This is a genomic window from Streptococcus sp. 2022WUSS083 (genome assembly GCF_044427155.1).
Lineage (GTDB): Bacteria > Bacillota > Bacilli > Lactobacillales > Streptococcaceae > Streptococcus > Streptococcus hashimotonensis.
The window spans coordinates 1-57293 of the sequence record NZ_JAOTGK010000006.1 but is presented as its reverse complement, the minus strand read 5'-3'; the positions used below and the strand labels follow the sequence as shown (position 1 = coordinate 57293).

The following is a 57293-nucleotide window of genomic DNA, read 5'->3' as shown; positions in this document are numbered from 1 at the left end:
CTCGGATTATGAATGCTCAGAGAGCTCGTGGGGTGGACTTTAATGAGGGAAATCTTATTCAGAAGGTAAGGTCAGTTATTCCTATTTTGATTCCTTTATTCACATCAAGTTTTAAGAGGGCAGATGCTCTTGCGACGGCGATGGAGGCGCGTGGGTATCAAGGCGGAGATGGGAGAACCAAGTATCGGATTTTGGAATGGAAGTTAGCAGATACGTTAGTAATTTTAGTTATGTTAGCTTTAGCTGGACTCTTATTTATATTGAAAAAATGAGTAAAAAACGCTAGAAATAGCGTTTTTATCGTCTAATCTCAATTTGTCTGTAATATTTGTAACAATTTCACAAAGTCTAGGTAATAGTTAGAGGGTATGATAGACACATGACAGAAAGGAATGTGACTATTATGAACATTACATTAAAGAAAAACTTAAAAACAACTATTGCTGGTTTGGTAGCGGGAATCTCCCTTTTAACTGCGGGTGTAGTCAGTGCAGAAACCTATACTGTAAAGTCTGGTGATACCCTGTCTGAAATTGCTGAAACATACAATACTACTGTTGAAAAATTAGCAGAGCAGAATAAGATTACCAACTTAGATTTTATCCATGTCGGTCAAGTTATCGAATTGGGTGATGTGACAGTGAAGGCAGTAGAGAGTTCAGTTGAACAAACTCAATCAACATCAACTTCTACTGCAACAGTAACAACTAGCAGCTATTCTTCAAACTTGAGTGCTGAAGATGCAGCAGCAAAAGAATGGATTGCAATGAAGGAATCAAGCGGTAGCTATGATGCCCGTAACGGTATCTACATTGGTCGTTACCAGTTGACAAATACTTACTTGAATGGTGATTACTCACCAGAAAACCAAGAGCGTGTAGCAGATGCTTATGTTGCTAGTCGCTATGGTTCATGGTCTGCAGCCAAGGCTTTCTGGTTGGCAAATGGTTGGTACTAAGATAAATTAGAAGAGGTCTAGCACGATGCTAGACTTTTTTCTATTGTTGAAAGTTGTCTAGCTTTACAGATAGGGTTGTTTTGTTTATAATTGTGAAAAAATTGACTAGAAAAGAAGAACTATGAAATTACAAAAACGAATTTTTCGATTAAATATGATCATGCTTATTTTTTCCTTGGTTTCGATGCTGGGGGTAAGTGTTTATGTGGTTAATAGTATTTATCGTAACCAAGAAACATGGCAGTCCACTAGCCAGAAGACAGCAAGTAGTCAACAGAGTTTGGAAAAGTTTTCGGGATCAGATTTTGCAGTATTGGCAGATGAGTTAGCATCGAATGATGCACGACTCTATGTAGAAAGTAATGGTGAGGCTGTCTTTTCAAATCTGAAAGATGATGCGGATGAGATATTGGGAGTGACAGTATCATCAACCACTCACACCTCCTATGTAGATGGAGAAATTGTGATTAGCCGTAAACTCGCCACGGATGGGCAAGTTTATTATTTATATGCCTTGTTAGAAGATTTGGAAGACCAGCAAGAAAGCCAAGAATTTCAAGCCTTCCTGATACAGCTTTTGTTAGTTGGTGGAATAGGTATCGTGGTCGTAGTGGTGCTTAACTTCTTCTTTACTCGCCGTCTCCTAGGGGTTATCATGCGTCCTCTGGAGGAATTGCACAGCGGTGTAGAACGTATCCAGCAGGGAGATTATACAGTACCTCTGACCTATCAAGGTGATAAGGAATTTGAAGAATTGACCCAAGGGTTCAATCAAATGCAGACTTCTTTGTTAGATGCCCGTGAGAAAAATCGACTGTATGAACAAAATCGAACCCAGATGGTTGCGGATATTTCACATGATTTGCGGACACCCTTGACTTCAATAAAAGGCTATGCCAAGGGAATTTTGGATGGTATTGCCAATACGGATGAAAAACGTAATCAGTATTTGACTGTTATCTATCAAAAATCTCAGGTGATGGAGAAATTGTTGGAAAAATTATTTGCTTTTTCACAATTGCAGACAGATAAAATGCCATTTGATAAAGTCAAGCTTGATTTGGCTATCTTTTTACAGTCCTATGTAAGAGAGAAAACTGAGGAATTAGTAGATGAGGACATTCGGTTTAGTTTGGAAGTATCGGATGGATTGCCAGTTGAGATTGATCCAATTCAATTTCGTAGAATTCTAGATAATCTGGTGGACAATGCACGAAAATATGCTGCTGTAAAGCCCCTGATAATCAGTATTACTGGACAAATGCAGGAGCAAGAAGTTGTTTGGACTTTTACAGATAACGGAAAAGGCGTAGAAAAGAATAGACTTGACTTGATTTTTGAAGAATTTTACAGGGCAGACGATACCAGACAGCAAGTAGAAGGCCATGGTCTGGGGTTAGCGATTGTAAAAAATATTATGGAGAGACTGGACGGCCAGGTATCTGTTGAGGCAACTCCAGGTCTTCGATTTATCTTTAGATTACCTAGAAAGGATATGAAATGACACGGATTTTAATCGCAGAAGACGATGTAGAGATTGCTTATTTGGAGCGAGATTATCTGGAAATGCAGGGCTACCAAGTAGATTTGGTACATGACGGTGGTCTTGTAGAGGACCAACTCAAAAAAGAGGATTATGCTCTTTTAATGCTGGATGTCATGCTCCCAAATAGAACTGGCTACGATCTTTGTCGTGATTTACGGGATAAGGTGGATTTCCCTATTTTGATGGTTACATCCAAGCAAGAAACCATGGACGTGGTGAGAGGACTAGGCTTGGGAGCGGATGATTACATCAGCAAACCTTTTGATCCTATGGAGTTGGTGGCGCGTGTAAAGGCTCATTTGGCTCGCTACCAGCGTTTTCAAAAGGATAATGATCAGAATGAATTAACAGTTGGGAATATGACTATTTTCTTGGATAATTGGAAGGTGACTTTGGATGGTCAGGAAATCAAATTGCCCAATCGCGAATTTGAATTACTTGTTTATCTAGCAAAACACTCAAACAGAGTATTCTCTAAGGAACATTTATTTGAGAAGATTTGGGGATATGACTATGTTGGAGATAGTGCGACAGTTGCTGTTCATGTCAATCGGCTCCGAGATAAATTGGGATCGGATTTGATTGAAACTGTCTGGGGAGCAGGATATCGTCTTAATGATTAATTTATAAGTGTTTAGAATTTGTTTAGAATGTTTCTCTAAAGTGTTAAAACCTATCCTCTATAATAGACTTATCAGCAAGAGCTGAGAAATAGATTTAATCAGAGGAATACAAAATGGAAAATAACAATCAACAACAAGAAATTATTGAAGTGGCAGAAAATAAGAAAACAGGTGTCTGGGAAGCAGTCAAACAGAAGGTTACAGGCATGAGTAAGAAATCGATTATCTTATTGTCGGTAGGTGCCTTGGCACTTGTGACGGCTGGTTTTGTCGCAGCAGAAGTCTATGAAAATAAACTAGAGGCATTAGGAGATCAAATTGAGCAACAAGTTGGAATTGCAGATGATGATGACAATCAACAGGTAATAGCACAAGCTAATGCATCATCAGCCTCATCAGTAAATACAACTTCTGCTAGTCAACTAGCAACAAGTTACGGTGTAAAGTTAGTTGACACCTCTGAGCTAGATGGTACTTATACAGCAGCATCTGGAAATGCCACCTACACGTTGACTGTAAAAGGGAATCAAGCAACCTTGACAGAAGTTGACAAAGACGGAGATCAAGATATTGAACAAGTTATCTTTGATTTAGATAAAAAACTTGCCTACATTGATGGCGAAGCAGATAGTTATACCTTGAATGGTCTAACTCTTACTTTGACAGAAATTGATGCCAATGATACAACCTTAGAGAAACTAACATTCACGAAACAATAAGAAAAGGACCGTTAGGGTCCTTTTTGGTTTACATTATTGTCAATCTTCCCCAAAAATTTCTTGAGCAAGGCGACGACCCGTCGGTGTGGCAGCCAGGCCTCCTTCGGCAGTCTCACGGAAGGCGGTTGGTAGGGCAGATCCCACTTGGTACATAGCGTTGATGACTTCATCAACGGGGATTTTGGATTCGATACCTGCTAGTGCCATATCGGCAGCTACCATGGCGTAGCTTGCTCCCATTGCATTACGTTTGACACAAGGGACTTCTACCAGACCAGCGACGGGATCGCAAATCAGACCCAGCATATTTTTGATGACAAAGCAGATGGCTTGGCTGGCTTGGTAGGGAGTTCCACCTGCTGCCAGTGTCAGGGCTGCGGCAGACATAGCAGAGGCAGATCCGACTTCTGCCTGACAGCCTCCTTCTGCACCTGAGATGGAGGCGTTGTTGGCGATAACTAGTCCAAAGGCTCCAGCTGTAAATAGGAAGTCAAGTTGCTGTTCTTCTGTCAAATTGAGCTTTTCAATAGCAACTCCTAGCACAGCTGGTAGACAGCCTGCAGATCCTGCTGTCGGAGTGGCACAGACCAAGCCCATTTTAGCATTCAATTCATTAACGGCCATAGCATTTCTTGCGGCGGATAGGACAGCGGAATCTGACAGGGTTTTACCAGATTTCATATAGGCATCTAACTTGGCAGCATCGCCTCCTGTTAAACCAGATACGGATTTGCTTTCAGTAAGTCCATCTACGATGGAGGCTTTCATAACTGTCAAGTTTCTTGACATAATTGTCAATATTTCTTCGCGGCTACGACCGGTCAACTCAATTTCAGTCGTGATCATGAGTTCAGCTACATTACCAGAAAAGTTGTCTGCTTGCTGAACTAATTCTTCGATAGTATAAAACATGTCTTTCTCTTTCTAGTTGAAGAAGGTTACATTGTGCAGGTGTGGAATTTTTTCAATTTCTGCAATAGAATTTTCACATTGGCGAGCATCCACTTCGATAATCATAATGGCTTTCTCGCCAGCTTTTTCACGTGTCACGTTCATTTGAGCGATATTAATGTCATACTTAGAAAGAACATCGGTCACTTTCGCAATCATACCAGGGACATCTTGGTGAACAATAATAATAGTTGGCGTATTCATATTGAGATTGACAGAGAAGCCGTTGAGCTCTGTTACTTGAATGTTTCCCCCACCGATGGAAACGCCTGTGGCTGAGATGGATTTTTTATCGTTTTTTATGATGATTCTGGTGGTATTGGGATGTGGGGTATTGCTGTCCTTGTTGACACGCCAGTAAACCTTAATGCCTCGTTCTCTTGCAATATCAAGAGAGTCAGGAATGCGGGGATCATCCGTATCCATGCCCAGAATACCTGCTACCAAGGCTACATCCGTACCGTGACCACGATAGGTCTTGGCAAAGGAATTGTAGAGTTGAAATTCCACCTCTGTCGGCTTATCGCCGAAGATGGAAGACACAATTTTCCCAATTCGGACCGCACCAGCTGTGTGACTAGAAGATGGACCAATCATAACAGGTCCAATAATATCAAAGACCGACTGAAATTTTAAGTTTGTCATAGTAATCCTCACGTTTTTCTTGGTACTATTATATCAAATTTTCCGGTTAGAGAATATGCCTAGATGAATGTGTTTTCTTATGTTAAAATTCTATCGCTTACCCTTTTTGTATGGTATAATACAAGTTGTTCAAAATCGTCAATCGTTTTTGGATAATCAAATTTTGGAATACGACCTTCAAATCGTTATTTCTACGAAAAGATGGGAGAAGATTATGTCAATTGACAATTCTAAAACCCGTGTTGTTGTCGGTATGAGTGGCGGTGTAGATTCATCGGTTACGGCTCTCTTGCTCAAGGAGCAGGGCTACGATGTGATCGGCATCTTCATGAAAAACTGGGACGACACGGACGAAAATGGCTTCTGTACAGCAACAGAAGATTACAAGGATGTGGCTGCAGTGGCAGACCAGATCGGCATTCCCTACTACTCTGTCAACTTTGAAAAAGAGTACTGGGATCGCGTATTTGAGTACTTCCTAGCAGAGTATCGGGCAGGACGGACGCCCAATCCAGATGTCATGTGTAACAAGGAAATCAAGTTCAAGGCTTTCTTGGATTACGCTATGAACTTGGGTGCGGACTATGTGGCGACAGGTCACTACGCTCAGGTATCACGCGACGAGGACGGCACTGTCCATATGCTGCGTGGGGCAGACAATGGCAAGGACCAGACCTACTTCCTCAGCCAACTCTCACAGGAACAGCTGCAGAAAACCATGTTTCCGCTCGGCCATTTACAAAAGCCTCAGGTGAGGGAAATAGCAGAGCGAGCAGGCTTGGCAACCGCTAAAAAGAAAGATTCGACAGGCATTTGCTTTATCGGTGAAAAGAACTTCAAAGAGTTTTTAGGGCAGTATTTGCCAGCCCAGCCCGGTCGGATGATGACGGTGGACGGTCGTGATATGGGAGAGCATACAGGCCTCATGTACTATACCATTGGCCAGCGGGGGGGGCTTGGTATCGGAGGACAAATCGGTGGGGACAATGAGCCTTGGTTTGTTGTCGGAAAAGACCTGTCAAAAAATATCCTCTATGTCGGTCAAGGTTTCTATCATGAGTCTTTGATGTCAACTTCTTTACAGGCTAGTCAAGTGCACTTTACACGTGATATGCCTGAAGAATTCACACTTGAGTGTGCAGCTAAATTCCGCTATCGTCAACCAGATAGTCAAGTAACTGTCAAGGTAAAAGGTGACAAGGCAGAAGTTATTTTTGCAGAGCCACAACGAGCCATCACACCAGGCCAAGCCGTTGTTTTCTACGACGGTCAAGAGTGTCTGGGCGGTGGCATGATCGACATGGCCTACAAGGATGGGGTTGCTTGTCAGTATATTTAGGATGAAAGGATTTTACTTTTATGTCAGCAAAGGAAAAGTATAAAGTATACAATAATTTAGCTAGTAAGTTTTATAATGAAGTATTTGAAATAATCAATAAAGAATTCCAGCAGGAAAAGTTTGATAAACATTCTAAATCTTATTTTATTTTATCTTTTATAGCTATTATTCCACTCTTATTGGTTGGTGCTCAGTTACAAAAACTTGTTGATGGTTTAATTACGAAGAGTACATTACAACTTCCATTCTTAGATGGTTTGTGGAATATTTTACCTACTATGCTATTTTTTATTTTGATATATATAATAAAAAAGTTTACTTTAGATCCGTTATGGAAAATTCAAGATAGTAAATATAGTAAATCAGAGTATAAAAAACATCTTTATAATATTAAACAAAAAATTTCGCAGAGTATCCCTTCTGGAAGTGTTTATTCACGATTGGAAAACTTGATTGATGAAATTAATAATAATAATGATAGCTTCCATGCAAAAAAGCAATTTGTTCTTTCTGGCATAATACAAGTAAGCATGGTAGCAATTTTATCTCCATTTTTTTCTATTATTTCAAGAGATGATGTAGATATGTATGCAACTATAGTAATAACTTCACTAATTATTATTGTGACTGGATTATCTGTCATTTTTTCATACTATAGATATTTTTTTAGAAATATTGAACCTATGTTTGGTAGAAATTTAGGGGAAATTGAAACTAAAAATATTATTCGAGATATCTTATATTATCGTGATAGACTTGATGACTATGTTAATGGAGCGTCTCAAGAATTTAATAGTGAGGAAATGCTGACTCTATTAAAAAAAATAAATGAACAAACTGAAAAATTTAAATTAAATTGAAGTTATAAGAATATTATGTTAGGCTAAATGGTCGCATCATCATGATGGTCAAAGCTCATGGGAATTGTAGGCTTTTTTGTCCTGCAGTTTTCGAGAGTTTTGGCTATTTTTTGTGAGATTAGGAGGAACCATGCCTGTCAAACTGATTTCCCATGTTTTACTGACTGTTGCAGACAGTCACCTGATTATTCAGCGTTCACAAATCAAGCGTGGCAAGCCCAATGTCTTTCCTCGATATTGGGATATTCCAGGGGGGCGTGTCGAGGAGAATGAATTGCCTCGTGATGCTGCTGTTCGAGAATGCTATGAAGAAACAGGCATTTCGATAGTCAAGGAAAATCTGACCATTATCCATGAAGATAGTCAGTTTGATGAAGAGAAAGAGGCGATGTTTACAAGGCTGGTCTATGAAGTAACACTTCCTGAACAGCCCAAAACCATTCTTCTTGATCCAGAAGAGCATACTGATTTTATATGGTTTACTAGTCGCGATGAAAATAAGAAAAATTTAGTTCCATATCTAGAAGAAATTTTAGAAAAGAGAAGGAAGAATGGATTTTAGGACTAGAATTGACAATCAAATCTTCGGTGTTCGGGCGACGGCATTGATTATAAAAGACGGAAAAATATTTCTCACCAAGGACTCTAAGGGGCGTTATTATACCATTGGCGGTGCAATAGCAGTCAACGAGACGGCACAAAATGCGGTTATTCGAGAAGTCAGAGAAGAATTAGGAATTGACAGCCTTGTCAACCAGCTAGCTTTTGTCGTTGAAAATCAGTTTACACATGAAGGCGTAGATTTTCACAATATCGAGTTTCATTTTATCGTTGAGCCTATTGGAGAATTGCCCAAGGAGATGATTGAAGGGAAGTTGAAACAAGCTTGTGAATGGATTGAACTTGACAGCCTTGTCAACCTAGATGTCGTACCAGCTTTTCTGGCTCAAGAATTGCCAAACTGGAATGGGCAAGTCAAACACATCATGAATATGAAGGAGAAAACAATATGACACACACATTTGCAGAAAACTACGATGTTATCGTGATCGGTGCGGGGCATGCGGGTGTAGAAGCTGGTTTGGCAGCCAGTCGCATGGGCTGTAAGACCTTGCTTGCAACTATTAACTTGGATATGGTGGCCTTTATGCCCTGTAATCCCTCCATTGGTGGCTCTGCCAAGGGGATTGTGGTAAGAGAAATTGATGCCCTGGGTGGCGAAATGGGGCGCAACATTGACAAGACCTACATTCAGATGAAAATGCTCAATATGGGCAAGGGTCCAGCCGTACGTGCCTTGCGGGCTCAGGCTGACAAGGCAGAATACGCAGCAGAGATGAAGCGGACGGTGGAGCGTCAGGAAAATCTGACCCTGCGTCAAACCATGATTGATGAGATTTTAGTGGAAGACGGCAAGGTTATCGGTGTCCGCACGGCTACCAACCAGAAATTTTCAGCCAAGGCAGTTGTGGTGACGACGGGTACAGCCTTGCGTGGTGAGATTATCATCGGTGACCTCAAGTATTCGTCAGGACCTAACAATAGCTTAGCTTCTATCACGCTGGCGGATAATCTGAAAGAATTGGGACTTGAAATCGGTCGTTTCAAGACAGGAACACCACCGCGTGTCAATGCTCGTACCATTAACTACGAAGAAACCGAGATTCAGCCAGGCGATGAAAAGCCAAATCACTTTTCATTCTTGTCCAAGGACGAGGATTATTTGCAGGATCAGATTCCTTGCTGGTTGACCTATACTAACGCGACCAGCCATGAGATTATCAACAGCAATCTTCATCGGGCACCTATGTTTTCGGGCATTGTCAAGGGGATTGGTCCCCGTTATTGCCCTTCTATTGAGGATAAGATTGTCCGTTTTGCCGACAAGGAACGCCACCAGCTTTTCCTAGAGCCAGAAGGTCGCAATACAGACGAAATCTATGTCCAAGGGCTGTCAACCAGTCTGCCAGAAGATGTGCAGCAGGACTTGATCCACTCCATTAAAGGTTTGGAAAATGCCCAAATGATGCGGACAGGCTATGCCATTGAGTACGATATGGTTATGCCTCATCAGTTGCGGGCAACGCTTGAAACCAAGAAGATTTCAGGGCTCTTTACAGCGGGTCAGACCAACGGAACATCAGGTTATGAAGAAGCAGCAGGTCAGGGAATTGTCGCTGGTATCAATGCAGCCCTCAAGGTGCAGGGCAAGCCTGAGCTGATTTTGAAACGAAGCGACGGCTACATTGGTGTTATGATTGATGACCTGGTAACCAAGGGAACGGTGGAGCCTTACCGCCTCTTGACCAGTCGGGCAGAATACCGCTTGATTCTGCGTCATGACAATGCCGATATGCGACTGACGGAAATCGGTCGTCAGGTTGGCTTGGTGGATGATGAGCGCTGGCAGGTTTTCCAGATTCACAAAAACCAATTTGACAATGAAATGAAACGCTTGGAGTCTATCAAACTCAAGCCAATCAAGGAAACCAACGAAAAAGTCGTAGCTATGGGCTTCAAGCCCTTGACAGACGCTCTGACTGCCAAGGAATTCATGCGTCGTCCAGATGTGACTTACGCAGATGCGGTAGCCTTTATCGGCCCAGCAGCAGAGGACTTGGACGCCAAGACCATTGAATTGATTGAAACAGAAGTCAAGTACGAGGGCTACATTGCCAAGGCCTTGGATCAGGTGGAGAAGATGAAACGTATGGAAGAAAAACGCATTCCAGCCGACATTGACTGGGATGATATTGACTCCATTGCGACCGAGGCTCGCCAAAAATTTAAGCTGATTTCACCAGAAACTATTGGCCAGGCTAGTCGGATTTCCGGTGTCAATCCAGCGGATATATCCATTCTCATGGTCTACTTGGAAGGACGCAGTCGTTCCATTTCTAAAAACAAATCAAAGGACAGTCACTAAGGCTGTTCTTTTCGCTGTATGTCAGCTATATGTCAACTACTTTAAAATCATGTGAAAAGTAGCTTTTTTACTGAATTTATGGTAGAATGGCAGGCAGAGGTTAGTGATGAAAAGATTTCGATTTTCGACAATTCACTTTGTCATGATAGGTGTCATTTTATTTGGGTTGGTGGCTCTTGTCCACCGATTTTTTCCAATTGGTGCCAGTACAGTTTTTGCGCTACTCATCAGCCTACTGGTGTTGATTGCGCTGTTTATTTATCAAAAACATTCTTATGAATTTAGTGAGCTAGAACAGATTGAATATCTCAATAATCAGGCCAATTCTGGTTTGATGATGCTCTTGGATAAAATGCCAGTGGGAGTTATCAAAGTTCGACCAGATAGTAATCAGGTAGAATGGTTTAATCCCTTTGCTGAGCTGATTTTTGCTCAAGAAAATGGTGAGTTTGATCAAAAAAAACTACGTGAAATTATTGACGTTGGTCTGGATGAGGAGCGAATTTATGCAAACTTTTCAGGCAAGAGATACGCTGTTAACGTTGATTTTGATCAAGGGTTATTTTACTTTTTTGATGCGTCGACAGAGTATTCAGCGACAAATAGTTTGATCGGAAGCCGTCCTGTTATAGGGATTATTTCAGTTGATAACTATGATGAGCTTGAGGATGCTGTAACTGATTCTCAAATTAGCCAAGTTAATTCCTTCTTGGCTCAATTTGTTTCGGAATTTTGCCATGATTACGGTATCTACTATCGACGCGGCACAATGGATCGATTCTATTTCTTTACAGATTATGCTGTGTTAGAAAAATTGATAGAGAATAAGTTTTCAGTTATTGATAAGTTCCGCGAGGAGGCTAAAAAGTTAGATTTAGGTTTGACTTTGAGTATGGGATTGGCGTATGGTAATGAAAATCATCACCAAATCGGACAGGTTGCGCTCCAAAATCTCAATATGGCTGAGGTTCGTGGTGGAGACCAGGTTGTGGTCAAGGAAAATGATGAGAGTAAACAGCCACTTTTCTTTGGCGGTGGCTCGGCTTCTTCCGTTAAACGAACACGTACGCGGACTCGTGCTATGATGACTGCTGTATCAGATAAACTCAAATCGGTTGATGCTGTTTTTGTGGTGGGACATCGTAATTTAGATATGGACGCGCTTGGATCCGCGGTCGGCATGCAGTACTTTGCTCAAAATATTATGAACAATGCCTATACGGTGTATAATCCAGATGAAATGGCACCAGATATTGCACGTGCTATCAAGAAGTTGAGTGATGAAAATTGTTCTAATTTGCTAACGGTTGAGGAAGCCATGAAGATGGTCACTTTCCAGTCGTTGTTAATCATGGTAGATCATTCAAAGATTGGCTTGACTTTGGATAAGGATTTCTATGAACAATTTACCCAGGTTGTGGTGGTTGATCATCATCGTCGCGATACAGATTTCCCAAATAATGCAGTTTTGACTTATATAGAGAGTGGTGCTAGTTCTGCGAGTGAGTTAGTAACGGAATTAATTCAGTTCCAGAATGATAAACACCATAAGCTTAATCGCATTCAATCTAGTTTATTGATGGCTGGGATTATGCTTGATACAAAAAATTTCACCTCTCGTGTGACTAGTCGTACTTTTGATGTGGCTAGTTACTTGCGGACTCGTGGTAGCGATAGCTTGGAAATCCAGCAGATTGCTGCGACAGATTTTGAGGAATATCGTCAAATCAATGAACTGATTTTAAGTGGGCAGAGAATTGAGTCCAATGTTGTTATTGCGTGTGCAGATGATACTAAAGAATACGATAATATTATTCCGAGTAAGGCTGCCAATACAATATTGGATATGGCAGGAATTGAGGCGGTATTCGTTGTAACAAGAAATACCAAAGGGTATGTATCTATTTCTGCAAGGAGTCATAGTAAAATCAATGTTCAACGCATCATGGAAGAAATGGGTGGAGGTGGCCACTTTAACCTAGCTGCTGCTCAGGTATATGACCAGACAATCGCAGAAGTATGTGAAAAGTTGACGGATAAAATCCGCGAAGAAATAAATGGAAATTAGGAGAACAGATATGAAAGTAATCTTTTTAGCAGATGTTAAAGGTCAAGGTAAAAAGGGTGAGATTAAGGAAGTTCCAACAGGTTACGCCCAAAATTTCTTGATCAAGAAAAATTTGGCTAAGGAAGCAACAAACCAAGCAATCAGCGCCCTTCGTGGTCAGGAAAAATCTAAGGAAAAGGCTCATGCAGAGATGATTGCAGAAGCAGAGGCTATCAAGGCTAAGTTGGCTGAGGAAGCTACTTTAGTGAAATTTGTCGAAAAAGTTGGTCCAGATGGTCGTACCTTTGGTTCTATTACCAGCAAGAAAATTGCTGAAGAATTGGACAAGCAATTTGGCATCAAGATTGATAAACGCCATATTCAGCTGGATCACCCAATTCGTGCGATTGGTCTCATTGATGTACCAGTTAAAATCTATCAAGATGTAACAGGCATCATTAATTTGAGTATTAAGGAAGCTTAATTATTTATCTAGCCAGTGAGGAGGTGAGATCTTGGCAGAGTTGGATGAATTGCGGGTGCAACCGCAGGATATTCTAGCTGAACAATCGGTATTAGGAGCTATTTTCCTTGATGAAGGCAAGCTGGTCTTCGTTCGTGAATACATCGAAGCTGAAGATTTTTTCAAACATGCTCATAAGCTAATTTTTAAAGCTATGATTGCTCTTTCTGATAGAAATGAGGCAATTGATGCGACTACCATGCGTAACTATTTAGTGAACCATGGTGATTTGGAAAATATCGGTGGTTTGGCCTATTTGGCTGAAATCATTAGTTCCGTACCGACGGCAGCCAATGCGGAATTCTATGCCAAGATTGTTGCTGAAAAGTCTAATCTCCGTAAACTGATTGCCCGTTTGACGGATGCAGTTAATCAGGCTTATGAGGGTGCGGATGGTTCAGATGACATTATTGCCAATGCTGAAAAAGCTTTGATTGATGTCAGTGAGGGAGCCAGTCGAAGTGGTTTCAAGCGGATTGATGATGTCTTGAATATCAACTTTGACAACCTTGAAACTCGTGCTAAGCAGACGTCGGATATTACAGGGATTGCAACTGGCTATCCTGCTCTTGATGCTATGACAACGGGTCTGCATGAGGAAGAGTTGATTATTCTTGCGGCTCGTCCTGCGGTTGGTAAGACGGCATTTGCTCTCAATATTGCACAAAATATCGGTACAAAACTAGGTTTGACAGTTGCTATTTTCTCTTTGGAGATGGGTGCAGAAAGCTTGGTTGACCGTATGCTCGCTTCTGAGGGAGTTATCAATTCGAGGGCTATTCGTACGGGGCATTTGACGCAGGAAGAATGGAATAAGTACATGGTGGCTCAAGCTAACCTGGCTCGGGCTAGTATCTATATTGATGATACACCAGGTATCAAGATTACAGAGATTCGTTCGCGTTCACGTAAGTTGGCTCAGGAAACGGGCAATCTGGGCTTGATCTTGATTGACTATCTTCAATTGATTACGGGAACAGGTCGGGAAAACCGACAACAAGAGGTTTCTGAGATTTCCCGTCAGTTGAAGATTTTGGCCAAGGAATTGAAAGTTCCTGTTATCGCCCTCAGTCAGTTGTCGCGTGGTGTGGAGCAACGTCAGGATAAGAGACCTGTTCTGTCTGATATTCGTGAATCGGGATCTATCGAGCAGGATGCGGATATCGTTGCCTTCTTATATCGTGATGATTATTATGAGCGCGGTGAGCAGGAAGACGGTGGTATTCCCAATAATACGGTTGAAGTTATCATCGAGAAAAACCGTTCCGGTGCGCGTGGTACCGTGGAACTGATGTTCCAAAAAGAATACAATAAATTTGCAAGTATTTCCAAGAGGGAGGATGGATAGAGAATGAGTGATGCATTTACAGATGTTGCTAAAATGAAGCAAATCAAACAAGATATTAAGGACCATGAGGGACAGATTGTCGAGTTGACCCTTGAAAATGGTCGTAAGCGTGAGAAGAATAAGCAGGGGCGTATTGTAGAGGTTTATCAGTCTCTCTTTATCGTTGAATTTGAAGATCCAAACAATACCTTTGTGGAATCTTATACTTACTCAGACATTTTGACAGAAAAGATTTTGATTCATTATTTGGATTAATCGCTATATAAGGCTTTACAGAGCCTTTTTTTTGTGCTATACTAATCTTTGTGTGAAATAACAGCAGGGCAAAATGAAGCTCGTCAACAGAAGGTCAGCAAGAAGAGTAATCGTTGCTGTTTCGATGAAGGCCTCCTGCACGAATCAGGTTTGCTTAAAACGTTATTTCCTACAAATAATTTTTATATTTTATTTTAGGAGGACATAACTATGTCACGTTATACAGGACCATCTTGGAAACAAGCTCGTCGTCTTGGCTTGTCATTGACAGGTACAGGTAAAGAATTGGCACGTCGTAACTACGTACCAGGTCAACACGGACCAAACAACCGTTCTAAATTGTCAGAATACGGTTTGCAATTGGCTGAGAAACAAAAATTGCGTTTCTCTTACGGTTTGGGTGAAAAACAATTCCGTAACTTGTTCGTACAAGCTACTAAAATCAAACAAGGTACTCTTGGTTTCAACTTCATGCTTCTTTTAGAGCGTCGTTTGGACAACGTTGTTTACCGTCTTGGTTTGGCAACTACTCGTCGTCAAGCACGTCAATTCGTAAACCACGGTCATATCCTTGTTGACGGCAAACGCGTTGACATCCCTTCATACCGCGTTGAAGTTGGTCAAGTGATCTCAGTTCGTGAGAAGTCAATCAAAGTTCCAGCTATCCTTGAAGCTGTTGAAGCAACTCTTGGACGTCCAGCTTTCGTATCATTCGATGCTGAAAAGCTTGAAGGTTCATTGACTCGCTTGCCAGAACGCGATGAAATCAACCCAGAAATCAACGAAGCTCTTGTCGTAGAATTCTACAACAAAATGCTCTAAGATTTGTATCGATATTTTAAAAGCCCTATTTACAAGGGCTTTTTGTCTGTATTTGAGGAGGGATTATGTGGCGTAAGTATTCTTTGCTAGTGCTATTAGCTATTTTGGTCGTAGGTGGGGCCTTCTTTCTATCTCAATCAGCGGCTACGCCAAATGAATCAGACTATGTGAAGGCTGTAAAGAGTTACCAGGCTATTTCGATAGACGAAGTGGAGCAAAAGGTCCAAGATGAGGAAGAATTTATATTATACATAGGTCGTGAGACATGCCCTTATTGTCGTGATTTTGTTCCGAAATTAACAGAGGCAGTAGAGCGATCACGTGCGACTATCTACTATTTGGATAGCGAGTCGGATCCGAATGGAAAAATACAACAATTTCGACAGAGTCAAGGTCTTGCTACGGTTCCTAGCTTAACCTATTATAAATCGGGTAAATTATCTGGAATACTTCGTAAAGGGAGTCAAGCAACGCTATCCGAAATAGAGAATTTTTTAGCTCTTCAAGGGCAGTAAATAGTTTTAAGAATGTATGAAGCGAATATCATACATTTTTTTGTTCATGTTTGTGAAAAATATTTCAAAACAGATTGAAAAACATTTCACAATCTTGTATAATACTAATATCAGATAAAAATTGGAGGTTTATATGAAAAAGAAAGCTTGGTTAGGCTTGTTGATGAGTCTACTTGCTGTTTTGTTTTTAGTGGCGTGTGGAGGTAAGTCTGAAAAGACAGCTACGTCTTCATCATCTACGACTTCTTCTTCATCAGAAGAAGCTGTTTCAGGTGCATCTGAGAAAGTTTATACAGATCCATCTGAGTTGAAAGATAGCTACGATGTTATCGTTGTTGGTTCAGGTGGTGCAGGTATGTCGGCAGCTATCTCAGCTAAAGATGCTGGTGCTAGTGTTGCTCTCTTGGAGAAAATGCCTGTTATCGGTGGTAATACGGCTAAATCATCAGCTGGTATGAATGCTTCACAGACTAAATTCCAAGAAGCGGAAGGTATTGCTGATTCAAACGATAAATTCTACGAAGAAACGCTTAAAGGTGGTAAAGGGACAAACGATCCTGAATTGCTTCGTTATCTTGTAGATAACTCTGCTAGTGCAATTGACTGGTTGGATGGAATGGGGATCACTCTTAGCAACCTAACTACAACTGGTGGTATGAGTGAAAAACGTACCCACCGTCCTGCAGATGGTTCTGCTGTTGGTGGCTACTTGGTAAATGGTCTTTACCACAATCTTGTTGAACGTGAAGTACCAATTTTTGTAAATGCAGATGTTACAAAACTCCAAGACAAGGATGGAGCTGTGACAGGTGTTGAAGTAAAAATTGCTGGTAAAACTAAGAAAGTTTCTGCAAAAGCAGTTGTATTGGCTACAGGTGGTTTCGGTGCGGACTTAGACATGGTTGCTAAATTCAATCCAGCCCTTGAAGGTTATGTCACTACTAACCAAGAAGGTTCAACAGGTGACGGTATTGCGCTTGCTGAATCAGAAGGTGCTGCGACTGTTGATATGGAACAAATCCAAATTCACCCAACTGTTGAGCAAGAAACTTCTTACTTGATTACGGAAGCTGTTCGTGGTGAGGGTGCTATTCTTGTCAATTCAAAAGGTGAGCGTTTTGTTAACGAATTGGAAACTCGTGATAAAGTTTCTGCGGCTATCAATAGCTTAGAGCCAAACTATGCTTATGTTATCTTTGATGATGCCTTGAAAGATCGTGTGAAAGCGATTGCTCAATACGAAGAAAAAGGTCTTGTAAAAACGGGTGCTACACTTGCAGATTTGGCTAAAGAAATTGACCTACCTGCGGATACACTTCAAACAACACTTGATACTTGGAACAAGGCTGTAGCAGATAAGAATGATGCGGCATTTGGTCGTACATCAGGTATGGACCATTCTTTGAATACTGGTTCTTACCATGCCATTAAAGTTGCACCTGGTGTTCACCATACAATGGGTGGTGTGAAAATCAATACCAATACTGAAGTATTGAAAACAGATGGTTCAGCAATTTCTGGTCTTTATGCTGCTGGTGAAGTAACTGGTGGTGTTCATGGTCAAAACCGTATTGGTGGTAATGCTGTAGCAGACATCATCGTATTTGGTCGTCAGGCTGGTGAACAAGCAGCTGGATTTGCTAAGAAATAAATTTTAATATGAGGAGTTGGCTACAGTCTAACTCCTCTTTTTGTATTGTCGTCATTCATCTAAGATGATATACTTTTAAGGTATGAAGAAGAAAATAGTATTATTGTTAGGAGCTATTGTAGCCATTCTTTTGATTTGGTCTGCTATTGCTAGCCAGCGTCAGCAATCCTATGTCGAGGCTGCATTAAGAGACCAAGATAAAATTTGGATTATCACAGATTTGCATTATTTATCACAGGATTTATTTGATGATGGAGAGGCTTTTTCTTATATCGAAAAAACAGCTGCTGGCAAGGATTTACGTTATGGAAAAGAGCGGATGGAGGCCTTGGTTGAGCAGGTTGAGCGTGAGGAACCTTCCTTGTTACTAGTCAGTGGGGATTTGACTCTAAACGGTGAAAAGCAGAGCATGGTTGAGTTAGCGCAGTATTTTACCCGGATTGAAGAAAAAGGAACGGAGGTTTTGGTCATTCCTGGCAACCATGATATTGCCAGTGGCTGGGCTAGGGCCTTTAAGGGAGACCAGCAGATAGTGACGGATCAGGTAACCGCTCAGCAATTTTCAGATATATTTGACGATCATGGCTATCAACAAGCCAGCAGTCGTAATCAAGCCTCATTGAGCTATCTGGCCAAGCCATTTTCCAATGCTTGGTTTCTGATGATAGACAGTAACATCTACTCTGACGGCTACGGTAAAGGAGCTCCTCCAACCAATGGACGTATCAAAAAAGAGACCTTGGATTGGATAGAAGTACAGCTTCAGGCAGCCAAGGAAGCTGGAGTGAGCTTGATACCTATTGTCCATCACAATATCTTGCAACAGCATGCCATGCTCTCAAAAGGCTATACTTTGGATAATGCTGCCGATTTGAAGGCTGTGTTCAATCAATATGGCATTCAATTTGGTTTTTCGGGACACACTCATTCTCAGAATATTGTTGAAGAAGACTTGGGGCAAGTCAGCTATACTGAAGTGGTCAATGGAGCATTTTCTATTTATCCAGCAATTATCGGCCAATTGAGCCTTGATAATGCAAGTATTCACTATCAAAAAACTCAACTTGATATGGCTTCGTGGACAGAAAAACACCAACCTAGTAATCCAAATTTGCAGGACCACGTAAAGTACTTACAAACCGTCTTTGACAATACCAGTGACATCATGGTCCACAATGTGTTGAACGATGAACGGTGGTATGATGGCGAGACAGCGGATGCTATTTCACAATTTATCATGCCAGCCAATCGTGCTTATTTTTCAGGAGAAAAATTGGACCAGACTTGGCTTGATGAGACGGTATTTCCAAGCCAAGCCTATCAGACCTTGCAAGCAGCGTCCCCGAGAAGTTTCTTGGCTGATTATCTTGATGTGATTATAAAACGGAGTCAAGGTCGAGATGTGGAAAAACTAGAGATTAAAACAGAAAAAGATTTTGTCCAATAGTTTTCCACAGATTGTTGAAGAAATCCACAACTTTTCCACAGGTTGTGAATAAGTTATGCCTTAGTAACTGTCTGAGTAGGTCAGTTTTTACAAATAAAAATGCTCAGCAACTTTCCTGAAAATGTGATAAAATAGTAACAAATTGTGTCAAATGGAGAGAAAGATGACCTTACTAAGCATTGCCATTCCGAGTTATAATTCGGATGCTTACCTTCATTACTGTGTTCATTCCCTTGTAATGGGTGGTGACAAGGTTGAAATTCTGATTATTAACGACGGGTCGACCGATCGGACTCAGGAGATCGCAGAGGGACTAGAGAATCAATTTTCAAACGTACGTGCCATTTATCAGGACAATAAGGGCCATGGCGGAGCTGTAAATACAGGGGTACGTGAGGCCAAGGGGAAGTACTTTAAAGTTGTAGATTCAGATGACTGGGTTGATACCAGAGCCTATTTGAAGATCCTAGAGAGTTTGCAGGCATTGGAAGACGAAAATACGCCAGTTGATGCCTTCATTTCCAATTTTGTTTATGAAAAAGAGGGGCAATCTCGTAAAAAATCCATGTCTTATCAATCCACTCTACCTGAGAACCGTATCTTCGGTTGGGAGGATGTGGGTGCCTTTTCCAAGGGTCAATACATGATGATGCATTCCTTGATTTACAGGACAGATTTATTGCGTGAGGTTGGTCTCGTTCTACCAGAGCATACTTTCTATGTGGATAATATTTTCGTATTTACTCCTTTACAGGCTGTGAAAACCATGTACTATCTGCCAGTAGATTTTTATCGTTACTTTATTGGGCGAAATGACCAGTCTGTCAATGAATCCGTCATGATTAAGCGCATTGACCAGCAGTTAAAAGTTAATCGGATCTTAGTGGATAATTTAGACTTGGGGGCGATTGACAATCCTGATTTACGGAGTTATTTGCTCAATCACGTAGAGATTACGACCATTATCTCCTGTGCCCTTCTCAATCGTGCTGGAACAGCTGAACACATGATGAAAAAGCAGGAATTATGGCACTATATTCGTGATAACAATCCAGCTCTCTTTAAAATCGTTCGAAAAGGGTTACTCGGGCAATTAACTAACCTATACGGTTATCCAGGTCGAAAAATTTCCAATGCTGTCTATAAAATCGCGAAAAGAATTTATGGTTTTAACTAAAACTCAGTTTCGGCTGAGTTTTTCTGTTATAATGAATAGAAGAAAAACGCTTACAAGGAGAAGACACATGCAAGAATTAGGACAGACAGGTTTACAGGTTTCTCGAATTGCTTTAGGCTGTATGCGAATGGCTAGTTTGACAGAGCAGGAAACTGCTAAAGTATTAGATACAGTCGTTGGACAGGGAATCAACTTTTTCGACCATGCAGATATTTACGGCGGAGGTGAGTCAGAAATTCGCTTTGCTCAGGGGGCAAAATTGGCAGGTCTCAAGCGTGAGGACCTGCTTCTCCAGTCCAAATGTGGCATTCGTAAGGGTTATTTTGATTTTTCAAAAGACTATATTTTGGAATCTGTGGACGGGATTTTGAAGCGCTTGGATACAGAATATTTAGATGTTCTCGCCTTACACCGTCCGGATGCTCTAATGGAAGCAGAGGAAGTGGCAGAAGCATTTTATCTCTTGAAAAAAGCAGGAAAGGTTCGTCATTTTGGCGTCAGCAACCAAAACATTTACCAAATGGAGTTACTGCAATCCTATCTAGATCAACTGCTTGCAGTTAATCAATTGCAGCTATCTCCTGCTCACACGCCTTTGATTGATGCTGGATTACATGTCAATATGAAAGATGATGCTGCGACTATGCGTGATGGTGGGCTGATTGATTATTGCCAGCTTAAAAAAATCACTATCCAAGCCTGGTCTCCTTTCTTGATTGATTTGCAACGAGGTATTTTTGCCAATCATCCAGATTATGCTCTTTTAAATCAGACCATTGGGGAAATAGCAGAGCGATACAATGTTTCACATGAAACAATTGTCGTAGCTTGGATTTTGCGTCATCCAGCTAAGATTCAAACCATTGTTGGGTCCATGAATCCAGATCGTTTGACCAAGATTGCACAAGCTAGTCGGATTACCTTGACTCGACCAGAATGGTACGAAATATATAAAAGCGCAGGCAACATCTTGCCCTAGGAGGTACTTATGCAGTGGGAAATAAAAGCATTTGACCAACTAAGTTTACAGGAACTTTACACCATCTTGACACTGAGAGTTGATGTCTTTGTTGTTGAACAGGCCTGTCCCTATCCTGAAGTTGACGGTAAGGATCCAAACTGTCTTCACCTCTTAGGAATGGATAATGGAGAGTTAGTAGCTTACTTGAGAATCTTGCCAGCTGGTCTAAGTTATGATGAAGTTTCCATCGGTCGTGTGGTCATCAAGTCAAGTCATCGTGGCAAAGGATTAGGTCGACCAATGATGGAGCAGGCAATTCACTTTATTACAAACGAATGGAAAGAAAGTCAGATTAAAATCGGTGCCCAAGCCCATTTAGAAAAGTTCTATAGTTCGTTAGGTTTTGAGCCAGTTTCAGAAGTCTATTTAGAGGACGGTATTCCGCATCTAGATATGCTTTATACTAAACCAGTCGTTTAAGGCTGGTTTTTTAAGCCTGTACTCACAAGTCAAGTTATATAAGGGATAGTTTTTTGAAGGAATACGGACTATATTTTGAAAAAACTAAGGCTGAGTAGCTTTAGATAGGAGTGCTGGACGGTGAATACAGTTTCTTAGATTTTTCTCGGCAATTTCCCCCAAAAATCAGCCATTTTATGGTAGAATGAATAGGTATAAAATCAGTAAAAGAGGAAGAAAATGAAACGTTCTATGTACGCTGGACGTGTTCGTAAAGAACATGTCGGACAGGAAATTACTTTGAAAGGTTGGGTTGGCCGTCGTCGTGACTTGGGTGGTCTGATTTTCATTGACTTGCGTGACCGTGAAGGTATTATGCAATTGGTGATTAACCCTGAGTCAGTTGAAGCTGAAGTGATGGCAAAAGCGGAGAGTCTTCGTTCCGAGTTTGTTATCGAAGTAACAGGAACGGTTGTGGAGCGTGAGCAGGCTAACGACAATATCCCGACAGGAGCTGTTGAACTGCAAGTGACCAGCTTGACAGTATTGAACACGGCTAAGACAACTCCGTTTGAAATTAAAGATGACATTGAAGCCAGCGATGATACCCGTCTTCGTTACCGTTATTTGGATCTTCGCCGTCCAGAAATGCTCAACAACTTCAAATTACGTGCAGCTGTAACCCACAGCATTCGCAATTATCTGGATGACTTGGAATTTATTGATGTGGAGACGCCAATGTTGACTAAGTCAACACCAGAGGGTGCGCGCGACTACTTGGTGCCATCTCGTGTGTCAAAAGGTCATTTCTACGCATTGCCACAAAGTCCACAGATTACTAAGCAGCTTTTGATGAACGCCGGTTTTGACCGTTACTACCAAATCGTTAAGTGTTTCCGTGATGAGGACTTGCGTGGGGACCGTCAACCTGAGTTTACACAGGTGGACTTAGAAACCTCATTCTTGAATGAAGTTGAAATCCAAGACATCGTAGAAGGCTTGATTGCTAAGGTTTTGAAAGATACCAAAGGAATCGATGTGACCTTGCCATTCCCTCGTATGGCCTATGACCATGCTATGAATTTCTATGGTTCAGATAAACCAGATACTCGTTTTGAGATGCTTTTGCAAGACTTGACAGAATTTGTCAAGGAAGTTGACTTCAAGGTCTTCTCAGAAGCACCAGTTGTCAAAGCCATTGTTGTGAAAGGTGCAGCGGATAGTTACTCACGTAAAGACATTGATAAATTAACAGAATACGCCAAACAATTTGGTGCCAAAGGTCTTGCTTGGGTTAAAGTAGACAAGGGAGAATTAGCGGGGCCAGTTGCTAAGTTCTTGACAGGTATTACAGATAAGTTGACAGCAAGTTTACAACTTGAAGATAAGGACCTGGTCCTCTTTGTGGCGGATGAATTGGAAGTAGCCAACAATACCCTGGGAGCTTTGCGTAACCGCTTGGCTAAGGAACAAGGCTTGATTGACGACAGCAAGTTCAACTTCCTCTGGATTGTAGACTGGCCAATGTTTGAGTGGTCTGAAGAAGAAGGTCGCTACATGAGTGCCCACCACCCATTCACTTTGCCGACAGAAGAAACAGCTCATCATTTGGATGGTGATTTGGCACAGGTTCGTGCAGTTGCCTACGATATCGTTTTGAACGGTTATGAATTAGGTGGCGGTAGCCTTCGTATCAACCAAAAAGATATGCAAGAACGGATGTTCAAGGCTCTTGGTTTCTCAGCTGAAGATGCGCATGAGCAGTTTGGTTTCTTGCTTGAAGCTATGGACTACGGCTTCCCACCACACGGTGGATTGGCTATCGGTTTGGACCGCTTTGTCATGTTATTGGCTGGTGAGGATAATATTCGTGAAGTTATCGCCTTTCCGAAGAATAACAAGGCATCTGATCCGATGACACAGGCACCAAGTACGGTTGCATCAGCTCAATTAGAGGAATTGGCTTTAGACATTACACTTGAAAATGAATAAATTTTTCAGAAAACAGCGTGTACGCTTTTTAAGAAAGGCCAGAAAGAATAAGTTTTGGTCGGTCATTTTGGGAATTTCTCGGGAAAAATATGCTGAACGGATATCGGGGTCCATTATTTATGGACTCCTATCTAGTATTGCAGTCAATTTTTTCTTTAGACCAGGGAATGTCTATTCGTCTGGAGTTACTGGTCTTGCACAAATTGTTTCTGCTCTGGCAGCTTCTTACGCTGGTTGGAATGTACCGATTGCGGTGGTCTACTACGGTCTGAACATCCCCTTGCTTATCTTAGCTTGGTATAAAATTGGTTATAAATTTACTATCTTTACCTTTATTACGGTATCCTTCAGTTCTTTCTTTATCCAATTTATGCCGCCAGTTACCCTGACGACGGATCCGTTAGTCAATGCTATTTTCGGTGGTCTCATGCTGGGAACTGGGATTGGCTTTGCGCTTAGGAACAATGTATCCAGTGGTGGTACTGATATTGTCTCTATTATTATTCGCAAGAAGACGGGACGTCAAGTTGGCTCCATTTCCTTGATTGTCAACATTATGATTATGTTGATTGCAGGGATGACCTTTGGCTGGCAATATGCCCTGTATTCAATGGTTGCGCTGTTTATCTCCAGTCGCATGACAGATGCGATTTTCGTGAAACAAAAACGGATGCAGGCCATGATTATTACCAATCATCCTGAACGAGTCATTAAGAAAATCCATAAGAAGCTCAATCGCGGTGTGACCATTATCAACGGTGCTGAGGGTGCTTATAACCATGAGCAAAAGACGATTCTCATTACCATCATCACTCGTGCAGAGTTCAATGATTTCAAGCATATTATGAAAAAGGCAGACCCCGAAGCCTTTGTATCGGTAGCTGACAACGTCAATATTATTGGTCGGTTTGTGGAAAGTGACTGATTGACAAACACTACATGTAGGAGTAAAATAGTATTTACAGTCTACATGTAGTGTTTTTATTATAAAGAGGAAATGTATGAAGAAGAAAATATATTTGGTTTACATTAGTTTGAGTGGCAATACAGAAAGTTTTGTGAAACGCCTAAAGTCCTTTTTCCAATTTCAAACTGACTGGGAGGTTGAACTGGTCCATGTTAAAGATTTGGTCAAGCGGGATATTCCTTTCTATCAGCTAGAAGCACCCTTTGTCGCCTTTTTACCAACCTACTTAGAAGGTGGAAATGGAGTGGACAACGGAGATGTGGAAATTCTGACCAATCCCCTCGGAGATTTTATCGCTTTGGGGACCAATGCAGAGCTCTGTCTGGGTGTCGTTGGCTCAGGCAACCGCAATTTTAACAACCAATATTGTCTGACTGCTAAGCAATATGCTGAGCGATTTAATTTTCCTGTTATAGACACCTTTGAACTTAGAGGGATGCAGAATGACATTGAACGCATTGGTCGGAAGATAATGGAATTGATGTAAAGAGCCTCAACTCAGCTTTATGCTGGGTTGTTTTTTTGTCACACAAAAAAACTCACCAGTGTGACCAGTGAGTTTTAAGGAGATTATGAAAAATATTTAGGATTGACTATAGTATACCTCAGACTATATCGTGTTTCATCGGTCTAAAGTCCTATTTGTCTTCTAAAATGCAAATACTCTGTCCTGCAATTGTGATTTCTTGCTGATCACGCTCTTCGACTGGAGGATAGTTGTAGAGAACTGTCTTATCTTTTTCACGTTCATAGGTAAAGTCGCTATCCGCAAAGTTGATGATAAATTGAATGGTCTTTTCTTCACTTGTCACTTGATAGCGAAGAACATATTCAGTTAACCAGTAGAAATCACAAGTTTCTTGGATACTTTCGTAGTTATCCTGGCTGAGTATTGGATTATTTTTACGGAAGGTAATTAATTCCTGAATGAATTCGATATGTTCCTTATAGCGAATAGCTCGTGTCCAGTCCAGACGGTTGATACGGTCAGGGACATTGTAAGTATTATCTATTTCATCTTTTGTACGGAAAAATTCCTGTCCGCTGTGAATGAAGGCCATACCCTGAGAGATTAAGATGAGCTGGAGACCAAAACTTGCAGCACGTTTTTGCTGTTGAGGTGTCCAGTTTGGATTCTCAATATGGAAATAGTCAAATGCTGTAGCATTATCATGGCATTCGATGTAGTTAAGGGACTGTTGAGGCGTTAAGAAATGGCTTAATCGGCTACCAGTCAGGAGATGTTGTACCTTTTCGTGCAATTGCTTATCTACTAGACGGTTTGGATTGAGCAAGAGTTTCTTAAAGGTATCACGGTAGTCGTCATTGAAGAAGCTGATTTCAGGTAACTGCTCCGCATTGTACTGGTGAGCCAGCTTTTCAAATTCGAGGCCTGTTGCCATTTTCCATCCTTCACCATAGAGGTAGACATTTGGGTGAATGGCAGATAATTCAGTTTGAATCTGGTTGATTGTTTCGCTATCTAAAATACCCATAAGGTCGAAACGGAAGCCATCAAAACCATAGAGTTCTAGCCATTGGCGAAGGGATTGTTTGATGTAGTTGCGGACCATACTGCGCTCGCTGGCAACGTCGTTACCGCAGAATGTCCCGTCTGTTCGCATGCCGTGGTCATCATAGCGATAGAAGTAGCCTGGAACGATGAGCTCAAATGCGTACTTTTCAGCATGATAGACGTGGTTGTAAACAACGTCCATAATAACTGAAATATCTGCATCATGGTAGGCCTGGATAGCTTCTTGTAGCTCTAGAATACGTGCGTAAGGATCGTTTGGTTGGCTAGAATAGGAACCTTCTGGCAGATTGTATTGCATAGGGTCGTAGCCCCAGTTGTAAACAGCTTGGGGTTTATTTTCATCCACACTGCCAAAATCATAAACAGGCAATAATTGAATATGGGTAACGCCTAGTTCTCTGATGTAATCCATTCCTAGCTTCATGCCATCCATGGTAGGAGACTCTGTCAATCCGAGAAATTGACTGCGATGCTTGAAACCAGCTTCTTTTTGCCATGAGAAATCACGGACGCTCATTTCATAGATAATGGACTGAGAGATAGGTCGTTGGGTCTTAGCACGACGGATTTTATGAAGTTTATCTGGATTGATAACGTAGCTGTCACCTGAGTTGGCTGTGGAAGACAGGGCGTAGGGATCGTGAACGGAAATCCATTCACCGTTTACTTTGTGGAGATAGTGATAGCTGTACGCTTCTAGGTCTCCTTCAACAGTAATTTCCCAAACTCCTTTTGCTCCCTTAGTCATTGCATATGGGTTTCCTTCTAGAACAAGAAAAACTTGCTTAGAAATAGGTGCCCATAACTTAAAGGTTGTTGCCTCTGGTCGATAGGTTGCTCCCAAGTCTTGCCCATTGTATGTATAACTTTGTTCAAAAAGTGTCGAGCGAACGATATGACCATAGCCGAGTTCAGCTTTATTACGGTCCTGGTCGTAGATGGTATAGTCCTTGTCCAATGTCAATGCATGGAGGCTGGTTAGATAATAGATAACGAGATTATCTGCTTCTAGACAGGAATGGATAAAAAGTTGAGACGTAGCATCATTTGATTCGAGTGAGAAGCTCATATGTTCGGAGTCGAATCGTTTTTCCATGACCAAGCGAATAGTTGCTACATCATCAAGGAATGCTTGGAATTGTCGTAATGCCATGAGCCAAAAGGCTCCTTTCTAAGTTAGAGTTCGGTAATGGTATGTGGAATGACACGTCGGTAGCAGACTTGCTTGTCTTCCTTGTTGTCATTGATGATTTGGTGGAGAGTATTGAATGCGACACGTCCTAGTTTAATAGCGTGGACGTCAACGTAGGCTTCAATATCTAGTTTTGGCTTGACGGAGTCGAAAGAAATGATAGGAAGTTTGACTCCGACTTCGTTGAGATATTTGACAACACCTTCGGCAACGGAAGTGTCGGTTGTGACGATTGCATCCAGGTCTTGTTTGAGTAATTTCTTAGAAATTTTGTAGGCACTGTCTTCGAGAAGGAAGCCAGACACAAACTTGACCTTGTTTTCATCCAGGGGAATATTGTGCGATTTAAGGGCGTTCTTGTAACCTGTATAACGGTCTTGAGATACGACCAACTCTTTGTTACCAGCGACGAAGGCAATGTTTTTGTAACCTTTATTGATGAAGTAGTTGGTAGCTTCAAATCCGGCCTGGATATTATCATTATCAACTAGTGATATGAATGGAGAATCCGCCTTACCAAGAATGAGGAAGGGGAATTTGTGTTGGATAGCCAATTGTACCAATGGATCGTCGGGCTTGGAATAGAGGAAGATGAGTCCATCCACTCGTTTGCCGTAGACCATCTGAGAAATCGCTTCTAGACGCTGTTCTTCATTCTTTCCTGTGGAGATTTGGATGGCATAATTATGATCTGCTGCAACTTGAGAAATTCCTCGTAAGGCAGTAGGGAAGAAGGGGTTTTGATAGAAAACATCCGAGTCATCTGGCAAAACCAGTCCGATAACCTGTGTATAGCTAGAAACTAGGCTTCGAGCGTTGAGGTTTGGATGGTAGTTGAGATCCGCCATGGCTTTCCGCACCAAGTCTTTCGTTTTTTGGCTAATGGCAGAGCTATTTTGAATGACACGAGTAACTGTAGATGGCGAGACACCAGCTAATTTAGCCACATCTTTGATGGTTGCACGCATATAGACCTCCTAAATTTCATCTCTGAATTTTGTTTTGAAAAATACCCATAACAAGCATAGCACAAATAGGATATTTTGTATGGTTAGAAGGGTAGTCACAGGTTGACCAAATAGTCCAATTAGACAGGCTATAAGAGTAGGCAGGCCCAGACAGTTGAGAGCAAAATTATAGCACTCTGCAAATGTTTCAAAATGGAAGAAACGAGACTTTTTAGTCAAAAAGAGGAAGAAGCTGGCTCCTAGTAAGATGAAGAGTAGGTTTGTTGTTAAAATAAAGGTCGAAATAAGAGTGATGGACAGTCCGACAGCTGCTCGGTTGGCTTGATACCATTTTTTAGAGATGGCTGCAGTTAATGTCTCCTTACTAGTAAAATCGTCAGTATTCAACCCTTCATAAGTCAATTCGCTTAGAATATCACTTCCTTTACGAATAGTCAGAGACTGATTGGCAAATTGATAAGTAAAGTCAGAACTAGAGCTAACGGTATCACCAAATGTCACTTGCTCCCAGTTAGTATTTCCAGTATAGGTTAGGTGGTTGTTTTCGATGACTGCATGTTGACGGAGGTCATCTACGACCTGATCTGTCAGAGGTGAATAGATACCTTCTACGAAATTTTCTAAAGGATAGGTTTCGAGATTGACAGTCTGTAGGGAGCTCGGAATGAGCAAGAGCGCCACTAAAAAAAGCGTTGTAAACAACCGTTGCCAAAGGTTCATTAGTCTACGATTGGCAAACATATTTCTTGGAGAGAAGATACTAGAAAAATAGGAAAAAGGATATGGGAGCATTCGTTGGACCTTTCATAAATATCAATGTTTCCCCTGAAAAGGGAAAAGGTGGGACAGGGTTATCCCTTGTCGCCACCGCTTGTTAAACCAGATACAAAGTTCTTTTGTAGGAAGAAGAATAGGATACTGATAGGGAGGGCAATAAGAATGGCACCTGCCGCAAAGTAGGCAATCTTCATGTTTTTCACATCACTGATGAAGGTTTGAAGGCCGACAGCTACAGTATAGAATTCTTTTTCACGAAGCAAGAATTTGGATAGGATGTAATCTCCAAAAGGTCCCATGAAGGCCCAGAGCGCTTGTACAGCAATCATTGGACGAACGAGTGGGAGGACGATTTGCCAGAAACGTCTGAAGTGACCGGCACCGTCTAGTTTTGCAGATTCATCAAGTGAGATTGGCACCGTATCGAAGTAGCCTTTCATGAGCCAAGCGTTCATTGGGATACCACCACCGACATAAAGGAAGATGAGGAACCAGCTTTGGTTGAGCGCATTGAGCATGAGGGCCATAACGAAGAAGGCGGTAAGAGCAGCCATGGTTGGTACCATTTGGATAATCAAGAAGAAAACCAAACTCTGCTTACGAGCGATGAAGTTATAGCGACTATAAGCGTAACCCGCTAGTACCACTATACTTGTTTGAATAACCATTGTCAAGAGAGCAATGATAAGCGTATTGAGGTACCAGGTTCCGTATAGAGTCTCGCTAAAGAGCTTGCTGAAATTGTCTAGTGTAAAGTTGATATTGCTATCCAATTTGAAGGCAACCACGTTACCAGACTTGAAGGCGGACATGATTGTAATCAAGAGAGGATAGATGATGATAACAGACAGAACAATCAGATAGAGATAGGTTAAGGTCTGATTGATTCTACGTCTAAATTTTACAGATACTTTCATCTTATACATCCTCCATTTCAAAAGCATTTAGTTTTTTGAAGGCGATCATGGAAATACTGATGACAATCATTGAGATAATCAATGTAACTGCTGCCGCCATTGAGTATTGAGGTGATGTACCTGTGGTTAATTTATAAATCCATGAAATCAAGATGTCAGTTGAACCTGCTCCACCACCGACGCTACCAGGACCACCATTGTTGAAGAGGTAGATGATAGAGAAGTTGTTGAAGTTGAAGGTGTATTGACTGATTAGTGTTGGAGCTGCTACTGCTAAAATCATCGGAAGGGTGATGTTACGGAATTTTTGAATGGCACTTGCACCATCAATGTAAGCAGCTTCGTACAAGTCGTTTGGAATGGATTGCAAAATACCCAAGGTTAAAACATAGATATAAGGGAAACCAAGCCAAGCCTGCATCATAATGAGAGCAACTTTAGTCCAGAATGGATCGGTCTTCCAAGGGATAAGGAAATTATCGATGAATGGTAGGAATTTGCTCAGGAATGGCAATACCTGTGTGTTAATGGCACCGACACTATCGTTGAACATGTTACTAAAAGTCAAGATAGTTACGAAGGCAGGAACAGCCCATGGGAGCAAGAAGATAACACCGAAGATACGTTTTCCTTTGATGAATGGCTGATTTGCGATGATGGCTGTCAAGATACCGATAACAATTTGAGCTGTTGAAGCACAGAGTGCCCAGATAATTGTCCAGCCAAGTACAGAACCAAATGCGGTACGGAATGTGCTTAGTTTCCAGATGTTTGTAAAGTTAGTAATACCAATCCAATCCAACAATGCGCTTGGTGGCAGGTGTTTGAAATCGTAGTTTGTAAAGGCGATAAACAATGTAACGACAACTGGGAAGATGATAGCAAAGGTCATCGCAATATATGATGGGATAATCAAGAGATATGGGAAACCATTCTCATAGATACCTTTTACCATTTCTTTTAATGTGGTAGCCACTGGCATCCCTGAATTCCATCGTTTCGCGGTATCACGTGCATCTTTTAGGTTGAGTGCATAGAAAGCGAGATAGACAACCGTGATAATCAAATGGAAAGAACCGCGAATCAGCATGAATAGTGAATTATCTTGTCCACGAACACTACCGAGGGTAATCAAGTTGCCTAATTCACCAGCTGCAATAGCAATAAAATAAACAAGGAAGGCAAGGGTAACACCCAAAAAGATGTATCCTTTGGCTTTTTGTTTATTGTAGATTTGTCCGAGACCAGGGATCAGGGACAAAAGGAGTGCCTTACCTGGATTTTGTTTCATAGTCATAGTCTCCTTATATAGCTTCTGAATAGATGGTAGATTTTATCTATTCAGTTTATCGTTAAGTAATAAAGTAGACTGGGAGGAACTCCCAGTCCAACTTTAAACTTGACTAGTTGCTGTGTTTTTGAGCAATTTCGTCTGCAATAGCTTTCACAGCGTCTGTTGCAGCAGTTTTAGCGTCTTTTGCACCACTTGCAGCTTCGAAGAGCATGTTACCAGCTGGTGTCCAAACTGAACCCATTTCTGAGATGTTTGGCATTGGTTGAGCTGAAGCGAACTGGTTGATAACTGCAGTTGTCAATTCGTCGTTTTTGCTTACAGCATATTCACGAGCTTCAGTGTTAGCTGGAACTTCGTTTGTAGCGTCGTAAAGTGCTTTTTGTTGGTCTGTAGCAGTCAAGAAGTCAACAAATTTTTGAGCCATTTCTTGGTTTTTAGCGCCTGTAGGAACAATCCACGCTTTACCACCACCGAATGCTGAGTAGTTTTTACCGTTTACAAGAGTTGGGATTGTTGCTACACCATAGTTTACACCAGCTTCTTTATATGAAGCTGCTTTCCAAGGTCCTTCGATGATAGCAGCTGCTTTACCGTCTGTAAATTGAGTGTTAATCAAGTTGTTTGCAGCAGTACCGTCTTGAAGACCTTGAGGCCATTTTTCATACCAAGTTTTAGCGTATTCAATCGCTTGGATTGCGCCTTCGTTAGCAAGACCGATGTCTTTTGGATCAGTACCGTTTTCACCAAATACGTAGCCACCGTAACCAGCTAGAAGTCCGTAAGTGTAGTAGAAGTTTGTCCAGTCAGCAAGGAAGGCAGTTGTTTTACCAGCTTCTCCTTCAAAGGCATATTTGCTATCTTTAGCAAGTGTTTCAAGTTCTTCAAATGTCTTAGGAGCTTCAGTCAACAAGTCTTTGTTGTAGTAAAGAACAAGTGTCTCGATAACTGCTGGTGAACCGTAAACTTTACCACCGTTTGTTACAAGAGCTGTTGTTGTCTCATCTGCTTTGCTATCATCTGCAAGTGTCAATTCAGATAATTGACCTTCAGAACCAAGGCTACCTACACGGTCGTATGGTGCCATCATAACGTCTGGAGCTGAACCAGATTGGTTATCCAATGACAAGTTATCCAAACCAGTCAAAGCATCACCAGTTTTAACTGTAACAGTCACACCATTTTCTTTTTCGAAGTCAGCTTTGACGTCGTTGATATAAGATTCATAACCTTGGTCAACGTAGACAGTCAATTCTTTGCTACCTTCAGCAGACTTAGATGCCTCTGTTGATGAACCTGAGTTTGAGCAAGCAGCCAAAACAGCAGTTGATGCAGCAAGAAGAGCAACGCTCTTAAGGAGATTGTGTTTCATTTTCTTCCCTCCGAAGATAAATAGTTTTGTGTGACGTCTGCTTTGCGCAAACGTTTTCCTAAGTTGACTTCATTATACACCAGATTGAATCCGTTTGCAAGCGTTTTTATAAAAAAAATTAAAAATTTTTTTGAGTTTTAAAAAACATAAGAATTTTTTTGTATATATAATGAAAAGAAATATGGAATGGTATAGGAACGAACAGAATTAAAGGAAAATCCCTTGATTTGTTACCGTTTTCAGTATATAATGAAAGAGAGAAAACGTTTGCGTCATGTAAGCGGATTAGATAGGAGAGCTTATGAAAGTAAGACAGAGTGGTGTGCTGATGCACATTTCATCATTACCAGGAAAATATGGAATTGGTTCCATGGGACAATCGGCCTATGAATTTGTTGATTTTTTGGTAAGAACTAAGCAACGCTATTGGCAAATCTTACCTTTGGGAACAACCAGTTATGGAGATTCTCCTTACCAGTCATTTTCAGCTTTTGCAGGGAATACTCATTTTATTGATTTCGATATATTGATTGAGAAAGGCTGGCTGGCAGCAGAGGATTTACAAGGTGTTGAGTTTGGGCAGAATCCTACAGAGGTAGATTACGCAGCCATTTTTTATGCTCGCCGTCCATTACTGGAGAAGGCAGTTGCCAACATGAAGGCACAAGGCCTGCCAGAAGATTATTGGATGTTCTTAGGGGAGAATGACTTTTGGATTCATACCTTTGCGGAGTATATGGCTATAAAAGAGCATTTTGATCTCAAACCTTGGACAGAATGGGAAGATCAAGGGGCGCGCTTACGTTACTACGATACCTTGGAATATTATCGTCACTTGTTGGCAGATCGAATCGATTATCACCGTATTACACAATATTTATTCTTTTCACAATGGAAGGCTTTAAAGGCTTACGCCAATGCCAAAGGTGTTGAGTTTGTTGGGGATATGCCGATTTATATCGCGGCTGATTCTGCCGATATGTGGGCTAATCCACATTTCTTTAAAACGGATGAAGAAGGCAAGCCGAGTGTGGTTGCAGGCTGTCCGCCAGATGCCTTTTCGGAAATTGGTCAGCTTTGGGGCAATCCGATTTATGATTGGGAAGCGATGAAGCATGACGGATTTACTTGGTGGGTTGCTCGTTTACGTGAATCCTTTAAGATATACGATATGGTACGTATCGACCACTTTATCGGCTTTGCCTCCTTCTGGGAAATTCCAGCGGGTGAAGAAACAGCTGTAAATGGCTATCGTGTCGAAGCACCAGGTTTTGAATTATTTGATACAATCAAGCGTGAACTTGGTGATTTAAATATCATAGCTGAGGATTTGGGCTCTGTGACAGATAAGGTCATCCAATTACGTGATACGACAGGTTTTCCTGGTATGAAAGTCCTGCAATTTGCCTTTGACCCTGAGGGCGACAGCATTGAAATGCCACATAACCATCCTAATAATGTGGTGGCATATACGGGAACCCATGATAATGATACGATTCTTGGCTGGTACGAAAATGAAACAACGAAAGAATCGCGTGCATTCTTAGATAAGTACAGCAATCGTCGTGAGGGCGAAACGGTCAGTCATGCTCTTTTCCGCCTGCTCTTTGGTTCGCCTGCCTTTATGGCGGTGGCTACTATGCAGGACCTACTTGGTTTGGATGGTTCAGCTCGCATGAACTTGCCAAATACGCTTGGTGGTAACTGGACTTGGAGAATGACGGCAGATCAATTGACACCAGAGATTGAAGCGGAATTGCTAGACCTTACAGAAACCTATCGTCGGGTTAATGTGCATTTGGTTGATGAAAAGTCAGAATAAAATGAACTCCTCTAAGCAGCTAACTTAGAGGAGTCTTTGTTATCTCTGTTTACGGACATAGAGCCAGTAGCGAATCCAGTAGTAGATGGTGTAGAGTAGGCAGGCTACGATAGTCCAAATGAAAAATGTATTCAGCACTTTAGCAAGACTTGGCAATAACCAGTTAATCAGTAGAGTAACTACAAAAATAATCACTCCGATATAGGTGGGCAATTTCTTCATGAGCTTTCCTCCTTTGAACTTAGTATAACAAAATTATATTTGTAGTCAAATGAAATATATGATTGACAATACAAAAATATGAGTATAAAATATAGAAAAAAGGAGGCTATTATGAAAAGACCAATTCATTTGTATATTTTTGTTGTGCTGTCATCTATTGCGAGCGTATTGCGTGGCTTTAATATATTTTTTGCGAAGTACGATGAGGCGGTTGTGCGTCAATTGTTGCAGAATTTTAATGTTGAGGGGATTGATGAGGCATATTTTACCTACATGAGAGAATCTATCAATTTCCAGACGAATCTTGTCAATAAGGCATTTGCAGTTGTGTTATTACTTGCTGTGATTGCGACGATTGTGCTGCTTTTCCTCAAGAAAAATGAGCAGGCTTCTTATACCTACCTGGGTTATCTTTTTGTAACTCTCCTATTTTCGACCTATGCTTTTATTGGTGAGAAAGGGTTGAGTCAAATTTATACGGATTCAGTTATGCGTCAGTCAGTAGAGGCGCAGGCAATGATGAATTATATTATTCGAGTTGTCCTATTTGCCATCTATTTTGGGGTAACTATTTTCTTCCATCTGCGTAAACCGAAAGAAAAACCGAGCACAGCTATTAATTCGACAGATATTTAATGAAAAAGCACAGTCTAAAAAGATTGTGCTTTTAAATTTTGCCTTTTTTTGTGATCAGGAGATGGCGATGTAGCGTCGAGCACCTGAGTAACTGATATAGCTAATCCATGTGCGACCTTCGGCAGTAATAACTTTATCATAGCGAACGACTGAGCCAGCTCCGTAGAAGGTGATTTCAGGACTAGACAGACTTGGATTGTTGCGGACACTAGAGTAGGACTGGATGGTATAGCTACCTGATGCTGGTAGGCTGTTGTTTGTAGATTGAGTAATGGTAGGCTGGATGGCGATATAGCGCCGAGCTCCAGAATAGCTGATATAGCTAATCCAGCGTTGTCCGTCGGCTTCGAGAACCTTGTCGTAGCGGACGCTTTCGCCAGCATAATAGTAATCGAGGGTAGGACTAGATAGACTAGCTTGAGATTTGATGGCCAGTTGGCTGGTAAAGGTATAGGTGCCGCTTGGGGCTAAGGCGGGTTGAGAGTTGGTTGTTCCCGCTCCGAGGTTTTTAAAATGAATGTAGCCGCTAACGGCATTTTTGGGGATAACTCGCCTTCCGTAGGTATAGCGAACACCGTAGTTGTATTCCTCAATCTCTACGGTATCTCCATTTACTGCAGAAACCCATGCGACATGCATGGGAGTTTCCCACCAGGCAACGGCTCCGACAGCAGGTGTCATATTAACTTGATAACCTTCTTGTTTGGCACGATGGCCCCAAACATTGGCATCACCATAGGCAGGTGGCAATGTGAAACCGTTAACAGTGCTAAGTCGAAAGGCTACAAAGGAGGTGCACTGGCGTGTGTAGAGTCTCCATGGATCGACTGCATCAACTGCTGTGTAGGGATAGTCATCTCCTCTTGCATTGGCTGAGGCTGAAGGTGGGGATTGTAAATTGATACCGACAATAAAAATGGCGGCTAGAAGCTGACAGGCGATTCCTTTTCTTTTCAAGAATGTTTTCATTATTTCTCCTTGTGTAGTAGATGTAGAGGCATCACGTGTACCTCCCATCTATATATTCGTAATTGAAATGAATCTTTTTGATTTTTATTTGGCATAAGGAGTTGTTGTGATAAGGAATCGGAAACGATAGTGGGCAATGTGGTAGAAAAAAAGCCTCGGCTGATGGCCGAAGGCTTTGATTACATTTTTTCTGGTGCTTTTACGCCGAGAAGACGTAGAGCTTCTTTGAGGACAAGTCCTGTTGCGTAGGCAAGTGCTAGACGGCTGTCACGCTCTGGGCTTTCATCCAAGATACGAGTATGTGCGTAGTACTTGTTGAAGGCTTGAGCTAGGTTGATAGCATATTTAGCGATGAGAGATGGGTCAAATTTGTCACCAGCACGTTCTACAACGTTTGAGAAGTTTTGGATGTGCTTGATGATTTCCCAGCTTTCTGCGTCAGCTAGTTTGTAGTCATTTTCTGCGCTTGGTACAAAGTTGGCTTTGCGCAGGATAGACTGGATGCGGGCGTATGCGTATTGTACGTAAGGACCTGTTTCGCCCTCGAAGGAAACCATAGCTTCTAGGTCGAAGTCGTAGCCGTTGTCACGGTCGGTTTTGAGGTCGTAGAACTTAACAGCGCCTACACCAACTGCGTGTGCCACTTCTTCCTTGTTTTCAAGGTCAGGGTTTTTAGCTTCGATTTGAGTAAGGGCGCGTGAAATAGCTTCATCTAGAGTTGGCTCGAGTAGGATAATGTTTCCTTTACGAGTGGAGAGCTTTTTCTTGTCCTTGGTAACCAGACCGAAGGTGATGTGGGTCATATCGTCGCTCCAGTCGAAATCCATTTCTTTCAAGACAGCCTTGAGCTGTTTGAAGTGGTTGATTTGCTCCTGACCAACGACATAGATGCTTTTCACAAAGTCGTAAGTGCGTTTGCGGTACATAGCTGTTGCCATGTCACGTGTGATGTAAAGTGTTGCACCGTCTGTTTTCATGATGAGGGCTGGTGGAAGATTGTAGCTTTCAAGGTCAACGATTCTCGCACCTTTAGATTCTTGAAGAAGTCCTTTTTCTTCTAAGATTTGGATACCTTCGTCCATCTTATCGTTGTAGAAAGCTTCACCATTATAGCTGTCGAAGGTTACATCGAGTTTGTCGTAGATGCGGTTGAATTCAACCAAGCTTTCATCACGGAACCATTGCCATAGCTCGTGTGCTTCTGGATCGCCATCTTCCAATTTTTTGAACCATTGACGTGCTTCGTCGTCCAACTCAGGCTTTTCTTCCGCTTCAGCGTTGATACGCACATAGAGTTTGAGGAGTTCTGAAATTGGGTCTGCTTCGACCGCAGCCTTGTCACCCCAAAGTTTGTAGGCAACAATCAACATACCAAATTGTTTACCCCAGTCACCCAAGTGGTTGATGCGGATTGGCTTGTAGCCAAGCTTTTCGTGGATGTTAGCAAGGGCATCACCGATAACGGTTGAGCGCAAATGTCCAACTGAGAATGGTTTAGCAATGTTTGGGCTAGACATGTCGATGGTTACATTGCGTCCTTGACCAATGTTGAGTTTACCGTATTGGTCTTTTTCAGTAATAACATCTGTCAAGACTTGGTGGGAAATCGCAGTCTTGTCCAAGAAGAAGTTGACGTAAGGACCGGTAGCTACAACCTTCTCAAAGCCAGTTGTATCGAGTTTTTCAACGATGTCTGCGGCGATAGCCTGTGGAGCCTTGCGTTCCACTTTAGCAAGTGAGAAGGCTGGGAAGGCAATATCGCCCATTTCTGATGATTTTGGTTTTTCTAGCAGATTGTAGATAGCTTCCACTTCCAAACTCGGAAGGATGGCAGCCAATCTTTCTGCAATCACTTGTTTTTGATTCATATAGGATTTCCTCCAAAGTTATTGATTCTATTTTAACACATTTCTAGGCTAATAGCGGGGAAAAGTGTTATAATATTTCTATAAATATACATTTTGAGGTAAAATGATGAATAAAGCAGGACGACATGATTTAATAAAGGCCATGATTCGTCAAGAAAAAATAGGGCGACAAACGGATATTCAGCAAGGTTTAGAGGCGCGAGGGGTAGTGGTAACCCAGACAACCTTGTCTCGTGATTTACGTGAGTTGGGAGTGATAAAAATTCATGAAAATGGGCGTTCATTTTATTCCTTAGCTATCGAAGAAGAGCGCGTGAATTTTATCCAATTATTGGCACAATATGCGTATAAAGTAGATAGGGCTAGTTTTATTTTGGTCCTTCATTCAGAACTGGGAGAAGCGGCCTTGATGGCCAATATCATTGATGCAGAAAAGCCAGAGACTATTTTGGGAACGCTGGCGGGAGCTAATACACTTTTAGTTATTTGTCGAGATGATGTAGCGGCTCAGCAAGTTGAAGCGGAAATTAACTACTATTTGAATTAGAACAAGGAGAGATGATGGCAACAGAAAAAATTTCTCCGGGAATGCAGCAGTATCTGGATATAAAAGCACAGTATCCAGATGCTTTTTTGCTTTTCCGTATGGGAGACTTTTATGAGTTATTTTATAAAGATGCGGTAGAAGCGGCGCAGATTTTGGAATTGTCCTTGACCAGTCGGAATAAGAATGCGGAAAATCCGATTCCTATGGCGGGGGTACCGTATCACGCGGCACAACAGTATATCGACACACTTGTTGAATTGGGGCACAAGGTCGCAATTGCCGAGCAGATGGAAGATCCTAAGCAGGCAGTCGGCGTGGTCAAGCGAGAAGTAGTGCAGGTCATTACTCCTGGTACGGTAACAGACTCGTCCAAAATGGGAGCAGACAGTAACTATTTGGTTGCGATTGACCGTCAGGGAGTGCAGTTCGCACTTTCTTATATGGATGTGTCAACAGGTCAGTTTTTTGTGACTAGTTTGGATGATTTTACTAGTCTTTGCGGTGAGATCCGCAATTTACGGGCACGTGAATTAGTCATCGGCTACGCTTTATCTGAGGAAGAAGAGCAGGTCTTTTCGAACCAGATGAACCTCCTGCTCTCTTTTGAGGATGAGGTGACGGAAGATGTCCAGCTGATTGACAACTCCTTGACAGACTTGGAAAAGGCTGCGGCAGGTAAACTCCTCAGCTACCTACATCGGACTCAGATGCGAGATCTGAGTCACTTGCAAAAGGTGGTCCACTATGAAATCAAGGACTATCTGCAAATGGACTATGCAACCAAGTCCAGTCTGGACCTGCTTGAAAACGGTCGGACAGGCAAGAAGCATGGTAGTTTGTACTGGTTGCTAGACGAAACCAAGACAGCCATGGGTATGCGACTATTGCGGACATGGATTGATCGTCCCTTGATTGATCTTAAGCGGATTGAGAATCGTCAGGCTGTCGTTCAGGTTTTTCTGGATTACTTCTTTGAACGGAGTGACTTGGTCGAGGCTTTAAAAGGTGTCTATGACATCGAACGTTTGGCAAGTCGGGTGTCTTTTGGAAAAACCATGCCCAAGGATCTCTTGCAGCTCTCCCAGACTCTGGGAAATATCCCAGCAATCAAGAATATCTTGCTACAAATCAATGAGCCTGCTCTAGGCAATCTGGTAGCTGGATTGGACCCAATCCCAGAACTACACGCTCTCATCAGCTCTGCTATTGACCCAGAAGCCCAAGGGACCATCACAGATGGAAACATCATCCGTACAGGCTTTGACGAAACGCTGGATCAGTATCGTCTGGTCATGCGTGAGGGAGCGGGTTGGATTGCGGAGATTGAGGCTAAGGAGCGTGAAGCGTCTGGTATCAACAATCTTAAGATTGATTACAATAAAAAAGACGGTTACTATTTCCATGTGACCAATTCCAATTTGGGTAATGTGCCGGACCATTTTTTCCGTAAGGCGACCTTGAAAAACTCGGAGCGCTATGGAACGGAAGAGTTGGCTAAGATCGAAGGGCAGATGTTGGAGGCGCGTGATAAGTCTGCTAATTTGGAGTACGAGATTTTCATGCGGATTCGCCAAGAGGTTGAGAAGTATATCGCTCGCTTGCAGAAGTTGGCTAGGACCATTGCAACTATCGATGTTTTGCAGGCCTTTGCAGTTGTGGCGGAGCAGCAACATTTGGTTTGTCCACGCTTCACAGATCAAAGAGAACTGACCATTGACCGTGGTCGTCATGCGGTGGTGGAGAAGGTCATGGGCAAGCAGACCTACATTCCCAACTCTATTCACTTGAATACCGATACGCATATGCAACTGATTACAGGTCCAAACATGAGTGGTAAGTCTACTTATATGCGGCAGTTGGCGGTTATCGTCATCATGGCGCAGATGGGTTCCTATGTGCCTGCGGATCAGGCTGAATTACCGATTTTCGATGCTATTTTCACCCGAATTGGGGCGGCAGACGACTTGGTTAGTGGTCAATCGACCTTCATGGTCGAGATGATGGAGGCCAATAAGGCAGTCCGTCTGGCGACAGATCGGTCGCTCATCCTCTTTGATGAGTTGGGACGGGGAACGGCCACCTATGACGGCATGGCTCTGGCCCAGTCTATCATCGAGTACATCCACGACAAGATTGGTGCCAAGACTCTCTTTGCCACCCACTACCATGAGTTGACAGACCTTAGCCAGACCTTAGAACACCTAGAGAATGTCCATGTATCGACCTTGGAGAAGGACGGCCAAGTCACCTTCCTCCACAAGATTGCCCAAGGCCCAGCTGACAAGTCCTACGGGATTCATGTGGCTAAGATTGCGGGAATGCCAGAGGAACTATTGCAGCGGGCAGATCGGATTTTGCAGACGCTTGAAAACCAAGCCCCTACTGCACCAACTCACCCAGTTCCGACAGTTGTGGAAGAGCCGTCTGGTCAAATCGACCTCTTCGCAGACACGCCTTCTCACCCAGTCCTCGATGAACTGGAAAAACTAGACATCTACAATATGACCCCAATGGAAGTCATGATGAGGGTGGCAGAATTGAAGAAGAAACTATAAGACAATTAAAGTCAGGACAGTTGTTCTGGCTTTTTTGCCGTTTGGTTCAGGAAATCGACCACATAGCCAAAAGCCCTTGAAACCAGTAAAGAAATGGTGTTTAATAGTGTCAGAAAGAGAAAGGAGAGCAGATGAAAGTAAAATTAGCGATTTCACCAGAGATTTTGGAAGATTTGGTGACCATTGAGGCTCAAACTATGTCTGAGCAAATTACTCAGTTGGTGACCTATGTTCAAAACCTAGACAAGCAGACATCTAGGCTGACAGTCAAAAAAGGAGAGCAGGTGGAACATGATGAGATTGTCAGGCTCTACTTGGAAGACAAGGTTTTACAGGTGGAAACGGTGGGAGATTCCTTTACTTCCAACCTACGCTTGTATCAGGTTAAGGAGGAACTGCCTCCCAACTTTTTGCAGATTTCCCAGTCGGAAATCATCCACATCAAGCAACTGGACCACCTTAAGCTGACCGCCAACGGTCTGGTCAAACTGGTCATGAAAAACGGGTCTGTCACTTACTCGTCTCGTCGCTATCTCAAGCTCATCAAAGAAAGGTTAGGATTATGAAAAAATACATCTTATCAGCCAGTTTAGGCGTTACAATCGGCAGTTTGATTTCAATCGTCATGGCTGGTTTCTTTGGCGAAGGCTATTATTTGCCAGTTAACCCACATTCAACCATGGGGGCTTACTACCTGAGCAATTTTAATCAGGTAACCGTTATGCTCATTAGTGTGCTGATTTGGGCAGCAATCGGTCTCTTGTTTCAGCTGGCAGACAAGATTTTTGAACAGGATTGGAGCCTTTTGCGAATGACGGCAACGCATTTTTGCATCACAGCTTTAGGCTTCACACCGCTGAGCATTTTGGCTGGCTGGTTTCCGCTCAATCTTGCCTCTCTTCTCTTCTTCTGGTTTATCTTTATCTTGGTCTACGCTTTGCTATTTTTCCTAAATTATCGGAAAATGGAGCGGCAGATTCAGGACATCAACGGTCGTTTGTAGTATAATAGCACTATCATTTAATTGGAGTGTCTTATGAAAATTATTTTGACGATTGTCTATAGTTTGGGGGTAGTGTGGAATACTCTCTATATTGCCTACAATGTCGGTAAACTTCCTTTGTTAAATTTGCTTTGGCCTGCTGTGATTTTAGTGGCCTGTGCTATTAACCTGTACTTTTTATGGACTAGAAAACAAGAGTCAGAATAGGCTCTTTTTTTGATCCATAAATATTTTTTATGGCTGGCTATAAATAATTTAAAATATACAAAAAAGAGAGGGCATGATAAGATAGTGTCTATACATTACGAAAGGAGGGCAGGATGGGGAAACCGATTATTGGCATCACCAGTAATGAAAAGCCTGTCGCAGAGGGGATTCCGATTATGAAGTTATCGGTGTCTCGTAACTTTGCAGATGGAATCAAGCGAGCGGGGGGCCTTCCTTTTTATATCCCCTTGTCTGGTGAAACGGATGTTGTTGACTATGTGTCGGCGATTGATAAGTTATTACTGACGGGTGGTCAACATGTATTACCTCAGTTTTACGGTCAAGAAAAACTCATCGAAAGCGATGACTATTTCAAGGAACGTGACGAATTTGAACTGAAATTGGTCCACGAAGCCTTGAGACAGGAAAAACCGATTTTGGGGATTTGCAGGGGGATGCAGCTTTTCAATGTTGCACGTGGAGGAACTCTCAAACAAGCGGTAGAGGGGCATCGGTCCATGCCTTTTGATCTGATTCACCAGGTGGAATGTAAAGAGGCAACGCCTCTGGCTAGTATGTTTGGTCAGAGAGTAGCTGTTAATTCGATTCACAGCCAGGCGATAGAGAATCTGGGTCAGGGGCTAGAAGCGATTGCGCATTCTGTGGATGATGGTATTATTGAGGCTGTCCGATCAATGGATGAGACACGTTTTCTGGGTGTCCAGTGGCATCCGGAACTTCTGATTGATCAAAGTGGCGGTAATCAGAAGCTATTTGATTATTTTGTGCAGACCTTGTAGGTCTGACTTGCTTATACAAAAGGAGAATTACTATGAAATTAAGAACTATTCTATCACTGGCTGGTATTACAGCTCTTGCGACAGTTGCTTTGGCAGCTTGCTCGTCTACCTCAAACTCATCAAACACTAGCTCTTCAGAAGCGGATAAAAAAGAAACCATCGTAATGGGAACTGTTGGGACTACTAAACCTTTTTCTTATCGAGATGAGAATGGAGAGTTGACAGGGTTTGATATTGAATTGGCTCGAGCTATCTTTGATGGTTCTGACCAGTATGAATTGACCTTTGAAACAACAGATGGTAGCGGTCAATTCCCTGGCTTGGATTCAGGACGCTTTGATTTGTTAGGGAATAATACTTCCTATACAAAAGAGCGTGGTGAAAAATACCTCTATTCTTATCCAACGGCCTCTACACCGTCTGTTTTAGCTGTGCCAAAAGATACGGATATTCAATCTTATAATGATATTGGTGGTCATTCTACACAGGTAGTTACAGGGACAACAACAGCTGCTCAGCTAGAGGAATACAATACTCAGCATACGGATAAACCAGTCGACATCAACTATACTGGTGAGAATATCACACAGATTTTGACCAATATAAATGATGGCAAGTATGATTTTAAAATTTTTGATGCCCCTACGGTTAATGCTATTATTGCAGATCAAAATTTGACAAATCTTAAAACAATCGAGCTTGAAGCAGCAGAAAAACCGTTTATTTACTATGTATTTTCTTCGGACAATACGGCTCTACAAAGCTTTGTCAACGACCGTATCAAGGCTTTGAACGAAGATGGAACCATTGCAAAATTGACAGAGCAATTCTTCGGAAAAGACTATGCTCCAACGGCGGAGGAACTAGCTGTTCCTAATGAATAGGAGTCGATAGTATTGTGACAGGAGGGAGCAGTCCAGGTGGGCTGTTTCTTTTTCAGTGTCTTTTTATAATCATTAAGATTACTTATCACAGCCATAAAATATATATAAGGTTGATGTGAGTGGTTACATGATAAAATAGAGTATACGGCAGAAAATCTGTCATTTTTAAGTGTTTGGAGAAGAGTATGATTGGTGTATTAGGAATAACAGGACCGGCATGGTATCAAGGTTTTTTAGAGTGGTTACCGGATGGTAAGCTATTTAGTATTAGGGCTGTTTTTGATGCCCTACCATCCATTATTGAACGTTTACCGATTACGATTGGATTGACGCTCGCTGGTGCTTTTTTTGGTTTGATATTGGGCTTGGTTTTTGCGATTGTAAAGATTAATCGTGTGCGATTCGTATATCCCGTTCAGGCAGTTTTTGTTAGTTTTTTGCGAGGCACTCCTATCTTGGTACAGCTGATGTTGACCTACTATGGAATTCCATTGGTTCTCAAAGGGCTCAATCAGGAATATGGTCTTGATTGGAATATCAATGCTATTCCTGCAGCTGTCTTCGCGATTACAGCCTTTGCATTTAATGAGGCAGCCTATATGAGTGAGTCTATTCGTGCTGCGATTCAGGCTGTTAGTCCAGGGGAGATTGAGGCAGCTCGTTCCTTAGGTATGACTTCTGGCCAGGTTTATCGTCGGATCATCATTCCTAATGCGGCTGTGATTGCAACTCCGTCGTTGATTAACACCTTGATTGGTCTGACTAAAGGAACTTCCCTAGCCTTCAGTGCGGGTATCGTTGAGGTCTATGCACAGGCACAGATTCAAGGTGGGGCAGACTATCGCTACTTTGAGCGGTACATTTCTGTCTCTTTGGTCTACTGGGCGCTCTCTGTTCTGATTGAGTCTTTCGGCCGTTTTCTTGAAAATAAAATGGCTATTCAGGCCCCTGAATCAGTAGATATTTCTGGAGTTGGAGGTGATCGCTAATGATTAAAATTCGCAATTTAGTCAAGGAATTTTCAGGACAAAAAGTACTAGATGGAATCGATATGGACATTGAAAAAGGGCAGGTTATTGCCCTTGTTGGACCATCTGGAGCAGGAAAATCAACAATTTTGCGTAGTCTGAACTATCTGGAGCAGGCAGATGTGGGGAGTATCGAAATTGATGGTTTTACAGTTGATTTTACCAATATTTCAAAAGAGGAGATATTGACCTTACGCCGCAAACTGGCTATGGTATTTCAGCAGTTTAATCTGTTTGAACGAAAGACAGCTCTTGATAATGTCAAGGAAGGGCTTAAAATTGTCAAGCGGATGGATGATGCATCTGCAACCGCCCTTGCCAAAGAAGAATTGAGAAAGGTCGGTCTGTCAGAACGTGAGAACCATTATCCAAGACATCTATCAGGTGGTCAAAAGCAACGTGTGGCTCTTGCACGTGCTCTTGCCATGCAACCAGACATTTTGCTACTAGATGAGCCGACTTCGGCGCTTGATCCAGAGTTGGTTGGAGAAGTAGAACGTTCCATTGCCGATGCGGCTAAGACAGGACAAACGATGATTTTAGTTAGTCATGACATGAATTTCATTTACCAAGTGGCGGATAAGGTATTATTTCTAGAAAACGGCCGTATCCTGGAGCAGGGGACACCTGAGGAGCTTTTCCATCATCCTAAAGAAGAACGGACTAGAGAATTTTTCGCCTCTTATTCAAATCCTCAATTTTAAAGAGGCATGTGGTGACCCGCCCTAGCCTATTTTCAATACATAGAGCCAGCCCTGTTAGAGGGCTGTTTTTAGGTTTTCTGATAGAGAAGTTATATCTTTACCCCAATCTGTTTTCCTGTTTCAATCTAGTAATTCATCCTTGTCAAGTGGTGAAATTGAGCACAGTTGTTTTCCAATTGATAGAATTTTTGAGACCTATATATAGTGCATAGATAGGTTGTTTAATATTTTTTTACACAAGATATTGATTTTTATTTTGTGAAGTGCTACACTAATAGAAGTGAAGAATTTTGGAGGTTTGTCAGATGAATGTGCAAGAAAATGTCTTACCGAGTATAGAATTATTGGTTTTGAAACGTGATGGACGGACAGTATCCTTTGACCAGGATAAGATTTTTTCTGCTCTTCGGCGGGCAAACCAAGAATTAGAACATCCTGTTTCAGAGGCAGGTTTAAAAATTGTATTAGAAGCTGTTTTGGCTGAAATTGGTCGCCGATTTGAGAAAGATGTTCAAATTTACGAAATTCAAACGGTTGTTGAGCAAGAATTGTTAAAAGCTCATTTGTATGATTTGGCGGAGCTTTATATTCAATACCGAACACGCCGTGATTTTCGCCGTCATCAGGCTACCGATATTAATTTTGAGATTCATAAGCTGTTGAGCAAGGACCAGTCTGTGGTCAATGAAAATGCTAATAAAGACGCGGATGTGTTCAATACTCAACGGGACCTGACAGCAGGTATTGTCGGAAAGTCTATCGGTCTCAAATTATTGCCAGCTCATGTGGCCAATGCCCACCAAAAAGGCGATATTCATTACCATGATTTGGATTACAGCCCTTATACACCAATGACCAACTGTTGTTTGATTGATTTTAAAGGGATGTTGGCACAGGGCTTCAAGATAGGAAATGCCGATGTAGAAAGTCCAAAATCAATTCAAACAGCTACGGCTCAGATTTCACAAATCATTGCTAATGTGGCCTCTAGTCAATATGGTGGTTGCTCAGCTGACCGTATCGATGAAGTTTTGGCGCCCTATGCGGAACTTAACTACCAAAAGCATTTGAAAGACGCCGAGGATTGGGTGTTAGCAGACAAGCAAGAAGAATATGCGCGTGCTAAAACGCAAAAAGACATCTATGACGCTATGCAGTCTTTGGAGTATGAAATCAACACCCTTTTTACTTCCAATGGACAAACACCCTTCACCTCACTCGGTTTTGGCCTAGGGACATCATGGTTTGAGCGAGAAATTCAAAAAGCGATTTTGAACATTCGTATCAAGGGTCTGGGGCGCGAAGGGCGGACAGCTATCTTTCCTAAGTTGATTTTCACAGTTAAGCGTGGCTTGAACTTGGAGCCAGATTCTCCAAACTATGACATCAAGCAATTGGCGATTGAATGTGCAACCAAGCGTATGTATCCAGATATGCTTTCTTATGACAAGATTGTTGAGTTGACAGGTTCTTTCAAGGTGCCAATGGGCTGCCGCTCATTCCTTCAAGGTTGGAAGGATGAAAATGGGCAGGATGTGACATCTGGTCGGATGAACTTGGGTGTCGTAACCGTCAATTTGCCACGGATTGCCATGGAGTCTGCTGGAGATAAGGATAAGTTCTGGGAAATATTTGCAGAACGCATGGCCATTGCCAAGGATGCTCTGGTCTACCGAGTGGAACGAGTGAAGGAGGCAACTCCAGCCAATGCTCCAATTCTCTATCAATATGGGGCATTCGGCAAACGCTTGGCTAAGACAGACGCAGTAGATGAAGTCTTTAAAAATCGTCGAGCAACCGTATCTTTGGGGTACATTGGTTTGTATGAAGTCGCAACAGTATTTTACGGTGGCGAATGGGAGACCAACCCAGAGGCAAAAGATTTCACGGTGGATATTATCAAGAAAATGAAAAACTTGGTTGAAGATTGGTCGGATGAATATGGTTATCATTTCTCAGTTTATTCGACACCATCTGAAAGCCTGACAGACCGATTCTGCCGTATGGATACAGAGAAATTTGGCATCGTTAAGGACATTACGGATAAAGAATATTACACTAACAGTTTCCATTATGATGTACGTAAAAATCCAACACCGTTTGAAAAACTGGACTTTGAGAAAATTTATCCTGCTGTAGGTGCCAGTGGTGGATTTATCCATTACTGTGAATACCCTGTGTTGCAACAAAATCCAAAGGCCTTGGAAGCTGTTTGGGACTATGCCTATGACCGTGTTGGTTACTTGGGAACCAATACTCCGATTGACCATTGTTACGCTTGTGATTTTGAAGGTGATTTTGAGCCGACGGAGCGTGGCTTCAAGTGTCCAAATTGCGGGAATAGCGATCCTAAGTCGGTGGATGTTGTTAAACGAACTTGTGGTTATCTAGGCAATCCACAGGCCCGTCCGATGGTAAAAGGCCGTCACAAGGAAATTTCGGCGCGTGTGAAACACATGAATGGGTCGAGCTTATAAGTAATAAACAGACTATGTAGAGCTTCCACAGTTCCAGTTAGCTGTGGAAGTTTATTATAAACAAATAAGAGATAAAAAAAGAGGAGAAAACAATGGGAAAATATCAATTAGACGATAAGGGGAAGGCCCTGGTGACACGCTATCATGAGAAGAATTCTAATATGAAGCAGGATAAAAAAGCGCGTGTGCAGGAATTACTCAAACAAGCAAAAAACAAGAAAAAATAGTATGGACTTTACAGATATCAGCATTTTCCATACCAATGATATGCATTCCTACATGGAGAATTTTCCAAAGAAGGCGCAACTGATTGCGAACATTCGGGATGGTAATGAGAAAAAGGGGATTCCGACCTACAGATAGGTCTCCACCCTCAGATGTGGGGCATAGTCCCAGACGGTGAGGGGGTTATGGTCAATGGCAGAGCAGTCGAGCCAGATAAGGTCTATCAGATTGTGACCAACTCTTTTGTTTGGAGCGGCAAGGACAACTATGATGATTTCCACAAGGAAGAAATTGTGCAGGACTTGGGACTGGATATTGACATCATCAGCGAATTTTTCAAAAGACAATATGGAGGCTAGAATGGAACTAAGAAGACCAACTGTGGCAGATAAGGAAACGATTTTGGATATGTTGGCCGAGTTTGAAGCATCAGGCTCTGCTATGGACGGAGGCTTTATCTCCAAAGATGTGGACTTTGAAGACTGGATTTTGCAAAACCAAGACTATGAGGCAGGCCTGAACCTGCCAGACGGTTTTGCCCCTTCCATTCAATATGTATCATTTGACCCGACGGGTCGAGCCCTTGGCTTTCTCAGTCTACGCCTACGGCTCAACGATTTCCTGCTCAATAAAGGCGGTCATATTGGCTATTCCATTCGCCCGACCGAGCGAGGAAAGGGCCATGCCAAGGACCAACTTCGACTTGGTTTGCAGGAAGCCGCAACCAAAAATATTTCCAAGGTCCTTGTGACTTGCTCGGCAGACAATCAAGCCAGTCGCCGCACGATTGTGGCTTGTGGTGGCGTTTTGGAAGATGTTCGAGACGGGGTAGAAAGATACTGGATTGAGGATTAATGGGAGTGACAAACTACTGAATCAAAACAGGAAAGGAATTGAGATTGGTTCCGCACTAAGCTTGCTGGAATCAATCCGAGCTAAAGCATTGGAAGTACCATTTATGGATAAAAACAGTCTGTGTACTGGTAAAACGGAATTCATCCAAACAATCAGATTTCATTTGCTTATGCTTAGGTATTTGACATGAATAATCCTAAACCACAAGAATGGAAGAGCGAGGAACTTAGTCAAGGGCGAATAATGGACTACAAAGCCTTTAACTTTGTGGATGGAGAAGGAGTCCGTTGCTCTCTATATGTTAGTGGCTGTCTGTTTCACTGTGAGGGCTGCTACAATGTTGCAACCTGGTCTTTTAAAGCTGGGATTCCCTATACCAAGGAGCTTGAAGACCGCATTTTAGCAGACTTGGGCCAGCCCTATGTGCAGGGCTTAACTCTCTTGGGTGGCGAGCCTTTTCTGAACACAGGCACGGTCCTCCCACTCGTAAAGCGAATTCGGAAAGAACTGCCAGAAAAGGACATTTGGTCCTGGACAGGCTACACATGGGAAGAAATGATGTTAGAAACTCCGGATAAGTTAGAGTTACTATCCTATTTAGATATTCTAGTTGACGGCCGTTATGACCGTACCAAGCGCAATCTTATGCTGCAATTTCGAGGCTCATCGAATCAACGCATCATCGATGTACAGAAATCATTGCAGGAAAAACGAGTTGTCCTGTGGGATAAGTTAAAAAAATAGCCCTTCACAATGTGAAAGGGTTCTTTTTGACCAAATTTTGACCAAATTCACTCAAAAAACGAGAAAAAGCCTTGATAAATCAAGACTTTCCTCATATCAACCAATCCTCCCTGTAGGGATCGAACCTACGACCCACGGATTAAGAGTCCGCTGCTCTGCCAGCTGAGCTAAGGAAGGTAAAAAATAAAAATGCTGTATTGGTACCGGTTATCCATGGATTGTATTGATCCCGCACGCTAAAAGCAGGTGGGTGACGCGTTTCTAACTTAGTTGCTTCTGGGTGTGCCAGCTTGCATACTGTCAGAGGATCTTTGTCTCCCTAGTAATACAAAAATAGTCGGTCAACACATAGGTATGAATTCGTATACCACAGCAGTTCTTATTTATGATTTAATAATACCACTTTTTTTTGAAAAATCAAGAGAAAATGGCAAAAATGTAAGCGGTGTCAAAGTGTATGTGCCCAAAAACCAGTTCTATCAAGGATTTTGGCGTCTATTTTTTTTCAAATTTTTTATCTTTTCTTGTGTCATGCCCAAGGCACGCTCATATTTTCCAGTGTCGTTGGCAGTGAAGTAGTCCGCTTGAAGTAACTTATCAGGCAGGTATTGTTGGTCCACCCATTTTTCAGGATAGGCATGCGGATACTGGTAGCCAATAGCATTTCCCAGCTCCTTACTACCAGTATAATGACCATCCCGAAGATGATTTGGAATAGGCAGATGACCGTTCTTTCGCAAATCAGCCAGAGCTGCATCCATAGCCTGATAGGCAGAATTGGACTTGGGAGAAAGAGCCAAATCGACTACCACATTGGCAATCAAAATCCGTGCTTCTGGAAAGCCGATTTTCTGGGCAGCTTCAAGGGCCGTCACCGTATGAATCTGAGCCTCTGGATTGGCCAAGCCGATGTCTTCGTAGGCAATGACCATCAAGCGACGGGCCAGACTAGGCAGGTCTTCCGCCTCAATCAAACGGGCGGCGTAGTGGAGGCTGGCATTGACATCGCTACCCCGAATGGATTTTTGCAGAGCCGAGAGGATGTCGTAGTGGGCATCGCCGTTCTTGTCCATGCTGATGTAGGACTTTTGCAGGCTATTTTCCACGGCGTCCAGATCAACGTGGCGGCTACCGTCATCACTTTCCTTGGTCGAAAGCACAGCTAATTCTAGCGAATTGTAAGCAGCACGTAGGTCACCGTTGGTGGCGTTGGCTAGGAAATCCAGAGCCTCAGGCTCAATGGTAATGGGGAAGTCAAAACCACGTTCACTGTCTGTCAGAGCCAGTTCCAAGGCCTGTCGGATGTGGCTGGTTTGCAAAGGTTGTAATTCAAAAATCTGCACTCGACTGCGAATGGCAGGCAGAATTGAGAAGAAGGGATTTTCCGTCGTTGCCCCAATCATGATGATATTGCCATTTTCCAAGAGAGGAAGCAGGAAGTCTTGCTTGGTCTTGTTGAGACGGTGGATTTCATCGAGCATGAGGACCAGACCGCCAGAAAACTTGGCCTCTTCAGCGATTTCCTGCAGGCGTTTTTGGTTGTCGGTCGTGGCATTAAAGGTCCGAAAGGCATACTTGGTCGTACCAGCAATGGCGGACGCAATCGAGGTTTTGCCAATCCCAGGCGGACCGTAGAGAATCATGGACGACAGCATATTGGCATCAATCATGCGGCGGATAATCTTTCCAGGACCGACCAGGTGTTCCTGACCGATGACTTCATCAATGGATTTGGGCCGCATACGAAGGGCGAGATTGGCTGGCATAGGCTTCCTTTCGTTTCTTTTGTTAGCTGAATATGGTACACTTATTATAACATAAAATCGAAAGAGGTCTGATATGGCAAAACATGGCTTTTTAGATGTGCTGGAAGCGGCACTGGACAAACATTTTACTTACGATTACGAGCTTAACTGGGACAAGAAAAACCACGCAGTTGAGTTGGCTTTTATCTTGGAAGCACAGAACGCGGCTGGGGTTGAAACGGTGGACGACGAAGGCAATGCTTCTGCGGAGGATATTGTCTTGGAGGAGTATGTCCTTTTCTACAACCAGGACAAGTCCCGCTTTGATGCGGAAGACTACCTGGTCGCTCTGCCATTTGACGCCAAGAAGGGCTTTTCAGCAGAGTTTCTGACCTACTTCGCAGGTTTTCTCAAGGACACCGCCGACCAAGGTTTAGACGACCTCATGGACTTTTTGGCGGACCCAGAAGCCCAAGAGTTCGCGATTGCTTGGGACGGTGAGGCTTTTGAAAAAGGCAGAGCAGAATTGGTGGAGGGGGAATTTTACCCATATCCGAGGTATTGAGATGGTTCATGAAATGTTACTGGCTCCAAAACCGTTTGAAATGATGAAGTCTGGTCAGAAGACCATTGAGCTACGACTTTACGATGAGAAGCGCAAGCATATACAAATTGGAGATCGCATCCGTTTTTATTGTACAGAGAATCAGACGCAAACGATCGAGGTGCAAGTATTAGATCTTCACATATTTGATAATTTTGCTCAGTTATACAAAGAACTGGATTTATTATCTTGTGGGTATACGCAAAGCAGTATCAGAGAGGCGAAACCAGAAGATATGGAAGTTTACTATTCGCGAGAACAGTTAGAACAATATGGTGCAGTAGGTATAGAATTGAGGGTAATAGATTCTATTTGACATTCCGTTTCCTCTCTTGCTTGACTGCAGGCGAAACTTTTGCTATTATAAAAATAGAAAAGGCGTTGAGTTCCAGCTCAACGCCCAGTAGGACCGCTAAACGGTGGTTCAGTTCGTTAGATTAAATAACCGTCAGAACTGTGTCAAAGTTTGCTGACGGTTATTTTTTATCTCGAATAGCTAAAATGATGACGATTATCAAGCTCAGTATTTCAACAAGTAGACTTGATAAATATAAATCCAGAGATCTCCGACGCTCGAGTTTTGAAACGATATTTTTCAAAACTCGAGCTAGTGCGAGCCCTAGACAAATCTTATAGGATTTGTCGTTGCCAGATGAGTAAGTTAACTTACCATCTGGCATGGGCTAGCCTTTCTAGCAGATTTGCTGTCCACTTTCATGGGCATCACCTCCGTTCAGAAACTTGGAACCACCGTCTCAAACTTTCCTACACATGTTTATTCGCAGTGCGATTAGAAAATTTTCGAAAAAGTATTATTAGGGCTCCATTGCGTAACATTAACTTGTAAAATAGGCTAGAAATCGGTACAATAATACAGTGATTGACGCATAGAAAAGAAAAGGAACAACAAACATGAACTCATGGCAAGAATTAACCATTCACGTGCATCGTGATGCAGAAGAGGCAGTTTCAAATCTCATGATTGAAACGGGCAGTCAGGGGGTGGCCATTAGTGACTCGGCTGACTATGTGGGACAGGAGGACCGTTTTGGTGAACTCTATCCCGAGGTGGAGCAGTCGGATATGATTGCAATTACGGCCTATTATCCTGATACTGTAGATATTGAGGAAGTTAAGGCAGACTTGGCGACTCGCTTGGCGGATTTGACAGGCTTTGGCTTGGAAACGGGTCAGGTCAGCCTAGAAAGTCAGGAACTGGCAGAGGAAGACTGGGCGGACAACTGGAAGAAATACTATGAGCCAGCCCGCATTACCCACGATTTGACCATTGTACCGTCTTGGACCAACTATGAGGCGACTGCTGGTGAGAAGATTATCCGTCTGGATCCAGGTATGGCTTTCGGTACAGGTACCCACCCGACCACCAAGATGAGCCTCTTTGCCTTGGAGCAGGTCCTGCGTGGTGGTGAAACGGTCATCGATGTCGGCACAGGCTCAGGCGTCCTCTCCATTGCAAGTTCTCTCTTGGGTGCTAAGGAGATTTACGCCTATGACTTGGATGAAGTGGCGGTGCGTGTAGCTCAGGAAAATATTGACCTTAACGCCAATACTAGCAATATTCATGTCGCGGCAGGCGACCTGCTTCGTGGCATTGACATTAAAGCAGAAGTCATCGTTGCCAACATTTTGGCGGACATTCTCATCCATCTGACCGAGGATGCCTACCGTCTGGTCAAGGACGAGGGCTACCTGATTATGAGTGGTATCATCGCGGACAAGTGGGACATGGTGCGAGCATCTGCGGCAGCGGCTGGCTTCTTCCTTGAGACCCACATGATCCAGGGCGAGTGGAATTGCTGCGTCTTTAAGAAGACGACTGACCGCTCAGGTGTGATTGGAGGCTAGGATGCAGCAGTATTTTGTCAATGGCAGAGCACCGCAGGGCGTGTTCCAGATTAGCGATAAGGACACAGCCAAGCATATGTTTTCTGTCATGCGCTTGCAGGCAGATGACCAAATTGTCCTGGTCTTTGATGACGGTATCAAACGCTTGGCACGGGTAGTAGACAGCCAGAGCCAATCTGTTGAAATCATCGAAGAACTAGCAGACAATGTTGAATTACCCGTTTCCGTGACCATCGCCATGGGCTTTCCAAAAGGAGATAAGCTCGAATTTGTCGCCCAAAAGGCAACGGAATTGGGCATGGCAGCCCTCTGGGCCTTCCCAGCGGATTGGTCTGTGGTCAAATGGGACGGTAAAAAACTGGCAAAAAAAGCAGAAAAGTTGGAAAAAATTGCCCAAGGCGCAGCCGAACAAAGCAAACGCAATCGCATTCCGGCTGTTCGATTATTTGAGAAAAAATCGGATTTCCTAGCTCAACTGGCAGGCTTTGACCAGATTATCCTAGCCTACGAAGAGGCCGCAAAAGAAGGCGAACAAGTCAATCTAGTGAAAATCTTGTCTGGCTTAGAAATTGGCCAATCAGTCCTTGTCATCGTCGGTCCAGAAGGTGGCGTGTCGCCTGAGGAAGTAGCCGCATTTGAAGGAGCAGGAGCGGTCAAGACTGGTCTAGGACCTCGCATTCTCCGAGCAGAAACAGCTCCACTCTACGCCCTTTCTGCCATTAGCTACGCAACGGAATTGTTGAGGTAACCCATGTTCGCATTAGGAACCATTATCAATACGGTGGCCATTGCCCTAGCAGGTGTGCTAGGATCTTGGTTTGGCCATTTACTGAAAGAACGGCATCAGTCAGGACTAACGGTGGCGAGCGGGCTAGCTGTTTTATTTCTAGGCATTTCAGGTAGTTTAGAAGGACTGCTGACAGTCGTTGATGGTCAACTCAAAAGTCAAAATAGCATGCTTTTGGTTCTTAGTCTAGCCTTGGGGACCTTGATTGGGGAAGTTCTGCATATTGAAGGCTGGTTTGAGCGCTTGGGTATCTGGCTCCGAGAAAAGTCAGGAAACAGCCAAGACGGTCAATTCTTAGATGCTTTCCTGACAGCTTCTTTGACCGTCTGTATCGGTGCCATGGCCATACTAGGAGCCATCCAAGATGGATTGACGGGTGATTATCGCTTGTTGGCCGTTAAGAGTATTCTGGACTTTATTATCATTTTGATTATGACCTCGAGTTTGGGCAATGGAGCAGGCTTTTCAGCAGTACCCGTTTTTTTCTTTCAAGGCTCTGTGACTCTTTTGGCCCGCCTGATTGAACCTTTGATGACGGATCAGGCTCTTGCCAATCTCTCCTTTATCGGCTCCGCCCTCATCTTCTGTGTCGGTGTCAATATCATCTGGGACAAAAAGATTCGTGTGGCCAATATGTTGCCAGCCATCGTGATTGCAGTTATTTGGTCATATTTTACATGATCTGGTTTACATTTGATACCTGATTAGTTGTTTTTTCAAAATTATATTGATATACTATTGTTGCGATAAAGTGAATGATTTATCATCTAAAGAGAGAAAATAGTCCCGAAAACACGTTAGCAAATAGTGAATGTATCGCTCCGAACGATTCGAACAAACAGGATCATGATGGATTCGTTCATAGCTCAATGGTCGTTGCAATTAGCGAAGATTGAGGAGATATGTGATGGAGATTGCCCATGAAAAGATTGAGTACCCCTATTTTTGCTGCTCTTGGATTTTTCTTGATAGTCTTTGTTGCTCTTAATCAATTTGGTAGAGTTCCAGGGACTAGCTATCAGATTATCTCGGAATTGGTTTTGTATAATCAAGCAACAGAGCAGACCTATGAGTTTGAAAATCATGAAGTGAGAAAGGCTTTTATTCGTCAATTATCGAGTACGTCTAGTCGAGGTTTTCAAGCGTCTGATAGTCGTACTTCTCTCGAAGCAACCTATCATGAAACCATTATGAGTGAAAATCTGATTTCTTCGATTTATGGTGGAGAAGAAGGCAGAATTATGGAGTTTAGGCATCCTAGAAAAACAGCTTTAGGGAATCTCATTTTTGCTTCAGAAAACATTTCTTACCCTGTTTTTGCAAGGAAGTATGGAAACATTCGCTTAGAAACAACGATCCTTTGTCAGGAGTTTAGAGTAGAACAGCGGTTGGCGAACCAATCAAACTGGGTAGATTTAGGAACCTATACAGTAAAAAGTCCCAAAGAAACCCGCTATGTACCGATTTATTGGGAGTAGCGATATAAATATAAAATAGCTCGAGTACGTCTTCGAGCTATTTTTATATGCTTTGATTAATTTATCTAGAGAGTGTATGAGGGTAAAAGAGGCTGGGCAAAAAGTCCATCCTCGCTTCTCAGAGTTCGTGTCAACATCTCAGCGCAGTGGTTGATTGGCAGATTTGTTCGTGTTTCACACTCCAAATCTGACCTATACGACTGATGCGAACAGAGTTCGCTTCATCTCCAGCCTCAAACTGTCTCCCAGACAGTTTGAGCTGTGTGGGGGTGGGAGTGAAACAGTCTGGGGATAGACTGTTTCAGCTCAACAACTTAAAACGAAAAATTGTTGACGAACTCTTTTTAGACTGGTCGAGTTCTTATACGAAAACTCAAAAGAATGCAAAAACTCCCTCCCTATGATATAATCAAAGCGAAAAATTTTTTATGTTAGGCTACTAGCTCGTCCCTAGTAGTCTTTTTCTGTGCTAAAAATTCAGG

59 protein-coding genes, 1 tRNA gene and 1 other RNA gene (1 of these 61 running past the window's edge) are annotated in these 57293 nt (G+C 42.5%); 47 read left to right on the top strand and 14 right to left on the bottom strand.

The features are described from left to right. From ODU41_RS08820 to ODU41_RS08800, 5 genes are all read left to right on the top strand, one after another. Positions 1-272, top strand: partial view of an energy-coupling factor transporter transmembrane component T family protein gene (locus ODU41_RS08820; protein WP_398578926.1) — the end only. 523 nt of this gene lie to the left of the window's left edge; the window shows 272 of its 795 coding nt (coding positions 524-795); its start codon lies beyond the left edge, outside the window; it ends in the stop codon at positions 270-272. A gap of 131 nt (positions 273-403) precedes the next feature. Then, the gene (locus ODU41_RS08815) at positions 404-958 is read left to right on the top strand and encodes a LysM peptidoglycan-binding domain-containing protein (RefSeq protein WP_398578942.1); all 555 of its coding nucleotides are present in this window, start codon (positions 404-406) and stop codon (positions 956-958) included. 121 nt (positions 959-1079) lie between these two features. After that, the gene (locus ODU41_RS08810; protein WP_398578925.1) at positions 1080-2462 is read left to right on the top strand and encodes an ATP-binding protein; all 1383 of its coding nucleotides are present in this window, start codon (positions 1080-1082) and stop codon (positions 2460-2462) included. Then, positions 2459-3127, top strand: a complete 669-nt coding sequence (locus ODU41_RS08805) for a response regulator transcription factor (protein WP_398578924.1) — start codon at positions 2459-2461, stop codon at positions 3125-3127. Before ODU41_RS08810 ends, ODU41_RS08805 begins: the two co-directional genes overlap by 4 nt. A gap of 113 nt (positions 3128-3240) precedes the next feature. After that, positions 3241-3846, top strand: a complete 606-nt coding sequence (locus tag ODU41_RS08800) for a hypothetical protein (RefSeq protein WP_398578923.1) — start codon at positions 3241-3243, stop codon at positions 3844-3846. 39 nt (positions 3847-3885) lie between these two features. Here the strand turns inward: ODU41_RS08800 and sdaAA are convergent, their stop codons facing one another. Next, positions 3886-4758, bottom strand: a complete 873-nt coding sequence (gene sdaAA, locus ODU41_RS08795; protein ID WP_024384285.1) for an L-serine ammonia-lyase, iron-sulfur-dependent, subunit alpha — start codon at positions 4756-4758, stop codon at positions 3886-3888. Between the two features lie 12 nt (positions 4759-4770). After that, entirely contained in the window at positions 4771-5442 is a 672-nt protein-coding gene (gene sdaAB / locus ODU41_RS08790; RefSeq protein WP_014638840.1) for an L-serine ammonia-lyase, iron-sulfur-dependent subunit beta, read from the bottom strand. A 214-nt stretch (positions 5443-5656) separates the two neighbouring features. On the opposite strand from sdaAB, the gene mnmA reads away from it, so the two are divergent. From mnmA to nrdI, 19 genes are all read left to right on the top strand, one after another. After that, on the top strand, positions 5657-6781 hold the full coding sequence (mnmA, locus tag ODU41_RS08785; protein WP_398578922.1) for a tRNA 2-thiouridine(34) synthase MnmA: 1125 nt from the start codon (positions 5657-5659) through the stop codon (positions 6779-6781). 20 nt (positions 6782-6801) lie between these two features. Further along, on the top strand, positions 6802-7641 hold the full coding sequence (locus tag ODU41_RS08780; RefSeq protein ID WP_398578921.1) for a hypothetical protein: 840 nt from the start codon (positions 6802-6804) through the stop codon (positions 7639-7641). 130 nt (positions 7642-7771) lie between these two features. Continuing rightward, positions 7772-8203: an NUDIX hydrolase gene (locus ODU41_RS08775; protein ID WP_398578920.1), complete on the top strand. Its 432-nt coding sequence runs from the start codon at positions 7772-7774 to the stop codon at positions 8201-8203. Beyond that, positions 8193-8654 carry an NUDIX hydrolase gene (locus ODU41_RS08770; protein WP_398578919.1) on the top strand — a complete coding sequence of 154 codons (462 nt, stop codon included), beginning with the start codon at positions 8193-8195 and terminating at the stop codon, positions 8652-8654. The genes ODU41_RS08775 and ODU41_RS08770 overlap by 11 nt, the downstream gene beginning before the upstream one ends. Further along, positions 8651-10567, top strand: a complete 1917-nt coding sequence (gene mnmG / locus ODU41_RS08765) for a tRNA uridine-5-carboxymethylaminomethyl(34) synthesis enzyme MnmG (protein WP_024401439.1) — start codon at positions 8651-8653, stop codon at positions 10565-10567. The genes ODU41_RS08770 and mnmG overlap by 4 nt, the downstream gene beginning before the upstream one ends. A gap of 106 nt (positions 10568-10673) precedes the next feature. After that, complete coding sequence (locus tag ODU41_RS08760) at positions 10674-12635, top strand: DHH family phosphoesterase (protein ID WP_015647564.1); 1962 nt, start codon at positions 10674-10676, stop codon at positions 12633-12635. Between the two features lie 10 nt (positions 12636-12645). Continuing rightward, complete coding sequence (gene rplI, locus ODU41_RS08755; RefSeq protein WP_012775408.1) at positions 12646-13098, top strand: 50S ribosomal protein L9; 453 nt, start codon at positions 12646-12648, stop codon at positions 13096-13098. A gap of 31 nt (positions 13099-13129) precedes the next feature. Continuing rightward, positions 13130-14485 (top strand): replicative DNA helicase, encoded by a 1356-nt coding sequence (dnaB, locus tag ODU41_RS08750; RefSeq protein WP_002938217.1) that lies wholly within the window; start codon positions 13130-13132, stop codon positions 14483-14485. Positions 14486-14488: 3 nt separating this feature from the next. Further along, positions 14489-14740, top strand: coding sequence for a Veg family protein (locus ODU41_RS08745; RefSeq protein WP_002938218.1), 252 nt, complete (start codon positions 14489-14491; stop codon positions 14738-14740). A 210-nt stretch (positions 14741-14950) separates the two neighbouring features. Further along, positions 14951-15562 carry a 30S ribosomal protein S4 gene (gene rpsD / locus ODU41_RS08740; protein ID WP_002938227.1) on the top strand — a complete coding sequence of 204 codons (612 nt, stop codon included), beginning with the start codon at positions 14951-14953 and terminating at the stop codon, positions 15560-15562. Between the two features lie 65 nt (positions 15563-15627). After that, positions 15628-16077, top strand: coding sequence for a thioredoxin (locus ODU41_RS08735; protein WP_398578918.1), 450 nt, complete (start codon positions 15628-15630; stop codon positions 16075-16077). Positions 16078-16210: 133 nt separating this feature from the next. After that, positions 16211-17728 (top strand): flavocytochrome c, encoded by a 1518-nt coding sequence (locus tag ODU41_RS08730; RefSeq protein WP_398578917.1) that lies wholly within the window; start codon positions 16211-16213, stop codon positions 17726-17728. A gap of 82 nt (positions 17729-17810) precedes the next feature. Then, entirely contained in the window at positions 17811-19175 is a 1365-nt protein-coding gene (locus tag ODU41_RS08725) for a metallophosphoesterase (protein ID WP_398578916.1), read from the top strand. A gap of 163 nt (positions 19176-19338) precedes the next feature. Further along, the gene (locus ODU41_RS08720) at positions 19339-20352 is read left to right on the top strand and encodes a glycosyltransferase family 2 protein (RefSeq protein ID WP_253217593.1); all 1014 of its coding nucleotides are present in this window, start codon (positions 19339-19341) and stop codon (positions 20350-20352) included. Between the two features lie 67 nt (positions 20353-20419). After that, positions 20420-21331, top strand: a complete 912-nt coding sequence (locus ODU41_RS08715) for an aldo/keto reductase family oxidoreductase (protein WP_398578915.1) — start codon at positions 20420-20422, stop codon at positions 21329-21331. 9 nt (positions 21332-21340) lie between these two features. After that, on the top strand, positions 21341-21793 hold the full coding sequence (locus ODU41_RS08710; protein ID WP_398578914.1) for a GNAT family N-acetyltransferase: 453 nt from the start codon (positions 21341-21343) through the stop codon (positions 21791-21793). A gap of 219 nt (positions 21794-22012) precedes the next feature. Beyond that, positions 22013-23764 carry an aspartate--tRNA ligase gene (gene aspS, locus ODU41_RS08705; RefSeq protein WP_398578913.1) on the top strand — a complete coding sequence of 584 codons (1752 nt, stop codon included), beginning with the start codon at positions 22013-22015 and terminating at the stop codon, positions 23762-23764. Further along, positions 23751-24689, top strand: coding sequence for a YitT family protein (locus tag ODU41_RS08700; protein WP_398578138.1), 939 nt, complete (start codon positions 23751-23753; stop codon positions 24687-24689). Before aspS ends, ODU41_RS08700 begins: the two co-directional genes overlap by 14 nt. Positions 24690-24765: 76 nt before the next feature. Then, entirely contained in the window at positions 24766-25218 is a 453-nt protein-coding gene (gene nrdI / locus ODU41_RS08695) for a class Ib ribonucleoside-diphosphate reductase assembly flavoprotein NrdI (protein WP_398578912.1), read from the top strand. Positions 25219-25369: 151 nt separating this feature from the next. On the opposite strand, the gene pulA is transcribed toward nrdI, so the two are convergent. From pulA to ODU41_RS08665, 6 genes are all read right to left on the bottom strand, one after another. Continuing rightward, the gene (gene pulA, locus ODU41_RS08690; protein WP_398578911.1) at positions 25370-27421 is read right to left on the bottom strand and encodes a type I pullulanase; all 2052 of its coding nucleotides are present in this window, start codon (positions 27419-27421) and stop codon (positions 25370-25372) included. Positions 27422-27444: 23 nt separating this feature from the next. Continuing rightward, positions 27445-28428, bottom strand: coding sequence for a LacI family DNA-binding transcriptional regulator (locus ODU41_RS08685; protein ID WP_002936122.1), 984 nt, complete (start codon positions 28426-28428; stop codon positions 27445-27447). A gap of 9 nt (positions 28429-28437) precedes the next feature. Further along, entirely contained in the window at positions 28438-29148 is a 711-nt protein-coding gene (locus tag ODU41_RS08680) for a hypothetical protein (protein WP_230333840.1), read from the bottom strand. A gap of 131 nt (positions 29149-29279) precedes the next feature. Then, on the bottom strand, positions 29280-30122 hold the full coding sequence (locus ODU41_RS08675) for a sugar ABC transporter permease (RefSeq protein ID WP_024384271.1): 843 nt from the start codon (positions 30120-30122) through the stop codon (positions 29280-29282). A 1-nt stretch (position 30123) separates the two neighbouring features. Continuing rightward, positions 30124-31419: a sugar ABC transporter permease gene (locus ODU41_RS08670; RefSeq protein ID WP_009911009.1), complete on the bottom strand. Its 1296-nt coding sequence runs from the start codon at positions 31417-31419 to the stop codon at positions 30124-30126. Between the two features lie 106 nt (positions 31420-31525). After that, positions 31526-32785, bottom strand: coding sequence for an extracellular solute-binding protein (locus ODU41_RS08665; RefSeq protein ID WP_398578910.1), 1260 nt, complete (start codon positions 32783-32785; stop codon positions 31526-31528). Positions 32786-33086: 301 nt separating this feature from the next. On the opposite strand from ODU41_RS08665, the gene malQ reads away from it, so the two are divergent. Beyond that, positions 33087-34607: a 4-alpha-glucanotransferase gene (gene malQ / locus ODU41_RS08660; protein WP_105115338.1), complete on the top strand. Its 1521-nt coding sequence runs from the start codon at positions 33087-33089 to the stop codon at positions 34605-34607. Positions 34608-34646: 39 nt separating this feature from the next. Here the strand turns inward: malQ and ODU41_RS08655 are convergent, their stop codons facing one another. Then, positions 34647-34829 carry a hypothetical protein gene (locus ODU41_RS08655; RefSeq protein ID WP_015647552.1) on the bottom strand — a complete coding sequence of 61 codons (183 nt, stop codon included), beginning with the start codon at positions 34827-34829 and terminating at the stop codon, positions 34647-34649. Between the two features lie 111 nt (positions 34830-34940). Between ODU41_RS08655 and ODU41_RS08650 the strand changes: the two genes are divergently transcribed. Further along, positions 34941-35465, top strand: a complete 525-nt coding sequence (locus ODU41_RS08650; RefSeq protein ID WP_024376210.1) for a membrane protein — start codon at positions 34941-34943, stop codon at positions 35463-35465. A gap of 54 nt (positions 35466-35519) precedes the next feature. Here ODU41_RS08650 and ODU41_RS08645 read toward each other — a convergent pair whose 3' ends face one another. Continuing rightward, on the bottom strand, positions 35520-36434 hold the full coding sequence (locus ODU41_RS08645) for an SH3 domain-containing protein (protein ID WP_398578909.1): 915 nt from the start codon (positions 36432-36434) through the stop codon (positions 35520-35522). Positions 36435-36613: 179 nt separating this feature from the next. Then, entirely contained in the window at positions 36614-38302 is a 1689-nt protein-coding gene (gene argS / locus ODU41_RS08640; protein ID WP_398578908.1) for an arginine--tRNA ligase, read from the bottom strand. 106 nt (positions 38303-38408) lie between these two features. Here argS and argR point away from each other — a divergent pair, with 106 nt between their 5' ends. The 15 genes from argR (at position 38409) to nrdG (ending at position 50331) form a co-directional block, all read left to right on the top strand. Then, a complete protein-coding gene (argR, locus tag ODU41_RS08635) occupies positions 38409-38849 on the top strand; it encodes an arginine repressor (RefSeq protein WP_002937036.1) in 441 nt (146 codons plus the stop codon). A gap of 14 nt (positions 38850-38863) precedes the next feature. Next, positions 38864-41404 carry a DNA mismatch repair protein MutS gene (gene mutS, locus ODU41_RS08630; protein WP_398578907.1) on the top strand — a complete coding sequence of 847 codons (2541 nt, stop codon included), beginning with the start codon at positions 38864-38866 and terminating at the stop codon, positions 41402-41404. A gap of 131 nt (positions 41405-41535) precedes the next feature. Next, positions 41536-41970 carry a LytTR family DNA-binding domain-containing protein gene (locus ODU41_RS08625; RefSeq protein WP_398578906.1) on the top strand — a complete coding sequence of 145 codons (435 nt, stop codon included), beginning with the start codon at positions 41536-41538 and terminating at the stop codon, positions 41968-41970. Beyond that, positions 41967-42407, top strand: a complete 441-nt coding sequence (locus ODU41_RS08620; protein WP_029171290.1) for a DUF3021 domain-containing protein — start codon at positions 41967-41969, stop codon at positions 42405-42407. The genes ODU41_RS08625 and ODU41_RS08620 overlap by 4 nt, the downstream gene beginning before the upstream one ends. A gap of 33 nt (positions 42408-42440) precedes the next feature. Next, entirely contained in the window at positions 42441-42614 is a 174-nt protein-coding gene (locus ODU41_RS08615; protein ID WP_002941962.1) for a hypothetical protein, read from the top strand. Positions 42615-42727: 113 nt separating this feature from the next. After that, on the top strand, positions 42728-43414 hold the full coding sequence (locus ODU41_RS08610; RefSeq protein WP_253211574.1) for a gamma-glutamyl-gamma-aminobutyrate hydrolase family protein: 687 nt from the start codon (positions 42728-42730) through the stop codon (positions 43412-43414). Positions 43415-43446: 32 nt separating this feature from the next. Further along, on the top strand, positions 43447-44298 hold the full coding sequence (locus tag ODU41_RS08605) for an amino acid ABC transporter substrate-binding protein (RefSeq protein WP_024384261.1): 852 nt from the start codon (positions 43447-43449) through the stop codon (positions 44296-44298). A gap of 185 nt (positions 44299-44483) precedes the next feature. Then, positions 44484-45287, top strand: coding sequence for an amino acid ABC transporter permease (locus tag ODU41_RS08600; protein WP_044772012.1), 804 nt, complete (start codon positions 44484-44486; stop codon positions 45285-45287). Beyond that, positions 45287-46030 carry an amino acid ABC transporter ATP-binding protein gene (locus ODU41_RS08595; protein WP_044772013.1) on the top strand — a complete coding sequence of 248 codons (744 nt, stop codon included), beginning with the start codon at positions 45287-45289 and terminating at the stop codon, positions 46028-46030. The genes ODU41_RS08600 and ODU41_RS08595 overlap by 1 nt, the downstream gene beginning before the upstream one ends. Before the next feature lie 305 nt (positions 46031-46335). Further along, positions 46336-48507, top strand: a complete 2172-nt coding sequence (gene nrdD, locus ODU41_RS08590; RefSeq protein ID WP_014638809.1) for an anaerobic ribonucleoside-triphosphate reductase — start codon at positions 46336-46338, stop codon at positions 48505-48507. 92 nt (positions 48508-48599) lie between these two features. Beyond that, on the top strand, positions 48600-48734 hold the full coding sequence (locus ODU41_RS08585) for a hypothetical protein (RefSeq protein WP_015647544.1): 135 nt from the start codon (positions 48600-48602) through the stop codon (positions 48732-48734). Between the two features lies 1 nt (position 48735). Beyond that, positions 48736-48870, top strand: a complete 135-nt coding sequence (locus ODU41_RS08580) for a hypothetical protein (RefSeq protein ID WP_398578905.1) — start codon at positions 48736-48738, stop codon at positions 48868-48870. Positions 48871-48884: 14 nt separating this feature from the next. Next, positions 48885-49091 carry a 5'-nucleotidase C-terminal domain-containing protein gene (locus ODU41_RS08575; protein WP_105150776.1) on the top strand — a complete coding sequence of 69 codons (207 nt, stop codon included), beginning with the start codon at positions 48885-48887 and terminating at the stop codon, positions 49089-49091. 1 nt (position 49092) lies between these two features. Beyond that, positions 49093-49587 carry a GNAT family N-acetyltransferase gene (locus tag ODU41_RS08570; protein WP_398578904.1) on the top strand — a complete coding sequence of 165 codons (495 nt, stop codon included), beginning with the start codon at positions 49093-49095 and terminating at the stop codon, positions 49585-49587. Positions 49588-49773: 186 nt separating this feature from the next. Beyond that, positions 49774-50331, top strand: coding sequence for an anaerobic ribonucleoside-triphosphate reductase activating protein (gene nrdG, locus ODU41_RS08565; protein WP_002939123.1), 558 nt, complete (start codon positions 49774-49776; stop codon positions 50329-50331). 104 nt (positions 50332-50435) lie between these two features. On the opposite strand, the gene ODU41_RS08560 is transcribed toward nrdG, so the two are convergent. From ODU41_RS08560 to ODU41_RS08550, 3 genes are all read right to left on the bottom strand, one after another. Continuing rightward, positions 50436-50508 (bottom strand) — tRNA-Lys (locus tag ODU41_RS08560). A gap of 8 nt (positions 50509-50516) precedes the next feature. Further along, positions 50517-50710, bottom strand: a non-coding RNA gene (ssrS, locus tag ODU41_RS08555) — 6S RNA. Between the two features lie 100 nt (positions 50711-50810). After that, on the bottom strand, positions 50811-52097 hold the full coding sequence (locus ODU41_RS08550; protein ID WP_398578903.1) for a replication-associated recombination protein A: 1287 nt from the start codon (positions 52095-52097) through the stop codon (positions 50811-50813). 73 nt (positions 52098-52170) lie between these two features. On the opposite strand from ODU41_RS08550, the gene ODU41_RS08545 reads away from it, so the two are divergent. From ODU41_RS08545 to ODU41_RS08520, 6 genes are all read left to right on the top strand, one after another. Beyond that, on the top strand, positions 52171-52641 hold the full coding sequence (locus ODU41_RS08545; protein ID WP_014636734.1) for a DUF3013 family protein: 471 nt from the start codon (positions 52171-52173) through the stop codon (positions 52639-52641). Between the two features lies 1 nt (position 52642). Then, on the top strand, positions 52643-52996 hold the full coding sequence (locus tag ODU41_RS08540; RefSeq protein WP_014636733.1) for an ASCH domain-containing protein: 354 nt from the start codon (positions 52643-52645) through the stop codon (positions 52994-52996). A gap of 596 nt (positions 52997-53592) precedes the next feature. Further along, positions 53593-54546: a 50S ribosomal protein L11 methyltransferase gene (prmA, locus tag ODU41_RS08535; RefSeq protein WP_398578902.1), complete on the top strand. Its 954-nt coding sequence runs from the start codon at positions 53593-53595 to the stop codon at positions 54544-54546. A 1-nt stretch (position 54547) separates the two neighbouring features. After that, on the top strand, positions 54548-55294 hold the full coding sequence (locus ODU41_RS08530) for a 16S rRNA (uracil(1498)-N(3))-methyltransferase (RefSeq protein ID WP_398578901.1): 747 nt from the start codon (positions 54548-54550) through the stop codon (positions 55292-55294). Between the two features lie 3 nt (positions 55295-55297). Next, entirely contained in the window at positions 55298-56014 is a 717-nt protein-coding gene (locus tag ODU41_RS08525; protein WP_398578900.1) for a DUF554 domain-containing protein, read from the top strand. 239 nt (positions 56015-56253) lie between these two features. Next, positions 56254-56811, top strand: coding sequence for a hypothetical protein (locus ODU41_RS08520; protein ID WP_398578899.1), 558 nt, complete (start codon positions 56254-56256; stop codon positions 56809-56811). The last annotated feature ends 482 nt before the right edge of the window (positions 56812-57293 follow it).

What these genes read in the sequence shown, in the direction of transcription:
- nrdI (WP_398578912.1), top strand. Translation starts at nt 24,766, where the DNA reads ATGAAGAAGAAAATATATTTGGTTTACATTAGTTTGAGTGGCAATACA.
- ODU41_RS08625 (WP_398578906.1), top strand. Translation starts at nt 41,536, where the DNA reads ATGAAAGTAAAATTAGCGATTTCACCAGAGATTTTGGAAGATTTGGTG.
- nrdG (WP_002939123.1), top strand. Translation starts at nt 49,774, where the DNA reads ATGAATAATCCTAAACCACAAGAATGGAAGAGCGAGGAACTTAGTCAA.
- ODU41_RS08815 (WP_398578942.1), top strand. Translation starts at nt 404, where the DNA reads ATGAACATTACATTAAAGAAAAACTTAAAAACAACTATTGCTGGTTTG.
- ODU41_RS08725 (WP_398578916.1), top strand. Translation starts at nt 17,811, where the DNA reads ATGAAGAAGAAAATAGTATTATTGTTAGGAGCTATTGTAGCCATTCTT.
- ODU41_RS08770 (WP_398578919.1), top strand. Translation starts at nt 8,193, where the DNA reads ATGGATTTTAGGACTAGAATTGACAATCAAATCTTCGGTGTTCGGGCG.
- ODU41_RS08615 (WP_002941962.1), top strand. Translation starts at nt 42,441, where the DNA reads ATGAAAATTATTTTGACGATTGTCTATAGTTTGGGGGTAGTGTGGAAT.
- ODU41_RS08645 (WP_398578909.1), bottom strand. Translation starts at nt 36,434, where the DNA reads ATGAAAACATTCTTGAAAAGAAAAGGAATCGCCTGTCAGCTTCTAGCC.
- mnmG (WP_024401439.1), top strand. Translation starts at nt 8,651, where the DNA reads ATGACACACACATTTGCAGAAAACTACGATGTTATCGTGATCGGTGCG.
- ODU41_RS08580 (WP_398578905.1), top strand. Translation starts at nt 48,736, where the DNA reads ATGGACTTTACAGATATCAGCATTTTCCATACCAATGATATGCATTCC.
- ODU41_RS08720 (WP_253217593.1), top strand. Translation starts at nt 19,339, where the DNA reads ATGACCTTACTAAGCATTGCCATTCCGAGTTATAATTCGGATGCTTAC.
- ODU41_RS08670 (WP_009911009.1), bottom strand. Translation starts at nt 31,419, where the DNA reads ATGACTATGAAACAAAATCCAGGTAAGGCACTCCTTTTGTCCCTGATC.
- pulA (WP_398578911.1), bottom strand. Translation starts at nt 27,421, where the DNA reads ATGGCATTACGACAATTCCAAGCATTCCTTGATGATGTAGCAACTATT.
- ODU41_RS08520 (WP_398578899.1), top strand. Translation starts at nt 56,254, where the DNA reads ATGAAAAGATTGAGTACCCCTATTTTTGCTGCTCTTGGATTTTTCTTG.
- ODU41_RS08710 (WP_398578914.1), top strand. Translation starts at nt 21,341, where the DNA reads ATGCAGTGGGAAATAAAAGCATTTGACCAACTAAGTTTACAGGAACTT.
- ODU41_RS08595 (WP_044772013.1), top strand. Translation starts at nt 45,287, where the DNA reads ATGATTAAAATTCGCAATTTAGTCAAGGAATTTTCAGGACAAAAAGTA.
- ODU41_RS08685 (WP_002936122.1), bottom strand. Translation starts at nt 28,428, where the DNA reads ATGCGTGCAACCATCAAAGATGTGGCTAAATTAGCTGGTGTCTCGCCA.
- mutS (WP_398578907.1), top strand. Translation starts at nt 38,864, where the DNA reads ATGGCAACAGAAAAAATTTCTCCGGGAATGCAGCAGTATCTGGATATA.
- argS (WP_398578908.1), bottom strand. Translation starts at nt 38,302, where the DNA reads ATGAATCAAAAACAAGTGATTGCAGAAAGATTGGCTGCCATCCTTCCG.
- rplI (WP_012775408.1), top strand. Translation starts at nt 12,646, where the DNA reads ATGAAAGTAATCTTTTTAGCAGATGTTAAAGGTCAAGGTAAAAAGGGT.
- prmA (WP_398578902.1), top strand. Translation starts at nt 53,593, where the DNA reads ATGAACTCATGGCAAGAATTAACCATTCACGTGCATCGTGATGCAGAA.
- sdaAA (WP_024384285.1), bottom strand. Translation starts at nt 4,758, where the DNA reads ATGTTTTATACTATCGAAGAATTAGTTCAGCAAGCAGACAACTTTTCT.
- ODU41_RS08525 (WP_398578900.1), top strand. Translation starts at nt 55,298, where the DNA reads ATGTTCGCATTAGGAACCATTATCAATACGGTGGCCATTGCCCTAGCA.
- ODU41_RS08745 (WP_002938218.1), top strand. Translation starts at nt 14,489, where the DNA reads ATGAGTGATGCATTTACAGATGTTGCTAAAATGAAGCAAATCAAACAA.
- ODU41_RS08585 (WP_015647544.1), top strand. Translation starts at nt 48,600, where the DNA reads ATGGGAAAATATCAATTAGACGATAAGGGGAAGGCCCTGGTGACACGC.
- ODU41_RS08550 (WP_398578903.1), bottom strand. Translation starts at nt 52,097, where the DNA reads ATGCCAGCCAATCTCGCCCTTCGTATGCGGCCCAAATCCATTGATGAA.
- ODU41_RS08810 (WP_398578925.1), top strand. Translation starts at nt 1,080, where the DNA reads ATGAAATTACAAAAACGAATTTTTCGATTAAATATGATCATGCTTATT.
- mnmA (WP_398578922.1), top strand. Translation starts at nt 5,657, where the DNA reads ATGTCAATTGACAATTCTAAAACCCGTGTTGTTGTCGGTATGAGTGGC.
- ODU41_RS08665 (WP_398578910.1), bottom strand. Translation starts at nt 32,785, where the DNA reads ATGAAACACAATCTCCTTAAGAGCGTTGCTCTTCTTGCTGCATCAACT.
- ODU41_RS08530 (WP_398578901.1), top strand. Translation starts at nt 54,548, where the DNA reads ATGCAGCAGTATTTTGTCAATGGCAGAGCACCGCAGGGCGTGTTCCAG.
- ODU41_RS08715 (WP_398578915.1), top strand. Translation starts at nt 20,420, where the DNA reads ATGCAAGAATTAGGACAGACAGGTTTACAGGTTTCTCGAATTGCTTTA.
- ODU41_RS08655 (WP_015647552.1), bottom strand. Translation starts at nt 34,829, where the DNA reads ATGAAGAAATTGCCCACCTATATCGGAGTGATTATTTTTGTAGTTACT.
- ODU41_RS08805 (WP_398578924.1), top strand. Translation starts at nt 2,459, where the DNA reads ATGACACGGATTTTAATCGCAGAAGACGATGTAGAGATTGCTTATTTG.
- ODU41_RS08575 (WP_105150776.1), top strand. Translation starts at nt 48,885, where the DNA reads ATGTGGGGCATAGTCCCAGACGGTGAGGGGGTTATGGTCAATGGCAGA.
- ODU41_RS08600 (WP_044772012.1), top strand. Translation starts at nt 44,484, where the DNA reads ATGATTGGTGTATTAGGAATAACAGGACCGGCATGGTATCAAGGTTTT.
- ODU41_RS08650 (WP_024376210.1), top strand. Translation starts at nt 34,941, where the DNA reads ATGAAAAGACCAATTCATTTGTATATTTTTGTTGTGCTGTCATCTATT.
- ODU41_RS08540 (WP_014636733.1), top strand. Translation starts at nt 52,643, where the DNA reads ATGGTTCATGAAATGTTACTGGCTCCAAAACCGTTTGAAATGATGAAG.
- ODU41_RS08800 (WP_398578923.1), top strand. Translation starts at nt 3,241, where the DNA reads ATGGAAAATAACAATCAACAACAAGAAATTATTGAAGTGGCAGAAAAT.
- aspS (WP_398578913.1), top strand. Translation starts at nt 22,013, where the DNA reads ATGAAACGTTCTATGTACGCTGGACGTGTTCGTAAAGAACATGTCGGA.
- rpsD (WP_002938227.1), top strand. Translation starts at nt 14,951, where the DNA reads ATGTCACGTTATACAGGACCATCTTGGAAACAAGCTCGTCGTCTTGGC.
- ODU41_RS08760 (WP_015647564.1), top strand. Translation starts at nt 10,674, where the DNA reads ATGAAAAGATTTCGATTTTCGACAATTCACTTTGTCATGATAGGTGTC.
- ODU41_RS08610 (WP_253211574.1), top strand. Translation starts at nt 42,728, where the DNA reads ATGGGGAAACCGATTATTGGCATCACCAGTAATGAAAAGCCTGTCGCA.
- ODU41_RS08730 (WP_398578917.1), top strand. Translation starts at nt 16,211, where the DNA reads ATGAAAAAGAAAGCTTGGTTAGGCTTGTTGATGAGTCTACTTGCTGTT.
- sdaAB (WP_014638840.1), bottom strand. Translation starts at nt 5,442, where the DNA reads ATGACAAACTTAAAATTTCAGTCGGTCTTTGATATTATTGGACCTGTT.
- nrdD (WP_014638809.1), top strand. Translation starts at nt 46,336, where the DNA reads ATGAATGTGCAAGAAAATGTCTTACCGAGTATAGAATTATTGGTTTTG.
- ODU41_RS08735 (WP_398578918.1), top strand. Translation starts at nt 15,628, where the DNA reads ATGTGGCGTAAGTATTCTTTGCTAGTGCTATTAGCTATTTTGGTCGTA.
- ODU41_RS08775 (WP_398578920.1), top strand. Translation starts at nt 7,772, where the DNA reads ATGCCTGTCAAACTGATTTCCCATGTTTTACTGACTGTTGCAGACAGT.
- ODU41_RS08570 (WP_398578904.1), top strand. Translation starts at nt 49,093, where the DNA reads ATGGAACTAAGAAGACCAACTGTGGCAGATAAGGAAACGATTTTGGAT.
- argR (WP_002937036.1), top strand. Translation starts at nt 38,409, where the DNA reads ATGAATAAAGCAGGACGACATGATTTAATAAAGGCCATGATTCGTCAA.
- ODU41_RS08675 (WP_024384271.1), bottom strand. Translation starts at nt 30,122, where the DNA reads ATGAAAGTATCTGTAAAATTTAGACGTAGAATCAATCAGACCTTAACC.
- ODU41_RS08545 (WP_014636734.1), top strand. Translation starts at nt 52,171, where the DNA reads ATGGCAAAACATGGCTTTTTAGATGTGCTGGAAGCGGCACTGGACAAA.
- ODU41_RS08620 (WP_029171290.1), top strand. Translation starts at nt 41,967, where the DNA reads ATGAAAAAATACATCTTATCAGCCAGTTTAGGCGTTACAATCGGCAGT.
- ODU41_RS08680 (WP_230333840.1), bottom strand. Translation starts at nt 29,148, where the DNA reads ATGAACCTTTGGCAACGGTTGTTTACAACGCTTTTTTTAGTGGCGCTC.
- malQ (WP_105115338.1), top strand. Translation starts at nt 33,087, where the DNA reads ATGAAAGTAAGACAGAGTGGTGTGCTGATGCACATTTCATCATTACCA.
- ODU41_RS08780 (WP_398578921.1), top strand. Translation starts at nt 6,802, where the DNA reads ATGTCAGCAAAGGAAAAGTATAAAGTATACAATAATTTAGCTAGTAAG.
- ODU41_RS08605 (WP_024384261.1), top strand. Translation starts at nt 43,447, where the DNA reads ATGAAATTAAGAACTATTCTATCACTGGCTGGTATTACAGCTCTTGCG.